The sequence below is a fragment of the Caballeronia sp. SEWSISQ10-4 2 genome (assembly GCF_030464885.1).
In the GTDB taxonomy this organism is placed as follows: Bacteria; Pseudomonadota; Gammaproteobacteria; order Burkholderiales; family Burkholderiaceae; genus Caballeronia.
Map to the genome: position 1 here is coordinate 1 of NZ_JALPRJ010000019.1, position 57671 is coordinate 57671.

Genomic DNA, 57671 nt, shown 5'->3' on the forward strand with positions numbered 1-57671 from the left:
CGCCACGCACAGTGGCCAATAGTGATAAATAGAATAACTAACTTAAACCGACCGCTAACCTGAGCAGCAGCAACCCGGCATCCCCCCGACCACCAACCCAAAGCCCACCAAAACCGCAACCCCGTCCACCGTCGCGAGCGAAAATCAATCTATGATTGAAACTCCCCGGCCCACCCCCGCACCTTCCCTCGTCACACCAATAAACCGCCGCACCCGCTCGGCGCCATCCTGATGCCGTATTGCCTCGGGCGGCGCATCCAGTTCAACAACACCGTTCTCCATAAAAACGATCCGGTCCGAGATCGACATGGCGAAGTCCATCTCATGCGTGACAATAATCATCGTCATCCCTTCCTTCGCAAGCTCGCCAATAACATTAAGCACGTCGCCGACCAGCTCCGGATCAAGCGCCGACGTAGGCTCATCAAACAGCATGACGGCCGGGTCCATCGCCAGCGCCCGCGCAATCGCCACACGTTGCTGCTGCCCACCCGAAAGCTGATGCGGATATTTGTACGCGTGCGCAAGCAGACCCACCTTGTCGAGCAATGCCAGCGAACGCGCAGTCACATCCACTCGCTTGCCTCGGCCGTGATAATGCGGCGCCAACGCCACGTTCTCCAGGATGGTCCGGTGCGGGAACAAATTGAAGCTCTGAAACACCATGCCGATGTGCCGCACACCATCGCGCACGCGCCGGATATTAGGCTTGTCGGCGGCCGAGATAAACGCCTTGCCAAACAAGATGATCTCGCCCTGATCGATGGACTCAAGCGCATTGATCGTGCGGATCAACGAGGTCTTTCCCGAGCCGGACGGCCCGATCACCGCAATGACTTCCCCCGCCTTCACCTCCAGATCGATACCCTTCAGCACCTCATGCTCGCCGTAGCGCTTATGCACACTCTTGAGCACCAACGCATGCGGTGCCCCCTTGCCGTCCGGCCCGGTGGCTGGCGGCGCGACAGGCACGAGCCGCGTGCGCAACGCCGCTATCTGCTCGGCCGCGAGCGTTTCAGGCTTGCGCTTGGACAGATCGAGACGACGCTCGACATACTGCAACAGCCAGCCGAAGACCGTGACAATCAGCACGTAATAGATGGCGATGGCCGACAAGGTCTCCATCACCAGGAAGTTCTGAGAATACAAACGCTGTCCGACCAGCAACAATTCGCTCAGCGATATCACCGAGACCAGCGACGTCAGCTTCACGCAGGTAATGAACTCGTTGATAAGCGTTGGCAACGCAATCCGAAGCGCCTGCGGAATGACGATCAACCGCTGCAGACCAAATGCACGAATGCCTAACGCCGCACCCGCCTCATGCTGGCCCTTGGCCACGGACAACAATCCGCCGCGATGTATCTCCGCCATATAAGCCGTTTCCGTCAGCGCCAAAGCGACAAAACCAGAGAAGAACGGATGCGACAGCGCAACGCCGCTAGCGGGAATCAGCTGCGGCAGGTTGTAGACGAACACGACCAGAACCAGCAGCGGGACGCTGCGGAAAAACCAGATGTAGACCGAGGCAGGAACGGAAAGCCAGCGCGACTTCGACAGCTTGGCGGACGCAAGCAGAAAGCCCAGTATCAAGCCTGTCAGCCACGACAGCGCGCTGAGTTCAACCACGGTCACGCAGGCCTGCCAGAAGGCCGGCAACGCGAATAGCGACAGCAGATAAGTGAAGTCGTAGTGCATGAGTATCTCTCGCTAGACGCAGTGCGCGGGTCGGGTATCGCCCCAGGTCAGGACGACTTGGCGGGCGGCATGGACAGGTTGTATTTTTTGAGCATCGCCTCGTACTCGCCGTTCTTCTTCAACGCATCGAAGGCCTTGGTGATGGTGTCGTAGAGTGCCTTGTCATCCTTCCTCACATAGATCCCCAGCGTCTGCGGATAGATCAGTTGCGGCGATTGCACCACCACCACGCGTCCCGACGATTTCGCAGCCAGCGCGTGAGCGGCACCGGCAATTTCCATCTGCGCCTGCACGTTATTCGAGAGCAGCGCCTGCAACACTTCCGGCGCCGACGGATACTCGCTGACCGTGATCTCGCCCTTGCCGTTCGCCTTGCAATAATCCGTCGACAACGCCTGGAGCTGTTTAACCCAGGTCGTGCCTTGCTCGAGGCCCACATGCAGTCCGCACAATTCTTCGGGCATCTTAGGTTTGACCGTGCTGCTCGCGGCCACCATGATGGCCGCCGAGGTCTGCGCGTAGGGAATCGCCTGGGCCTGCGCCACGCGCTCAGGCGTGACGTACATGCCGGAGATGACCGCGTCATAGTGACGTGCGTTCAGGCCGAGGATAAGGCCCGAAAAACGGGTATCGACGAAGCTCGCACTCGCACCGAACTGCTTGGCAAGCGCCCGCGAAAAATCGGGATCTGAGCCCACCACTTTGTCGCCCTCGTAGGACTCGAACGGCGGGTAGGTAATCTCCATGCCGACCTTGAACTGGCCGGGCGTCAGCGTGGCGGCGGTCGGCGTCTGTGCAAACGCGCCGTTCATGGCACAGGTGCCGGCGATGGCGGCAACAGCGGCGGTCGCGGCTGCGATCAGGAAGCGCTTGGTGTCCGGCTTGAAAATCATCGTGTGACTCCGCTCGAAGAAGGGTTGTGGTGTTGAAGAACGTGCTTGGGCGCCAGACCGGAGATCAGCCCGGCTGCCCGGTTTTTTTAAGGTGCCCGAAACTGGATGGCTTGCGCGCTTTCGTTGGCAGCGTCGCGCGTCCTTCCGCCACGCGCTGGCGCAGGTACGTGTAGGTTTGCAGCGCCTGCCCATACATGTGTTCGCCAATAGCCAGCTCCTCATACTCGTCGCCCTCTTTTGCAAAGGCCGGCAGCGGTTTGATGAGCGTGTGGTAATCGCATGCGTAGAACAGCGGGAACGAATAACGCTCCTCGCGCACGGTCCGCACGCGGTGGGCTGTGGCCACGAACGCGCCGGACGTCATCACTTCCAGCATGTCGCCGATATTCACCACGAACGTACCCGGCCGCGGCGGTGTATCGATCCATTCGCCAAGACCGTTCATGACCTCGAGCCCGGGTGCGTCGGCTTGCAGGATCGTGAAGCATTCGTAGTCGGTGTGCGCGCCGATGCCGGGCGCATCCTGTGCGGCGCCGTCGAAGGGATAGTGGATCAGGCGCAACTTCGAAGGTGGCCGCGTGACCAGTGAATCGAAGTGATCTTCCGGCAGGCCCAGTGCGAGCGCAAAGCCATGGAACAGGACTCGTCCAAGGGCGAACACCTGCTGGTAATAACGCTGCACAGCCGGCTTGAAACCGTCCAGCGCGGGCCAGTGGTTCGGTCCGAGCAACGGGGTCCCGGCGAGAACCAGCGGATCGTCTGCGGGCACTTCAAAGCCGACGTCGAACGCCTCCTTGTGATCGGGCTTGCCTTTCGCGTACACCTCTTCACCCTCGGGCACGAATCCCTTATGGGTATCCGACGCGCCGATGTAATGCTCCATCTTCTTCTCGAACGGCTGCCTGAAATAATCCTTTGCCGCTTGCCCCAAGCCATCGATGACAGCGGGCTCGATACCGTGACCGGAGATGTACAGGAAACCGACATTGCGGGCGGCTCGCCCAAGCTCGTTCGCTACTGCCTGACGGTCAACCAGCTTGTCGCTGAACAGGCCCGAGATGTCGAGCACCGGGATCGATGTGAAATTTTTTTCCGGCACAGCTTCGCCGGCGTGGTTCGCTTGCATCGCGTATTACTCCTGGGGTCAGTGCGGGTCCATGATCTGACTGAAATGCCGGCGCTCCGCGTGCACCATCCACTCGTTGAGCTGGGACAGATCGGCGACCGGAACATCGGTGAACGGCAGATGATGCAGGTAGCCATCCTGTCCGAATTCAGGCGTGAGCGTCGTGGTTTGATAGCCGCGCGCTGCCTGCGAACGCCAGATGGTTGCCCAGTGGTTTTGGTGAAAAGCGAGCGGCAATGAATATTCGGCGGCGGCGGGATGCGGCACCTGCGGACCCTGGTCATAACCGACGCGCGCCTGGATGTGATGCACACGTTCGATGAACGGCATGAGGTCGTCCTCACTGTCATCGAGCAAGCGTTCACATACGACGACCCAATGACTGATGTCGCTGGTAAAGCGCAATCCGGGCACTTGCCGGATCAGGTCGAGCGTGACCCACGGGCTATACAAGGATCGCGCCCTATGCGTTTCGAAACTGCAAAACTGCTCGTGCTTAGCGGCGAGCTCCAGCGCATTGCCGAAGAACTCGACCTGTTGCGCAAGCGGCCAACGGTCATTGCCGGCCAGCACGTTGATAAAACGTGGCGACAGATCGGCAGCCGTTCCAAGCTTGCGGTCCAGGTCCTCCACATGCTGTGCGGGCGTGGCGCGCTGGTCGGGTAGCACGGCGTTATCGGTAAAGACGATCGCGATGTAATCGAGCCCGTGTTCCTTCAAGTCCTGCGCAAGCGTTGCACGCTCGTCCGCCGTCAGCGGTAGGCGCGCCTCGACACCGGCAAGGCCCGCCGCGCGGACAGCGCTAAACGTAGTGCGCCGGTCGCCCTGATGGCCCCAAAGCGAGCGAAAGATGTCCAGTTGCATTGGCAGAGTTTGATGGTGGGGACCGGCACCGCGCCGTTCTTGTGAAAGCAATGTTGCACACAGCCTAGGCGGTAAAAAATCCTGAAAACAAAACAATTAGTTTTGAAATTCCTGAACTAAGGTGCGCCTGATACACCCCTGCCGGTTTCCACCGTGCGTCAGGCCCAAACACCATCATCGGTTTCTTCATACGGTTGTGCGCTGTCGAACATCTCCTGCCGCCCGCAGCCGGCATCATGCGACTTTTGGCTTTCCGACAACTTGCTGGTCCGGCTATGCGAGCCGTCGGCGTGACAGCCAGGCAGCAACGACTCTTTCCTCGGGACACTATGAGCGACGCAAACTCTCAGTTTGAAATCGTGAGCGACGAAGACGGCTTTCTCGCCTTACAACGCGAGTGGGACGATCTCTGGTCGAGCGCACACGGCCCGTACGGCCAGGCTTTCAGCGTGTGCTGGCTAGTCTGGCAACATGCCGCCAAGCCTCGTGGCAGAAGGCTCTGCTGCATCGTGCATCGTGAGGACGGGCGGCTGGTCATGGTCTGGCCCCTCGTTACTTACCGGCGGCTCCTGTGGACTTATCTTTGCCCGCTGAGCCCGGAAGCCGGCGACTACACCAGGGTGCTCGTGGCCGACGGCCCATCTGCGCCTGCCCTGATTGCGGGCGCGTGGAAGACGGCACTGCGGCGTTGCGGCGCCGATTTCATCAAGTTGCCGTACTTGAACGAAGGTTCTGAGCTGCACGCTATCGCTTCGCGGGAGCGCCATGTGGTGATCGCGTCCCATACCGTCGCCGCGTTCGCGAACCTCCGCAACGAGACCGATTGGGACGCCTACTGCAAGACGCTGGGCACGATGAGCGGGAAAAAACCCGGAGCCCTCGAACGGCGCTTCTCCAGGGAAGGACAACTAGTGGTACGCCTGACGGAGCCCGGCAACGCCGAGGAAAACGCGGCGCTGGTCGACTGGATTCTGGCGCACAAACGCACGTGGGGCGATCGGGTCGGAAAAAGGGGCGAGTGGCTCGATTCGCCGCACTACCGGGACTTTCTCGTCAATTTGCTCTGCCAGGCGGACGGTCGCGCCATGGCGCGCTTGTTCGTAGTCACCCTGGATGGCGCGCCGGTCGCGGCCACGGTTGTCGGTGTGGGCAAGACCTGCGTCGACGGCCTCATTGCCAGCTTCGATCCCCAATACGCTAAGTTCGGCCCTGGCTCAATCGTCGTCGAGCACGTCATCAAATGGGCATTCGATCAACGCTTGAACGTCGAGTTCGGCGTGGGTACCGAACGTTTCAAGGCCTATTGGAGCCGCAACAACATTACCGGGGCGTGGAGCGTGCAGTTTGCCAATTCGCCCTGGGGCGTGCTGGCGTTTCGCGGCAAAAAGGCTGCTCGTGCACTTGTCACGAGCGTGACTCGCGCGACTCGGCTAGGCAGCCTGTTCAACGGGAAAAGACCAGCCGCTTCGCCGTCCGCATCCAATGACCCACGCGGTGAACACGCACTCGATCTCCCCCTGAATCCGTCCTGAGGGTTATGGGCATCGAAAGAAATGTCATGTTTCCCTTCGATGCTGCAAGTGCACAACGTCAAACACTGCCCACGTCGCGGTCAAGGGAATATTCTGTCGTGATGATCCGTTTAGTTCATGAGCGCCGCACAGCCTTATCGTTATCGCCGTCGCTGCGCGCTCGTCCTGAACCCATGGGGAAACCAAATGAACTTCAAACGTGTTGCATCGATGTTGCTGGCCATACTGACCGTCTCGCTCGCCGTCTCATTGTCCGGATGTCAAACCGCCGACGGGTCAAACGCGGCCTCAGGGTCGAGTTCAGGTGGCAGCAGCAGCGGCGGTTATTAATCGAACCGATTAAATCCATCGCGTCGATGAACGTGTTCCGGGTGCCGGGACCGTGAGCGGTTCGCCGCGTCCGCCCGGGATGCCGGAGTCCGATTTCCAGCAGGCACTCGCTGCATTCAGGGCGATCGCCGGCCAAAACGCCGTTCTCTCAGGAGACGGCGCGGCGGAGCCTTATCTGGATCCTTTCGCGCCTGGCGACGCGCGCGCTCATGAAGCGTCGGCCATTGTGATGGTGTCGAATGTCGAGCAGCTTCGCGCGGTGCTCGGCGTGGCGAACCGGTATCGCGTGCCGCTATGGAGCGTATCGACCGGGCGCAACTTCGCCTATGGCGGCGCAGCGCCACGTCTCAAAGGCTGCGTTGTGCTGGACTTGCAGCGCATGAACCGCGTCATCGACATCAACGAGACGCTCGGTTATGCGCTGGTCGAACCGGGTGTCAGCTACTACGATCTTTATCAGGCCCTGCAAGCGCGGGGCATCAAGTTGTGGCTCGACCCGCCGGCCGCCGGCTGGGGCAGCGTGATCGGCAATACGCTGGAGCGCGGCTTCGGCACGACCGCGTATGGCGATCACGCGGCCATGCAGTGCGGCATGGAAGTGATGCTGGCGAACGGCGAGATCGTACGCACCGGCATGGGCGCAATGAGCGGCAATCAGGATTGGCAGGTGTTCAAGGCGGGTTTCGGTCCGTCTTACGACGCCATGTTCATGCAGTCGAACTTCGGCATTGTCACGAAGCTCGGACTCTGGCTGATGCCGAGACCCGAGGGCTACATGTTGTGCCGTTATACGTTCCGGCACGACGCCGATCTGGAGAGTATTGTCGAGACGCTGCGGCCGTTGAAACTCGACGACACGATACAAAGCAACGCCGTCATCGAAAGTGCGGTGCGCTGGGCCGCCGGTGTGTCGACACGCAAGCAGTGGTACGACGGTCCGGGTGCGATGCCCGATGCGGCCATCGAGACCATGATGCGCAAGATCGGCATCGGCCGCTGGAATCTTCGCTTCTGCCTGTATGGTCCCGAAGCGCTGGTGAAGGCTCGTCGCGATGTCATCCACCAGCGTTTTTCGTCTATACAGGACGCGGAGCTGATCGAGCTGCCCTATACCCATGCGAGCGTCGAACCGAAAGGCGGCGGCGATCGCAGCCAGGTCGGCATTCCCAATCTCGACGCATTCAACTTGCTCAACTGGCGCGGCGGCGCCGGCGCGCATATCGACTTTTCGCCCGTCTGTCCGCCGCTCGGCCGCGACGCGGTCTGGCAATATCGAATGATCAGGGATCGGGCGGCGTCATATGGCTTCGATTATTACGGCGGTTTTACGGCCGGCCCACGCAGCATGCATCACATCTTTGCGGCCATCTTCAACCGTGACGATCCGGCGCAAGCGCGCGGCGCAGGCGACTTGCTCAAGACGTTGATCAACGACTTCGGCGCAGCGGGTTATGCTCAATACAGGACGCACCTCGCGTTCATGGACCTGGCCGCCTCCCAGTATGATTTCAACAATCACGCGTTGATGCGCATGAGCGAAACCATCAAGGAAGCACTCGATCCGAACGGCATCCTGTCGCCTGGGAAGCAAGGGATCTGGCCGAAGAGAATCACGGAGCGCGACTGATGAAAACCGGCCGGCGTGATTTCCTGGCGGCCGCGTCGCTCGCGGCAGCAAGTGCGCGAGTCTTATGGCCCGTGCCTGCAATGGCGCAATCGGGCGAACAGGCAGCGCGTGCCAACTCGCTCACCATTGTCTTCGATGAGCGGCTAGCCGACAGCCGCGCTTTTGCTTTCAGATCCCGCGCGACGGGGGCGCGCGTTGTGCCGCTGCGAAACGATATCGGCGAGTTGTGGTTTCAACGCCTGATGCCCTTGGCCGCTTCACCCGGCAATACGATCGCCGGACTGACACGGCACGCCGACGCGTTCCTGCTGACTTGCTTCGCGCAAAGCTCCGGCATGCGGGCGACACAACGAACTGCCGGCGCGCATGCAGGAGCGGACACGCTCGTCATGTGGCGGCTCGATCGATAACTTGACCACTACAGGGCACGATTCGACACCCGAGCGCGATTGGCGCAAAAGGGCTCGACCTTGTCCGTCGAATGACTGTCCAGCAAGCTAGCAATAAGGCATCAAGCAGGCACCAAGCAGGCATCAAGCCCCGTTGCGGTGCGGTTTTATGAGAGCGAACGCACCCCATTTCAGCAGCCCGCTTATTGTTGTGATGTACCGCACACATCGGAAGGTATTCTCGTTGGTCCACTTATTCGTCGCCGATACACTTTGGCTAGATCGTAAAACCGGGGAAGGCGATGGATCCCATCACGGGCTTCATGCTCTACGGCGTCTGCGCAGTAATAGTCGCCGCGATTGCAGGCAAGAGAGGTTTGAGCTGGAGTGCGTATCTGCTGGTCATCCTGCCATTGGGGCCGGCGATCGCGATCGTCATGCCGCTCGTCACGCAGGGCCTCGCGAATAGTCTGGTGACAACGACACTCGCGTTCTGCGTGCCATTGGCGGGGCTGCTGGTGGCCCTGTGCAGCAAGGGACCGAAGCCGCTGACTACAGGAACCGAATCACGCGAGCAGAAAGGCGCATGAGCGTTGCAGGTGCGTGTTTTCAAAAACACCCGCCTGGCACCTAGCGGTGCCGCGCATTGACCGCGCTGCATCGGCCGGTCGCACACAGATTGCGGTCGACAATAAAAACGGCACCCGTCATTCGTCGACGGGCGCCGTTATTCCACCGTTATTGAACCGTTATTCAACGAGCGAGACCAGGCTAGCTCAAGCCGCCACCGGCTCCTCCTCCACGACACGCACTGTCACCGTTTCTGCCGGCGCTCCGTAGGCGTAGTCGAGTGTCATCCGCATATAGTCATAGCTCTTGCGAATGGCGGCGCGGATCTTGTTGATCTGCTCCACCGGCGGATTCGTACCCAATAGCGTAGCCACGATATCCAACGCCACCCACGGGTGCTCGTCGTCGTAATGGGCATGCACCTTGAGCCAGCGCATGGCCGACTTGCGAATGGGCTCCGGGAAGGTCATCGCGTACGTTTCTTCAGAGCAAACAAAACACGAGAAGTCGCCCGTTGCGCCTTCCACGGCATAGTTCGTTGCCGCCACCGCCACCGCCAGTTCATCGGTCAAACTGACATGTCCGCACCAGTGCGCGAGTGCGTGCATCTCGCTCGGCACTTCTTGCGTCAGCAAGTCGTCAAGCTCGAGGCCGCTCGCGCCTGCCCATTGGAGCCAGTGCTTGGCATGCATGTTCTCGACCCGGATGTTCTGGATCAGATAAGAGCGTGCCATCCCCTCGCCCTCCGACTGGCCGAAGCGGGCCTTCATGAGGTTCGATGCCATGAACTGCGGAAACTGCTCGATAACGGGGAAAAAGCCGATAAGAAAGCGTTGTGTGCTTTCGAGGTCAAGAGTCGCGTCCTTCATTGCCTTGCACAAGGGATGATAGACAACCTTGCGCTTTGCTTCGTCGCAATCCTTGACGACGTCTTGGAGCCATTGCGGATAGCTGGCGATGTTCTTGAGTTCGCCGGTACGGGTGAAGTCTGTTTTCATCGGATGATCTCTCACAGGAATGGGTTTCAGGGTTGAGTCACGACACGCCGCGGGGCAGGCCGGATCAACTCGCCATCGTGACGCTTCGCAAGCTTCGGGGAGCAAAAGCATTTGCTATATGCAGGCGCACACATTTCCCGGAACATTTAATCAAATCGATTTCTTCAGACAACATCGCGCGGCGGCGTCCTTTGTTCGACACGCAACAGTGCCGTGGTCCAGGAGCGTGGGCCCGTCAATAGTATGAGGGATAAAAACGTTCGGAATCCGGAATGACGGACGCTGATACACTTCTTACGCTTCGTTTTGGTTCTTATCGGCGCGTGCACTGAAGTGTGTGGACGCGCATATTTTTTGCTAGGTTTTGGCGGATAAGAGCGATAGGTATGTGCTCAAGCGGCCAGCCGCTCGATGCTCATGGCGGGGCGCACGGCTTCGGCCGGATAGATATGCCAGGCGCCGTTGTCGTGGCGAAAGAAATAGAGCGTGAAGGAGTGCGTCACGAAGTCGGCTGCGCGTTCTACCTCGATGCACACGCACCGTCTGCGCCTGGAACGAATCCGATGAATCGAGTGCACGCGAAGAGGCACGGCGCTCGCCGCGTCAAGCCATTTTTCAACCAGTCCGCGCAAAGACTGCTCCGTCGCAATCATATGACTCTCCGTGGTTCGTCACATCGTGTGCCACCGTGCCCATGAGACCATGCTAGGAGTTTCGCAAGACCTTGTCCGTCGGGAGAGACGGATTGTGGCTTCAGGAGCAGCTGGTTTTCTTGTCGGAATTTCCCTACGACCGCTCTCGTTCGGCGCTCAAACCATGTTTGATCGCATAGCGAATCAGTTCGGCATTGTTGTCGAGACCAAGTTTTTGCATGAGGCGCATCTTGTGTGTGCTGATGGTCTTTGCGCTGAGCACCAGCACCTCGGCGATAGCATTGATGCTCTTGCCCGCAGCCAGCAGATGCAGCACCTGGAACTCGCGGTCGGACAGGATCTCATGGGGCGCGGCATCGCCGGAATGGGTGTCGAAGACCATGACATCGATCAGCTTCGGATCGATGAACCGGCCGCCGCCGGAGAGCTTGCGAATAGCGGCAAGAATGATGTCAGGATCGCTGTCCTTCGTGACATAACCGGTTGCGCCGGCACGCACGGCACGCGCGACGACCTGCGCTTCGTTGTGAATACTCAGCACGAGAATGGGTAGCACCGGCCGTTCGGTACGCACGCGCCGGATCAGGTCGACGCCACTGATGCCGGGCATCGTCATGTCCAGCAGCAACAGGTCGACCTCGCAGATGCGCAGCTTGTCGATCACCTCGGCGCCCTGCGCCGCTTCGCCTGCAACCACAATGTCCGTTGTCGTCGCAATGATCTGCTTTAATCCGCCACGCACGATCGCGTGGTCGTCTGCAATAAGGATTCTGATCATGAGTGTGGCCCGTCGTCCAACGGGACGTGAATCGAAATAACCGTGCCTGTCTCGGGCGAGCTGTCGATCCGCAACGATCCGCCAATCAGCCGTGCGCGCTCGCTCATGCCAAGCAATCCGTATGAATAACCCATGCTTGCTGCTGCCGGATCGAAACCGCAACCGTCGTCGCTGACGTGGAGATCAAGCGCCGCGTTGCTGCTGGTCAACGTCACGTCTACCCGTGACGCGCCCGCATGGCGCGCGACGTTGGTCAGCGACGCCTGCACGATACGAAACACGGCAGTGGCATGGGCATCGTCAAGAACAGGCTCGCCGCCATTGATCCACAACTGGCAGGCCAGGCCCTTGCGGCGGCCGAAGTCTTCTACCAGCCACTCCAGCGCCGACACAATGCCGAAGTTGAGCGCGGCGGGCCTCAGATGACTGGCCACGTTGCGCACCATCCAGATGGTCTTTTCAACCAGTTCGCGCATCTCGTCGGCTTTCTTCGAGGAGTCCGGGTCCCCGGTAAGGCGCATCTTGAGCAGTGAAACGTCCATTTTCAGAGCGGTCAGCAACTGCCCGAGTTCGTCATGAATTTCCATCGCAATGCGTTTTCTCTCTTCTTCGCGAATCGCTTCCATGTAGGCAGACAATTCGCGCAGTTGTTCGCGCGACTCTAGCAGCTCGTGCTCGATGCCCTTGCGCTCCGTAACGTCCTGAATCGTGCCGACCAGCTTTAGTGGCTGCGTCGCGGCGCCCGGCACGGCCTCGGCCTGGAACTGGACGATCCGCGCTACGCCGTCCGCTCCTCTTACGCGGCAATCGAGGCTGTACGGCCGCCGCTCGGCCAGCAATGCGCGTACAGCGCGCCGCACCAGCGCCCGGTCGTCACGATGCACAGCCGCAAGAAAGGTCCGGTAATCCGGTCGCGAACCATCCGGCGTCAATCCGAGGATCCGGTACATTTCGTTGGACCAATGAATCACGCCGCCTGCGGTGTCCCACTCCCAGTCACCGAGCCTCGCCAGCCGTTGCGCGTTGGCAAGGCTTGCTTCGCTCGCGCGCAATTTCACCTCGGCCTGCTTGCGTGCCGTAACGTCGGTGAGGCCGACATAGATGGCCGGTGCGTCGTCGAAAGTCGCCACCCGTGCGGTAAGCATTGCCCAGAACGTGGTGCCGTCGGGCCGTTTGAAATTGACTTCGGTGTTGCGAAAACTTCCTTCTGTGCGCAGATACTGCACCAGCCTGCCGCGCGTGGCGGGGTTCACATAGAAGTCCACAACGTGAAGAACCGTGTCCGTCTGCATGGGCAAACCGAACAATTTGCGAAACGGCTCGTTCATGTAGAGCAGTGTTCCGTCGGGCATCGACGTGATGCAAAACGGCAGCGGACTCGTCTCCACAATGGTGCGGAACCGCGCCTCGCTCGACAGCAACTTCGCTTCGGCGCGCCTGCGCTCCTCTATCTCCAGCCGCAGGCTTGCATTCGCCCGCGCCAGTTCCGCGGTGCGCAGCGCGACACGGGCCTCGAGTTCGTCGCGTGCACGGGACAGCGCCGCTTCGGCCTGCTGGCGCACGCTCGCCTCGTTCGACAATTGCCGGTTCTGTGCGACGAGCTGCTTGTGCATGGCGCGCAGTGACAGATGTGTGCCGATGCGCGCCATCATTTCGTCGATCTGGACAGGCTTCGTCACGTAGTCGGCGCCGCCTGCCGCGAAACCTTCGACCAGATCCTCGATGCCGGTAAGCGACGTCATGAAGATCACCGAAATATCGCGCGTCTGCTCGTTCATCTTGAGCCGGCGGCAGGTTTCGAAACCGTCGATGCCGCCGGGCATCTTCACATCGAGCAGGATGAGATCAGGCTGCGAAAACCGTGCGCGTTCGAGCGCTTCCACGCCATCGAGAGCGACCAGCACGCGAAAGCCCTGGTCCGCGAGACTGTCGACCACGAGGCTGAGATTGGCCGGCATGTCATCGACAATGAGAATTGCCGGCGGCTCGCTCATGCCGGCGCCCGGGTTCGCATTGAACTCGCTCATGGCGCAGGCCTCGCGTCAAGATGCCGCTCCACAAGCAAGAGGATCGCTTTTGACTGATAGCCCTTTGCCAGACCACGCAGTTGCGCCGTAAATGGTTCGTAGTCCGCATCGAGTGAGGCAACACGGTCGGCCCACAACACGATATCGCGCATGTTGCCGAGCCGCGCGAGGCGATGCAGCTCGCCCATCTCCCCCGCCGGCACGGCAAGCACATCAGGCTGCGCGGGGTGCACGGCTTGCATGCTCGTCGCGGCATAGGTCCACTCGAGCTCGAGCAACGCAGCGATCCAGGCCAGCAGCCGGTCGAACTCGACCGGCTTGGGAAGAAACGCATTCACCCCGGCCGCGAGGCTCTTTTTCTCGTCACGGCCGGAAGGGCTCGCAGTCACCACAATGATCGGCAGATCGGCGAAGCCCGGCGTCCGACGCAACCGCCGCGTGGCCTCGAGCCCGTCCATGCCGGGCATCACGATATCCGTGATGATCAACGCCGGCCGCTCGCTTTGAGCCTTGGCCAGTCCGTCTAGGCCGCTCGCCGCCTCGACGGTCTCGAAGCCGAGCCGGCTCAGCAACTCGGCAATTACCGTGCGATTGACGGCTACGTCGTCGATGATCAGCACCTTCCTGCGCGGCCCCTCGTAGCCGGTTGCAACATGTGTGACCGGCTGGTGAGACGTGCCGGGCGGCAGCATCGTGACAGGCGCCAGTTCGAACCAGAAGGTACTACTCTGCCCGAGCTGGCTTTCGACGTGAATCTCGCTTCCCATCGCCCGCACGAACTCCCGGCTGATTGCAAGCCCGAGCCCGGTGCCCTCGGCGCGGCGCTCCGGACTGCCGACCTGCTCGAAGGGCTCGAAGACCGTTCCCAACTGGTCCGGGGGAATGCCGATTCCAGTGTCCTGTACGTTGAACCGTACAGCGCCGGGAAGCGTCCGCGTGACCAGCAGGCTTACCCTGCCCTGATCGGTGAATTTGACAGCGTTCGCGAGCAGGTTGAACAGCACCTGCCGCAGCCGCCGCGGGTCGGCACGCACGCCGCCGGGCACGTCGGACGCGATCTCGCAGACGCACTCAAGCTGCTTCTCTTCCGCCTTCACGCCGATGATCTCGCGAATCACATCCACGAGGCCCGGCAAGGCCACGTCGCCGATCTCCAGCCGCAGCCTGCCCGCTTCGATCCTCGCGAAGTCGAGCGTGTCGTCGATTAGCGTCAGGAGATGTTCGCCGCTGCGCTGGATGACGGCCACGCCGGCATGTTGCCGTTCGTTCAGCGCACTGTCGCGCTGCAGAATCTGCGCATAGCCCAGGATGCCGTTCAGCGGCGTACGTAATTCGTGGCTCATGTTGGCGAGGAATTCGCCCTTCGCCCGGTTCGCCGCTTCGGCCGAACGCAGCGCTTCGCGCTGCGCCGCGGCCGCGCGTTCGTCGAGATAGGCGGTGTGCAAACGCGTGCCCATTGCATGAAACGCGGTGACTACGCGATCAAGTTCGTCGGACTGGCGGGGCTGGCGACGCTGCAGGCTGAACGGCCCGGGCGCCTCGCGAAAGTCGTAACGGCCGACCAGACGCGCGATGGCGGCGAGGTGCCGCGTAACGAGCTGCCAGAAAATATAGATGATGAAGAGCGCGACGAGAAACGTGTTGGCGGCCTGGCTCACCAGGATCACGAACGCGGTTTGCGCCAGCTCGCGATAGAGATCGGAGAGCGTCGCTTCAACGTACAAGGTGCCGATCTTCCGATCCGCACCGTGGATGCGATAAGAAATCGGAAATTCGCGCCAAACGACCGCGTCGCTCATGCGCTTGCCGGCGCTCACCACCAGCGGCGAGGTGATCGTGCTGGACTCGCGTACCTCGGCGGCACGAATGTCGGCGAGACGAAGCATGCCATCCAGTTCGAGTTGAAGCTGCTGCCGGTCAAGCCGCCACAAACTCTCGCTGAGACTGTCGCGATAGCTCCGGTCGATATCGGACAGCCGGTTCTGGATAAGTGTGGTCCCGCGCTCGTAGTCACCGTAGAGTTGAAGCGCGGTCATCAGCAGCGTAACCACGCAGCTGAACAGGAGGACGGTCGCGAGGAGCCGCAGGAGCACGCTGTGGCGAAAGCGGCCCAGCGATCCCCACAGCGCGCTGAACGTGTTGAGAACCATAACCCCCCGCGAGTGCCCTGATCCTCGTTTTCGCCAATCTGCACTCGGTGCGTACGGCGGTTATCGTGAGCTCACTGGGGACGACACGCTGTTCGCCTGCCGTCGATATAGATCTTTTATATGTGAGCAGACCAGAGCCGCGCCTCGTTGCACGCGCCCCTTATAGCCCGTTAAAGACTGGGAACCCGATGGCGGGAGACGACGGCTTCAATGCTTTTTTTTCATTAGTACGTCGGCAGACGGTTGGCGTACATCGAACGGATTGCGCCGAGCTTTCAAATCCATTCCGGTTCGCCCCCGGCAACAACGATCAATGCGAACCTAACCGTTTGCGGCAATGTGGAACGGGCCGAATGAATTGCCAAGAACCTCGTCGATACAATCGGCCAGATCGCACAGCACACCCGATTCCTCGCCGTCGAGCGTTTCCGCGTGATATTTCCGCAGTTCCCACATGGTGTCCGCCAAGCGCCTGATCGATATGGGACCGCTATTGATCAGAGGCCAGCAATGCATCAGGTACGCAAGCGGAATGACGTTCCTGTTCTCACACCATGAATCGAACAAGCGCAGGCAGATAGTGTGGATATGTTCCACAGCATTCTCGCGCTCGGATAGATACGGAATCATGGCGGCTAACCAGTAAGGCCATTTCGATCGTTCAAATTCTAGGCTTGCGACCGGGATCACGCAGTCAGGAAACGCGGAAAATGGGCATGGGCGTATGCTGATTCGGCTGTAAGGAAATCCTTATATGCCGGCATACGCCCGAGGGGCCGCAACGAACAGCGAGCCATGCCCATGGCTCAGACGCTTAAGTTAAGCGTCAAGCGCGTCGTCCCGAGCCTTCTTCGACGAGAGGATCCGGCGCGTTCTCCAGAGCGGTGTCGTGACGAAGCAGGAGGACGGCTGCAACGCCCACCAGCCCCGCCCCTGCCAGGCAGAGCAATCCGGCGGCGAAGCTGCCGGTACTGTCCTTGATCCACCCCATGGCATAGGGTCCGAAGAACCCCGCCAGATTGCCCAGTGAGTTCACCGCGGCAATGCCGCCCGCTGCGGCCGCTCCCGAAAGAAAGGCGGCGGGCAGCGTCCAGATCACCGGCAGGCAGCCGAATATGCCAAAGCCGGCAATCGATAGCGCAATCATCTTCAGCACCGGATCGTCCAGTGCCGTCGATGCCGCGATTCCACCGGCAGCCACCAGCAGCGGAATGGCCACATGCCACTTGCGCTCGAGCTTGCGGTCGGAACGACGCCCCCACAAGACCATGCCGAACGCGCCGACAATGTAAGGCAGCGACGTCACAAGGCCGGTCTGGACATTGCCGAGGCCGAAGCCTTTGACAATCTGCGGCAGGAAGAAACTCAGGCCGTAGTTCGTCGCGTTAGCGCCGAAGTAGATGAGCGCCACCGCGAGAACCCGCGGATTGAACAAGGCTTCCCGCACGCTGAAGCTGCGCACGGCCTCGCGCTGCGCGCGCTCCTGGGCTTGCCGGTTCACGAGCCAGTCGCGCTCCTCGGCCTCAAGCCAGGTCGCATCCGCCGGTTTATCGGTGAGATAAGACAGGACCACGAACGACAAGAACAGAGCCGGCAGCGCTTCGATGAGATAGACCCACTGCCAGCCCGCCAGACTGGCGAGTTTATCCAGGTTCAGCAGCGCGCCGGAGATGGGCGCGCCAATAACCGTGGACAGCGGGATGGCCACCATGAAGTAGCCGACCACGCGCGCGCGATAGGCTGCCGGATACCACAGGGTCAGGAAGAAGATGATGCCCGGGAAGAATCCCGCTTCGGCAATGCCGAGCAACACCCGCAAGGTGTAGAACACGTGTGCCGCCGAGAGGCCTGTCCACCGCGAGATATCGGGGATGAACGCCATCGCGCCGGCGAGGATGCCCCAGGTGAACATGATCCGCGCAATCCATCGGCGTGCGCCGAACTTCTCCAGCAGCAGGTTGGACGGCACCTCGAAGAAAAAATAAGCGATGAAGAAAATCCCGGCGCCGAAGCCGTACGCACTTGAGGAAAACCCGAGGTCCTTATTCATCTGCAACGCGGCGAAACCGACGTTGACACGGTCAAGGTACGCTATGAAATAACAGAGGATCAGGAACGGGACGAGCCGCTTAGTCACGCGTGCCAAAGTACGGTTTTCAAGTTCCACTGGTCTTCCCCTAAGTCAGAGTTTCAAATCATCGATTTTGGGACGAGTGTTCATTTCTCTTTGCCGTGAAAGCATAGTGCTCCTAAGACGAAGCGGGAAGTAGTATGTGCCCGTGGGACCCTGGTTAATGCTGACAAGGTGCAAGGTGGGCTTCGGCAGAATCGGCCGAATCGACCGAAAGATGCCTCGGGATCCGGAAGAAATGTCTGCGGGTAGTGACGTATATCGGTGACGTATGGAAGACCCTGCGCCCCCCCAATCACGCACGTCATGTCGATTTGAATTCCTGCAAGACAGGGGCGCACAGCGCTCGAACCCAGTTGGAGGCCCCGGTCAGGGGAAGGCACATGCGAAGGGATTGGACTGCCGGCATTCGTGCTCTCGCCTGTGCCTCGTTGCTGACGAGCGTGGCCAGCCTTTCATTGACCGGCGCCGCCGAGGCTCAGGCCCGCAATCCGGAGCCTGCCGTCCCAGCCGCGCCCATGCAGATCCGCATCCTTCGTGTGGCCGATGAAGTCGTTCGGGAGAGGCGCTGGGACTTCCTGATCGCGGCTCTGGACCATACGATCCCCACGTACGGACCGTACGTTATCGATGCATACTCCGCGCCGATGTCGACGCAGCGGGAAGTCGAGGAGGTCATATCGGGTCGTCTGATGAATGTGATCGCGAGCGATTGCGGTCATCCGGACCTCAACGCGCAGACCCTCCCGATTGCCATTCCTATCGATAAAGGCTTACTCGGTTATCGGGTTTCTCTGATCCGGCGAGATCAACAGGCGAGGATCAACAAGGTCAACGAAATCCAGGGCCTTCGTCTCCTGAGTATCGGACAAGCTCAGGACTGGGGCGATGTGCCCGTGTACCGGTACAACGGTATTCCCCTGGTCACGACGAGCCACTACGACCTCCTGTTCCCCATGCTGGCTCACCGCCGATTCGATCTGTTCCCACGCGGTGTTCTCGAGATCACGCCCGAACTCGTTTCGTTCCAGGCCCAGTACCCCGACATGGCGATCGAAACCCATCTGTTGATCCGGTACTCGTATGCGCAATTCTTCTACGTCAACAAGTCTTACCCGTTGATCGCACAACGCATTAAGGACGGGCTGGAGGAAATGCGGAAGGACGGCAGCTTTGAAGCCCTCTTCCAGAAGAATTTTGCGCGGGCCGTGGCCGATTTGCATCTGGAACGGCGTGTTCTGATCGACTTGAAAAATCCGTTCCTTCCCGACTGGGTGCCGGTCGAGCGCAAGGAACTCTGGCTCGATCCGGTCACGCTCAGCAAGCCCGGTTAAAACCGCGGGTTAAAACTTATATCCCACGGAAACAAACGAGACGATGGGGTTGAGTTTGATCTTGGTACTGCTGGTCACCGTCCCAACTTTCGACTGAGTCGTCAGTGTCGCCCGTGTCGAGAGCCACATATACGAAAGCGAGGCGTCGACCGACCAATGCTTGCTGAGGTTATAAGAAAACCCTGCGTTGATGACCGGCGCAAACGAACTGCTCAGCTTGGCCGTGGTCGACCCTTCCAGTGCGGTCCCATAGGTCGAGGAGTACAGGAAACTGCCGCTCGACATCGCTGAGCTCAACTTCACTCCGCTATACCAGACATAGGCTCCGCCGGCGCCAAGATAAGGCCGAAGGTTGCTCTGCGGGTTATTGAAGTAATACTTCAGGAGCAAGGTCGGGCTCCATTCATACGCCGTCCCCATCTGTCCAAGTGACGCGAGCGATCCGCTGCCGGACAAATTGAACTTTGGCGGCGCGCCGAGCACGGCAGTGGCGGCAATGTGATCGGTAATGAAATAAGTCGCCGTGAGACCGAACGTGTCCGCGTTGTCGACGGATGCCCCCGTGCCGGTCTCCGTCGTGCTCGCGCCCAGGGCGCTGACTGTAAGCGGCTTGCTCGAATCCTGCGGCGAGAGATGAAACCAGCCGAGGTTCGCGACCACATCCCCCGCGCTCTGCGCATGCGCAGCCGTACTGATAAACAACGCGGCCATCACGTTCATCACGCCCAATGCTCGTGTCTGCATCCTCATATCTCCTCCGTTTTTTATCCGACCCTGTCTGTGGATCTGGAGGGGATTCTATGCGAACGATCGTGCGAATCATTCTCTCAACCGTGGAGAAATACTTCTGGATTCTGGTAAGGATTCGAAATGCGCCTATGACCCCGCCATCGTCCCGGAGTGCGAGGAAATCGGGCAGCGCCGGCCCGGTTCGCACGCCCGGTCTTGGCGGGCTCGTACCGGCGGAACATCGGGACGGCCTGTTCGCCCACCTCTCCACGCTCGTCCCGATGGGGCGTCTCGGCGAGCCCAGTGAGATTGCCAAGGCAGCAGCATTCCTCGCATCGGACGACAGCAGCTTTGTGAACGACATCGAACTGTTCGTGGACGGCGGCGCCGCGCAAATCTGACCGGACTTTGGCGCGCCCGGACGGACCCGCTCCCGATCCACCTCACGCGTCGGGTCTCATCAAGTGAGACTCGCAACCTTGGACAGGAAGTGGACATCCGTTCGCCGGGTATCCAACCGACGGCTTCATGCCGCTATCCGATGCCAGCGAACGTTTGCTTGTAGTCGAATCAAATAGCGGCATGAATTGGACTCGTCGTTCGCGACCGGTAACAACGCCCACGCCCTTGCGAAAACTGCGTTTATCTTCACAAGAGTTTTTCGAACAAGCCCGCTCTTGCGCCTACAATACCCCCCGATCCATCCCGAATGCCGCGTCATTGTCTTCGCATCCGCCACGCGCTTTTACCGGTCCACAGGCAGCATGGTCACTGAAACCTCATCCTCCGATTCCCTCGCGGTCGCCCAGCGCGTACGCGACCTGATGAATCGCCATGGCATTGGCAAGCGGCAGCAGACCGCCGAGCTTTGCCGCATCCTCGACCTCAGTTTCTCGCAGGGGCATCGCAAGCTGCGCGGCAACAGCCCGTGGACACTTGCGCAGATTCGCCGGGTGGCCGAAGCTTTCGACGAACCCGCGCTGCAACTCTTCGACGCGAAGAACGCCGATGTCGACGACACCGAAGGCACCGCCCACGACGCCATCCTCGTGCTTGGCGCTATCGAAATTCCGTGCGTTGCGTGGATTGGCGAAGCGCTCGAACCGGGCAGCCGCCCGGATTTCATCGCACAAAACATGAACGGCCGCTGGCTCGTGACGACCCACGAAGGGGTGCTGCTGCACGCCGCTCACGACGTCCACAAGATCGAGATCCAGCCTCGCCGCACGGACATGGACAAACCGCTGATCGCGGTCGTGGACGACGATCAGACGTCCGCCGACAATCTCCACGATTATCTCGAGCGCAGCGGTTTTACGGCCGTAGCGTTGTATGGTCTGGAAGGGTTTGCGCAAGCGCTGCAGGCGCAGGTTTTCGACGCGGTGGTGATCGACTGGCTGTTCGGCGCGCACACTTCCGCCGACGCCATCCGTGCCGTGCGCAACTCGGACAATCCGGATGCCCCCATCTTCGTATTGACGGGCGAACTGACGACCGGCAAGGCGAGCGAGTCGGAAATCAGCGACGTCATCCAGCGCTACAACGTCACGTGTTTCGAAAAACCGGCGCGCATGGCGATCCTCGTAGCCGACCTTTCGAAGCGCTTGCTGCGCGCCTGATTTTCAACGATTCTCAACGCCGCGCGCGCGTTCAAACCGCTCAATGTATGCGCCGGGTCGCCGATAACGCGCGCGCCAGGGCGCTTTTCAGCACTTCGTAGCGCACGGGTTTGAGCAGGTAGTCGAAGAACAGGATGGCGGCGCTGGGATCGACCAGATCCGGCGCGTAGGCGCTCACCGCGATCACCGGCAAACTCGCGCCCGATGCGCGCCGCGCCCGGTATTCATTCACGAACGAATACCCGTCCTTGCCCGGCATGTGCAGGTCCGCCAGGATCAGGTCGGCCTCGTTGTTCTCGAGCCACGCGAGCGCGCTGTCCACGTCGGGCATGGCCGCGCTCGCATACCCCAGGTGCGCAAGCATTTCCGTCAGCGACTCGCGGATGGAATCGTGGTCGTCTATCACCAGCACGCGGGCTTTCTTCAACGGCGGCAGGTCCGCGGGCGCACGCTCGCGTTCGGGCATCCGCGCCACCGGGGCGGCCGGCAAACTCACACGAAACGCGGCGCCCTGGCCAATGTCACTCGACACGTTGACCACGCCGCCAAGCAATTCGACCAGCCCGCGAACGACCGCGAGACCCATGCCGGCACCGTCGAAGCGTCGGGTTGTCGATGAATCGAGTTGCGTGAATTCCTTGAAGATCAGCGGCAGCTGTTCGCGCGGGATGCCGGGGCCGGTGTCGATCACGGAGATATCGAGCCGTTCGAGTGAGCGCTCGAAACGCACATCGATCGAACCCGCATCGGTGTACTTGATCGCGTTCGTAACAAGGTTGGTAACGATCTGGCGCAGCCGATGCTGATCCGATTCGATCAATCCCGCCTCCCCCGTAAACTGGCCGCGCAAGACCAGTCCCTTGGACGCGGCCGCCGGCGTATTGGCGTCGACGATGGAGTCGAGCAACTCCATGGGGTCGAACACCGTCAGCCGCAATTCAAGCTTGCCGGCGCCGAGCCGCGCGAAGTCGGTGAGATCGCGCATCTGTGCTTCGAGATGACGTGCACCGGTCTCGAGCCGCTGGATGATCTTGCGATCGCTTTCGCTATGCAAGTTCAGTTCGAGCAATTCCACCGACGACACAATGGCATGCAGCGGTGTGCGCAACTCATGACTGATCATGCCGAGGAAGGAATCCTTCGCCTGCGATGCTTCGCGTGCCGCTCGTGTTGCCTGATGTTGCGCTTCGAGCGCCGCGCGTTGCTGGTGAATCAGCCGTGAACGCCGGTAGCCGTTTAGCAGCAGCATGGCGGTGGCGACCATGGAGAGCAGCGCGAGCAGCATGCCGGCCGCGAACAGATAACGCCGCTTGGAGACGAAATCGTTCACGATGTAATCCCGCTCCGCCACGTCCACCACCCTGCGACCGTTCGCAAGCTCGTTCACCGCATCCTGGTTCTGCCGCAAGACGCCGATGATCTTCAGCGTGCGTGCAGGGTCGGAATTCAACGCAACTATATCCGGCTCGATGGACTCGAGCGCGGCATCAAGCTGGCGCAGGATCTCCTGCTGGCGGTTTCGCAAGGTGCCGCGGTCGGACAGCATCGACGTTGAGGCGGTGACAATGGCGAGCTTCGATTCGAGCACCTCGTAACGAAGCTGGATCTCCTCGGTATCGGCGTCGATACCGCTGCGGTACAACAGCACCTGGTTCGCGAAGCGGCCATACGCGATCTGGAATTGAGCGCCATCCCAGTAGAAACCGTCATAAGGCAGGCCGAGTTGCTGCTGCGTGGTCTGATTTGCGAGCAAGCCGGAATACAGCACGTAGCCCACCCCGGCGAGCGGCGGTGCGATGGCTGCTGCGAGCAGCAGCGCAACCTTGAAACGGCGAAGCGGTGCACGCGTCATTTCACGACCAGCGCTTTGATCTGCCACACGAATTTTGCCTCGGCGACCGAGCCGCTCAGCTCGGACGGGTAAGCGTCACGCGGATAGATCAGGAACAGCGGACCGAAATTGCTGACCTTCAGGCGCACGCCGTTCATGCTGTACGCGAGAATCGCGCCGTATCGCTCAGCTTCCGAGGCGCTCACGGTGTACGAATAGTCGTCGATCGTGCGTAGTTCCACCTCGTCTGCACGTGCGTCCACCAGATTCAGCACGTCCTTGAGCAGCGGCCCGGTGAAGGTGGATTTCGGCGTCCAGGTAGTCGAGGTCGTGATCGTATGGACCGGCAGCTTCATCAGTTCGGCTTCGCTGATATGGTAGACGCTATGGTCCGCGTCGGTGGTGCGGCCGATCTTTCCTGTTACATCGAGGACCAGCGGCGCAGCGCTCGCTACAAGTGGCAGCAGCCCCAGCAGCGAAGCGGCAAGCAAGCTCCGAAGCGACTGCGGTGTCATGGCGGCGCTCAATGCTGTTTGTCGAAAGCAAGCGCCGCACGCTCCGAGGCCACCACGATCAGCTTCATGGTGGCACGTGTCGCGCCGACAAAAAACTTGCGCGCGACCTGTTCGTCGAAGGCGTCGAAATCGACTTCGGTCAGGATCACGCACGGCGCAGACTGCCCCTTGAACCGGTAGATCGATTCGAGCAGCACGTCGCCTTCCCGATATTCCGGATTCCCGAACAAATCGTAACTCCCGGTGAAACTGCGCAAACGATGCGGCCCGAGCTGGTCGACGGAAGTCAGCACCGAGCCCTCGCGCCCGCGGAAGGACAATACCGCGATGTCCTGCTTCCGGTAGCCGAGCGCAAGCGCCTGGGTGATGGCACGCTTGGTCGCCTCGATCACTTCGTCGAGATGGCCGTTTTCATACGTGGAGAGGCTGACTTCGGAACCGTCGAACGGACTGCCTGCGTCGAGCCGCACTTCGCGTCCAACGATCCGCCGGATGTACGCCAGCAGGTCGCGCGGGCTTCGATAGTTGGTGGTTTCACGCAGCGTGGTCCAGCCGGGCAGCGGCACGGGATCGCGGAAATACAAGTTCTGCATTGGATCTTCGAGCCACCACCATGCGCCGTCCGGTTTCAGCAAACGGGCAAGCGCGTCCACCCACGCCGCCTGGAAATCCTGGCCTTCGTCGACAATCAACACGTCGAACTTCCAGTGCTCCGCAATCTCGACGTTGGCGAAACGCTCCTCCAGTGTCGCGAACACATTCGGCTGACTGAAGTCGGGCGGCGTGCCCGCGTCACGCGTCACGCTCGCGCTGAGCTGGTGATAGTTGGCAATGCGCGCTTCAGGCGGCGCGACAAGACGGATGTGATCGGCGAGCGGCCTGTTGAAACAGACGTACAACACGCTGCGGCCCTTCGCCACCGCGTCGCGCATGACCTGCACCGCCAGTTGTGTCTTGCCCGAGCCGGCCGTGCCGATCACCCGCAATCTGAACGGCTGGAACTCGAGCCGGCGCGCCCACGTGGCCAGGCCACCCGAGAGCCGGGTAACGAGCATGTCGGCCTGACCGACCAGCGCGTTGGTATCGGGCGTGAGGGCGAGTTCGTCGGAGAGAAAATGATGGATCCGCGCGGACGCTTCGAAGCGCGGTTCATTCGGCGGCAGTATCTCCAGGACAACCGACGGCAGCTTCGCTCGGCGGCTGGCATCGACAATGCGCGCTTCCGGCACACCCGCAATCGACGCGTCCTTCACCGTGTAGTCGGGGCAATACAGCAGCTCTTCAATCCGGTAAGTGCCCGCGCCGAATGCGGCCGTGAAGCGCCGGTGCAGGTTCTCCAGCGTCCGTGCAAGCTGGATGGCGACGTTGCGCTCCTTCTGCATGTACACCTTCATCAGGCCCGCGGGCGTCTCGCGCAGGAACCCCGCCTTCTGTTCGATGATCAGCACCCGGCCCGACGGTGCGACCACGACGAAGTCGGCTTCGCCGAACACCGAAAAGCCTTCGTTGATACGAGTCCAGTGAACACCGTGATACACGGTGTAGTCCTCGGGAAGTTTCGCCAGCAGTGCGAGCGTGTCGAGTTCACGCACGGCAGCGCCGGTCGCTTCCATATTCTTCCAGTCGTCGGGGACAATTCGAGCCATGCTTCGCCTTCCGGCCTAAGTGCGTGTGAGGGCCGGAAAGTGCTTGATTCGAGCAGGATTCCGGGAATCCAGCGGCCATTGTACGCAAGCTGCGCGGCGGTCCAGCGTCAGTCCGCAAAATCGTATTTGCCGCCGCGCTGCAACGCCCGCTGATATGCCGGGCGCTCGTGAATCCGCTTCACGAAAGCCGCTACGTTGGGAAGCGCCTTAGCGCCCGCGCGCTGGGTTCCAGCTTCAAGCGGGAAACTCATCTGCACGTCGGCGGCGCTGAAGGAGTCGCCCGCAAACCACTCGGACTTCGACAGCTCGCTCTCTATGAAACCGAAGTGCAGTTTCAATTGCGGATCGATGAAACTGTCCTGCATGGTCTGCGCGATGCGGCGAGCGATCGGCTTGGCGAAAAACGGCATCGGCGCGCTGCCGATCCGCAGCGCCACCAGCTTCAACAACAGCGGCGGCATGGCCGAGCCTTCGGCGTAGTGCATCCAGTAGTTGTAGCGAAGGCGTTCAGGCGTTGTCCCATGCGGAGGAGCAAAGCGCCCTTGTCCGTAACGCTCGTTCAGATACTCGATGATTGCCCCCGATTCCGCGATCGTCTGGCCTTCGTCCGTGATGACCGGCGACTTGCCCAGCGGATGCACGGCGCGCAATTCGGGCGGCGCCAGCATGGTGTTGGGATCGCGCTGATAAGACTTGATTTGATAATCGACGCCCAGTTCTTCCAGCATCCAGAGCACGCGTTGCGAACGCGAATTGTTGAGGTGATGAACAATGAGCATGAAGGATTGCCGTTAGGGTTGAAGTCCGGGCGCAAACGCGCAAAGAATACAACATGGCTGAGTGCGCGCGTTCGCGTTCACACTGAGGTTATCCTCGGTTTAGTGTCGAATGCATGGGTGTGAGGCCCGTTTTGTGCGACAGCCATGATCGAACGCGATGTGCCGTTCGCTGTTTTCAGACCAAAACAACGCAAAAGGACAATTCGATGACCCTGGTTATTTATCTGGCGGGCTGGCTGATTCTGATTGGCGGCGTGTCATGGGCGCTGGTCGCCATGCATGTGGCGCAACACACCATCATGATTGTCGACGTGATCCTGCTCGGCATAGCCGTGATCACGGGCGCCACCCGCGCACGCAACCGCGACCGGTCATAGGACCCTCATCGGCGCACCGCCCTGCGCTCTTCCGCCAAGCGGGGTGCCGTGGTGGACTTCAGGACAGCTCGCGCGAGCTAAGCGACTGCTGGATCAGCGTCACGAGCACATCGGGATGCGCGGGTTTGGTCATGAAGTGCTGGAAACCTTCGCCGATGCTTCGCAAGCGGTATTCGTCTCCGTTATGGCCCGTGAGCGCAATTGCGATCGATGGCGTCAGGTTGCCTCGAATCTCATGGTCGCGCAGGCGCTGGATCAGATAAAAACCATCCATCATCGGCAGGTCGATGTCGCAGATGACGGCGTCGGGCAACTCCCGGATGACCGTCTCGGCGCCCTCTTCGGCATCCGCCACAGCGACGACCTGGGCGCCTTCCTCCTCCAGCAGCATTCGCAGTGACTCCCTGCTCTCCAGGTCGTCTTCGATCAGCACAATCCTGGCATGCTCCAGTCTCGCTACTTCGTTCATCATTATCTTTTCTAACAACTCAAACAGGATTCAGGTGCCGGTGTCTCGGCTGCGCTTTTCAGCGCTGCGCCTTCAGGCTGCACTTCTCACTCACTGATGGCCTTGCGGCACGACGGCATGAGATCCATGCGGCACCGTGTGATATGCCGCGCGCGCCGGTGTCGAACGTCGCGCGGTTAAAAATTTCAACGGGCGCAGTATGCCTCATTGCTTGTCGTGCAACGTTGCAGCAAAAAGCAGACCGAGCGCAGAAACTCCATGAGAAACGGTGGCGAGAGCCCCGGCACGCGTGCCTTTGCGCAAACCCTAAGGTCGCCATGACCCGTCGCACGAACGAATAAATAGGCGGCAAGGCGGGTAATTTTTTACGCCGGGTGTCTTGTCGGAAAGTTCAGACTTATTGACGCCTGATATCAGTTTGAAAGTTTTGTTGCAGGGTGATGAGAGCGCAGCAACGCGCGATACTCGGTCGGCGTCAGACCCACGGTCGCCTTGAATTGCCGCGTGAATGCGCTGTGATCTGTGTAGCCGCACAACGCCGCGACGTCAGTCACTTTGTCGTGCGAGACAAGCAGCGCCGTGGCCGCGTCGAGCCGTGTCTTGAGCAGCACCTGACGCGGTGTCAGGTGAAAGACCTTGTGGAAATAACGCTCCAGTTGCGCAATCGACATGTTCGCCATCGAGGCCAGATGCGGCATGTTCAGCGGCTGCACGAAGTTGCTCTGGATATGTTGAACCACAGCCGCGAGCCGGCTGTAAGCGGGGTGCGTCCCCTCGTCGGCCTGCAGGTCGCGGGAGATGCCCGCCAGGCCGACGACCATGCCGTCGGCATCGTGGAGCGGCTGCTTGGACGTCATGCACCAGCCCGGCTGCCGGGCGGGATAGAGATGCAGTTCGAGCTGGTCGATCATCGGGTTGTCCTGCGCGATGATCGACTGGTCCTGCGCTGTATAAATGCGGCCAAAGCGTTGCGGGAAGACTTCTTCCGCGGTCTTGCCGAGCAGCCCGAGCTTGTCCTTCAGGCCGCAGCGCGAGGCCAGCGCGCGGTTCACGAGCGCATAGCGCGCCTGCGCGTCCTTCACGAAGAAAACAATGTCCGGCATCGCGTCGAAGACCGGTTCCAGCAGCCTGAAATGCTGCAGCATGGCGTCGAGCGTGGACGCGCTCGCGGGCGCCTGCAGCGTGGCGTGCAAGCCGAGTGGCGCGGCGCCGTGTTCGTGCGCAGCGTGCGCCGGACGGTCCGTTGTAATGGTCATTCGCGTCTCGCTGGCGTCGTCGGGTGCGCAAGGGCCGCATGCATTGGCGCGCACCGCACTGCGCCCGATTATAGAGGCGAGAGGCGTCCGTCAAAATTGGTGTTGACGACAGGAAGGCTTGGAGTTGGCCGGCGTGCGGTCCGCCCGGCGAATTCCCCGCGGGGGAACACTGCGCTAACCGGCAATTACGCCCCCGGGATACCCCAGGCGAACGGGTCGGTGTTGTCGAAGCAGAGACAGCCTTCGGCCGTGATGTGGGCGTGTCCGGTGATCGTCGGAATCACCGCTTGCCCGGCACGTTCGCCCGAGCGCCGATAGCTCGCCTCGAACACGCTGCCAATGATGCTTTCCTGCCGCCACACCTCACCCTCGGCCAGTTTATTGTCCGCGGCAAGACAGGCGACTTTAGCGCTCGTGCCCGTGCCGCATGGCGAACGGTCGTAAGCGCTGCCGGGACACAACACGAAATTGCGGCTATCGATTCCCTCACGCGGCGATTCCGCGAACAGCTCGATGTGGTCGATCACCGCACCGTCTGCGCCGGTAATACCTCGCGCGTGCAGTGCCTCGCGAATGGCATCGGTGAACGCGGTCAACCTCGCCAGATTCGAAACAACGAGATCCTGGCCATGATCGGCTACGAGAAAAAACCAGTTGCCGCCCCAGGCAATATCGCCCGTCAGCGATCCGTAGCCGTCGACGTGAACCGGGACTGCGCGCCGGTATCTATACGCCGGCACATTGCGCACGCTCACGCTGCCGTTCTGATGAAGAGTGGCCTCCACGATCCCGGCCGGCGTCTGGACCCGATGCGAACCCGGCTGAATCTTCCCCAGGTAAGCAAGGGACACGATCAGGCCGATCGTGCCGTGACCGCACATGCCGAGATACCCGACGTTATTGAAAAAGATGACAGCGGCCGTGCATTCCGGGTCATCCGGTGCGCATAACAGTGCCCCCACGATCACGTCCGAGCCGCGCGGTTCGGTGACCATCCCCGCGCGCCAGTTGTCGTGCTTCGTGCGAAAGTTTTCGAGGCGTTCGGCCAGTGTGCCGCCACCAAGATCCGGTCCGCCCGACGTGACGAGGCGGGTCGGTTCGCCGCCCGTGTGCGAGTCAATGAAGTGTAGGATTTTCATGCTGTCATCGTAGAAATTCGGACGGGGTGCGTCTTGGTGCCGCTAAGCGGATTTGATGCCGATTTCGGCATATATGATGCTGTCTTATCCGGTCGCTAAAACGTGAGGATAAGCGTTGTTTCAACTGGATCCAGCCCGGAGAAAGCAAAACGCCTACTCTTGAAGTTGTGCCGAAATCGGCATCGTAATTGCGTGCAAGATGCAAGACGGCTCTTTCTGCAATGCTTAGACTGCTCACAATCGATCACTTTGAGGAGAGTCACCATGGCGCATATCTGGGAAGGTGTTATGCCCGCCGTCACCACCAAGTTTAATGCGGATTTCAGCATAGACCAGGCTTGGACGAAGAAGAATATTGAGGCGCAGATTGCGGCCGATGTCGACGGCATCATCGTCTGCGGATCGCTGGGAGAAGCGTCGACGCTCTCGCTCGATGAAAAGCTGGACGTGCTGGATATCGCCGTCGATGCAGCCCAGGGACGCGTGCCGGTCCTGCTCACGATTGCGGAAAACAGCACGCTCGACGGTTGCCGCCAGGCCGAACTCGGCGCGAAACACGGCGCGGCCGGTTATATGGTGCTGCCGGGCTTGCGATATTTATCGGACCGCCGCGAGACGCTCAACCATTTTCGTGTGGTCGCCAGCGCAAGTCCATTGCCGATCATGGTCTACAACAACCCGCTCGCGTATGGCGTCGATGTAACACCGGACATGTTCGCCGAGCTCGTCGATGAAAAGAAGTTCGTCGCAATCAAGGAGTCGGCCGGCGACGTGCGCCGCTTCACGGACCTCATCAACGCAGTCGGCGATCGCTACGCGCTCTTTTGCGGTGTCGATAACCTCGCGATGGAAGCATGCCTGATGGGCGCGCATGGCTGGGTCGCGGGGCTGGTGTGTGCGTTTCCTGAAGAGACCGTGGCGATCTTCAAACTGCTCAAGGCGGGGCGCCTGGAAGAAGCTCGCACGATCTACCGCTGGTTCGCGCCGCTGCTCGCGCTCGACGTCTCGGCGAAGCTGGTGCAGAACATCAAGCTGGCCGAAGCAATGGTCGGCCTGGGCACGGAACCCGTCCGGCCGCCGCGCTTGCCGCTCGCAGGCGACGAACGTCTCGCGGTGGAAGCGCTGATCAAGCGTTCGATTGAAACCCGGCCGACCTTGCCGACGTTTTGAATGGAGTGGTATCGGCTGCGGCTTGTTTTCATTGGAACAAGTCCGCGGCCGAGGCAGCTTAACTCCTGACGTTATCCCCAAAAACGAGCCTCCTATGGCTCAGGTCACTGCATCCGCCCATCTAGTACTTAGCCGCCCGGCAGCACCTCCGCGTCACATCCAAAAACCTCAAAACCTGCAAAGCGCTGTCTAGCGCCAGCACGAACCCTCAAGGCAAAAAAATCGCATTCGTTATATTCTATGGAATATCACGGTACTATTCTTTTGCGTCCGGCTTTCGCCCTGCCGGCGTAAAGAAACCGATCCAACCATTTTGCATCCCGAGGATTTCCCCATGTCCGGGCAACAGGCATCGACACCCCGCGATCCGGCTTCCGTCTCGCTGCCGCACAACCTGTCGATCGCGATCACGCCGCTCAACTCGGCGCGCGACCCCGAGCGTGCCGAGGCGATCAGGGAAGTAGTCGATGCGTTCCGGAACCTGCGCGCCAGCGTGGCTCGTTTTGTCCTCATGCTGGAGGACATCCGCGGTAACGCCCGTTCCCTCGAGGCCACGACCGGCCAGTCGCTCGGAGAGCTTTTATCTTCGCTTGAAGACCATGCCCGAGCACTCGGCTTCAGCCGCCTCGATGACCTGACGCTTGCAATAGAAACCGCACGGTCGGCGGAACGGCAACGGGACCTGGTATTCCAGTCCTCCTCCGGCAGCGACACCGCCAGCCTTCAGCACGTTGCGCGAGGCCTCGAACGCCTGGACGCCAGCTTTGTGGGCCTGTGCGTCGAGCATGTGCTGGAGCGGCACTATCGGGACCGTGCGGGCAGCGGCGTGGCCGTCTGAGCAGCGCCCCCTTACACGTCAAGACTAGCCAGCATTGATTTCGCCTGACCCAACGTCCAGATTCGCACCGTTATATTCGATGGTATATTTCGATATCCGTTCATCGAACAGGCTGAGAGCCGCTGTCTGTTCAGCCGTTTGAAATCCAGACCGACTCGAGGTGAATGTGCAATCCGTTCCCCCCTTCCGCCTTGCTCGTACGCCATCCAATGAATCGACCAGCACTGCGGGCGCTTACGCCGGCCTGACGGACGCTTGCTGCGCTCCTACCGACGCGCAGCTTCGCAATCCGCATCGCCGGGCGCGACTGACGGATCTGGACTCGCATTTGCATTGCTCGATCATCGGAACCTGCTTGAGCACCAACGAGCTCAGAAAACTCGTGCCGAAGTTTACGGATCTCGATCGGCAACACGCCACCGACCTGGAGATTCATCATGCCGCGGTGGAGCTGGCCATAGAGGGCGGCGCGGGCGCCAAGGCACTGCAGAAAGCACTCGATGCGCGTTACGCCGGCGCCGTGCGCCGCTTCGAAACGGCGAAGAGTACGGAAGCACTATTGGCGCTCTGGAAAGAAGCGCTCAAGAGCGGCGATATTCCGCCCGCGTACTGGGCGGTGATGACTCATCCACACGCCGTCATGAGCGTGCGCCAGGCGGCGTTCGGCGACCTGCATATGTTGTCGCATCTGGTGGGCGCGGCGAACCGGGCGGACATACGCCGGCTGGTTGCGCTCGAAGAAGAAAACGCGGCGCTCAAGGACAAGATAGAACGCCAGCAAGACAAGCTGCACGAATTGAGTACGGAGCGCGATGCATCAATACGCCACCTGAGCGCGCAAGTAGCCGAGCTGTCCGCGAAAGCCGAGCGCGCACCAGGTACATCGGCGGCAAGCCTGGAAGCTGAAGTCATTGCGTTACGCGAGGCATTGGCCGCGCGCGATGAGCGCCTCGCGATTCACACGAGCCGCCGTGAAACCGCCGAGCAACGCGCGCTCGATGAACAGCGTTACGCGCAGACCTTGAGCCAGCGTCTGGACGATACCATCGCGATGCTCAACGTGGTCCAGGCCGAATGCAACGCGCTGGAGCAGGCGCTCGCGGCACCGGGAAACGAAGCCGGTTCAAAGGTTCCGGACCTGACGAATCTAAGCGGCAAGCGCGTGGTTTATGTAGGCGGTCGTCCCGGTTCAAATGCAGCGTTAAGGCATCTGGTGGAATCGGCGGGGGGCGATTTTGTCGTGCACGATGGCGGTATAGAAGACCGCAAGGGCATGTTCGCCGCAGCGCTTCCGCGCGCGGATATTGTGGTGTTTCCGGTCGATTGCATCGACCACGATTCCATGAATCTGCTCAAGCGCGTATGCGACCGTCACCAGGTCGACTATCACCCGCTGAGAACCGCCAGCGTGGCAAGCTTTGTCGAATTGATGACGCGGCTTGGCCGGGCGTCGTCGCAGTCCGGCAATACGCCGCCGGTCTCGCGGTTCTGCCTGCGGCACGGCTAAGCTTTACGTTGAATCAGCGCTTCATCAGCTTGGTCAGCGCAGAAATCTGCGGCGCGCAGGTCCTGGCCGCTTCCGCTTCAATCTCGCGATAAAGCCGCACGATCTTTTCGCCGACCGGCGTCAGCACACAACCGCCGCCCGCCGAACCGCCCGTTTCCGAAGACGTTGCGGGCGCCTTGAGCGTGCGGTTCAGTTCGTCGATGAGCAACCACGCGCGCCTGTATGACATGCCGATGCTGCGTGCCGCGGCCGAGATGGAACCATGCTGACGCACGGCCTCGAGCAAATCAATTTTCCCAGGGCCGATTGCCACGGCATCCGCCTGGCGAATGCGCATGCGGAAACGCACCTCGGGCTGACGGGACGGGGAAGTCGCTGGATCTCTTACGGATTTAGCCATGCGCGAAAGCATACACGAGCACGGCGGGGCCATGCATCGGCTGCTGTGCCAGCTCGCTTGATGACCGCGAGCTTCAGGTTTTATCGCCGAAGCAAAAGCCAAAATCCTCGCAGCCTGCACATCCCGGCGCCGGTTGCGGCGTCATGCCGAGCGACAGCGCAAGCTCGCGTGCGAGAAATTTTTTCCAGCGCATCCCGTCCACATTGCGCGCCACCAACGCCGGGAAATACCGGTTGAGCATGTCCATGACTTCGTCGCGGCCGTTCAGCCCGAGATCGCGCCACAGATGATCCGGCCTCAGGCACGCGTGGGCGATGATCGAAGCGAGGCATTCGGTATCGGCCATGTCAGTGACGCCGCTTGCATGGCTTAGCAGGAAGGCGTTAAGCGCGCCGACGAACCTGGCCTGCTCTTCCGGCCGGATCGATATACCCACGCCCGGCGAGCGCGTTGCACCGAAGTGCCGGCCATACAGCGACGCCAATTGTTCCTGCGACAACCCCAGCAACGAAGCTTCATCGTGCGCGGCAATCAGCGTGGCGAACAACGCGGTGTCGGGAGAACGGGGATCAGCCGAGGCGGCCAGCAATTCGGCGCGCGTTGCATGAGGATGTGTCATTGCCAACCATGCGTGGAAGGTGTCCGGGTGCCCTCTTGGCTTTACGCGCGATGTGCACCCCGACCCAATTTACTCCTTCCTAGTTACGACTGTTATTCGTTGCCGACGCTGCCGGGCACGCGGGGTCCTTGCCCCAATGTCCGTCGCAGACACGCCAGCGGCAAATCTCGTCCGTAAAGAAGTTGTCCTTGCCGCATTCTTTCAAGCGAGCGGCCAGTCCCGCGTCGGCCTTCGCGGACAGTTTGGCCGCAGCTGTATCACGCTTGTCCGTAGCGGGTGGCGTGTAGGGTTTGGTGCGCGAGACGAGCGCGGCAAGCAGGTCGACGTCCTGATCTTCCAGCTTGCCCGCGTTTTGCGCGGCCGGGCGCTTCTTGTTCTGCGCGGCAAGCGTCTCATACCTGGACGTCTTGCTGTCGCGTGCTTCGCGCACATCCTGCCTCAATGATTTCCTGGCGGCCTTCGCGTCGCCTTGTGCGACGGTCGTCTTCTCAGGTTTCGCAGCCTTCTTGTTGGCGGCATCCGTCGTGTTCGCCACCTTGTTGGCCGGTGCCGCAGCGGACGCTGCGAGCTCCTCCGATGCGCCGTTCGCGAGCGCGCTCGCAATCCGGTCCGTTGACTTCGGCGCCGCATTGTCGTCGTCAGCCGCGACGATCGAGGCTGCCTGGGAATTCACCGCCGGAACCTGAGCACCTGCGACTTGCGCAGTCACACCGCTGCTCGCCTTGAGCGCTGCCGCGCTATTACCCGCGGCGCTCGCCGGCTGACTGGATGCACCGGCTGCGGCAACTGTTTTATTTCCATTTGCACCGGCCTGGGCGCTTATTGAGGAAGCAGTCGGGGAGTCGGTCCGCGAATCGGTCCGTGCATCGCGGAGATAATGCCAACCGCCCCACGCGGCCGCGCCCGCTATCAAAAGAGCCAGCAGCGCATAAGCCGATTTAGAGCGTGGCGGGCGTTCTGGCCGGCTTTCCACTCGCCCTTCAAGACTGGCAAGAATTCGCGAGCTATTTGCGTGCTCGGCCGTCTCCTTGCCGGAAAGGAGGCTAGGCGGCGCTTTGGAATTCGACGGGTCCGGCACACTCATTAAAATGTCTCGTTGATACTTGATTAAATTTTCCCGGATAATACGCCGGAAGCGGCTTCCAGTGGTTCAATGGACGCCTGATTCTAAAAGCAAGCATTACAAAATACAACGGCCAGAAATTCCGGGGCAGACCGTGATCGCAGTCGCAATTTTCGCGTATTTCCTCGTTGTTGTCGCAATAGCCGCACTGGTCTTCTTACCAGGACTGCGGTCGACGGCATTCAGAGTTTTATTTCAATGGTTTGACAACCTGCGTATTCGGGCGTCCGCCAGGCGGGCCTTTGCGAAAGATCGACTGGCTTATTCGGTCAAAATTTCCCGCAGCTCGGTAATCGATGCGCATCGTGTTGTTGTCGGCAAGCGCTTGCTGATTTTGTCCACCGCGGGTATTCTTGTCGCGCCGCCGTTAGTCGCACTCATATTGCGAAAGGTATTGCAACAGCGCCAATTATTCCAGTATGACGAAGACCTGCGCGTTCCCGACGAGAAAATAGCAGCGCTTCTTAACGGCGAGCAACTCGTTCCGCCGCCGCCTTTACCACCGGATGTGTTTGCAACACGCGAAGTCGAGCAGGTCCGGCCCGCCTTGAAGGACGCAAGCCGCGACTGGAATTTGCTGGATCCTGATTTTCGGACGCGTTTGTTGCTCGTGTACAAAATCATGCGCGAACAACATGGATACGAAATGGCGCTATTGGAAGGTTACCGAAGCCCGGAACGCCAGAATCGATTGGCGCAAATGGGGAACAATATAACCAACGCCGGGGCGTTTCAAAGCTATCACCAATATGGCCTTGCCGCAGATAACGCTTTCTTGCAAAACGGGAAGATTGTAATTTCCGAAAAGGATCCCTGGGCAATGCAGGGTTATCAGTTGTATGGCGAGACCGCCGAATCGGTCGGACTGACCTGGGGCGGCCGCTGGAAATTGATGGATCTCGGCCATGTCGAGTACCACAAGCCTGGCTTCAAGATCGGGCAGGCGCATTGAACGCTTCACTGGACGCCCTGTTCCAGCGCTCGCCGCTGCGTCGCCGCCATTCGCGCGGTTGCCATGAAAACTTCAAAGACCTGACTGCACTATGCGACGTTTCCTGAACGTGTTGACCCGATCGCGCACGCTGACCATCGTCGGCGCCATCACGCTGGCCGCATTCCTCTTCGTCGTTGCCGACCTGTTCCAGATCGACTGGATCTGGGCCGCCACGGTCTTCGGCATCGCGGTGCTGTTGTGGCTGCTTTCGTGGGGCTGGAAGCGTCACAAGACGCGGCGTGCCAACGCGAAACTGGGTGACATGCTCGAACAGCAGGCGGAAACGGGCCGCGGGCATGCCTCGGCGGAACCGGGCAAGCAAGCCGAACTGGAAACGCTGCGCGCACGTTTGTCGGCTGCGGTCAAAACCATCAAGACGTCGAAAATCGGCCAGGCCTCAGGCGGCGCTGCGCTCTACGAGCTGCCCTGGTACATCGTGATCGGCAACCCGGCTGCGGGCAAAAGCAGCGCGGTGTTGAACTCCGGCCTGCAATTCCCGTTCGCGGACAAAAACGATGCCGTGGTCCACGGCATTGGCGGCACGCGCAACTGCGACTGGTTTTTCACGACTGAAGGCATCCTGCTCGATACCGCCGGGCGCTACTCCATTCACGAAGAGGACCGCAGCGAATGGCTCGGTTTTCTCGGCCTGCTCAAGCGCTATCGGCCGAAGGCGCCAATCAACGGCATCATTGTTACCGCGAGCATTGCCGAGCTCAGCAACAATCGTCCCGAGTTTGCGATCAACCTGGCGAAGAACCTGCGCCAGCGCGTGCAGGAACTGACCGAGAAGCTGGAAGTGTTCGCGCCGGTCTACGTGATGTTCACCAAGGCCGACCTGATCACCGGCTTCACCGAATTCTTCAGCGGCAACGAGAAACAGGAATACGACCGCGTCTGGGGCGCGACCCTGCCCTACGAGCCGGATGAAACGCGCGACGTGGTCGGCCTCTTCGACACCCGCTTCGACGAACTGCATGAAGGCCTGAAAGAAATCAGCATCGCGCAGATATCGATGAACCGCGGCCTCAAGCTGTCGCCTGGGCAACTGAGTTTCCCGCTTGAATTCTCGGCGATCAAGCCAACCCTGCGCACCTTTCTCGCGACGCTGTTCGAAAACAATCCGTTCCAGCACAAGCCCATTTTCCGCGGTTTTTATTTCACCAGCGCGCTGCAGGAAGGCGTGACCAACAGCGCGGCGACACAGCGCATTGCGCATCGTTTCGGACTGGAAGGCGAGGGATTGCCCAAAGCGCAAAACGCGTTTTCGAAGAACGGCTTCTTCTTGCGCGACCTCTTCTCCAAGGTCATCTTTGCGGATCGCGAGACCGTGCGCCAGTTTGCGAGTCCGATCAAGACACGCACCCGCTACACCGCGTTCTTCGGTTTCGTCGCCGTCCTTGCACTGTTGCTTGGCGGCTGGACCTGGTCGACCATTGGCAACCAGCAGCTTGCATCGAATGTCGCGGCCGATCTCGACAAGGTGGTGAAGCTGCAGCAGAACCGCAACGACCTGCAGTCACGGCTCGAAGCCATGGACATTCTCGAAGACCGCATCGAGCAGCTCGACCAGTTCCGGCGCGAACGGCCGCTCTCAGTGTCGCTCGGGTTGTATCAGGGCGATCGTCTTGAACAGCATCTGCTCACCGAGTATTACTTCGGGGTGAAGCAACTGCTGCTTGCGCCGGTGTCCGCAAATCTTGCTTCGTTCATGAAGGACGTCAACGCGCATCCGGAGCAACTGTCGCCCATGACGCGTCCGCCCGAATCCGGTGCGATGGCGGTATCGACGGCGAATGCGCGCAACGCGATGGCCGCGGCGAACAACAATGGCGGCCTCTATAACGACGCCTCGCCGTCCAACGTGGAAGACGCCTACAACGCGCTCAAGACCTACCTGATGCTGAGCGACAAGCGGCATGCGGAGACCGCTCATCTGACGGATCAGGTCGCTCGTTTCTGGCGCGGCTGGCTGGAGCAGAATCGCGGCAACATGCCGCGCGACGAGATGATCCGTAGCGCCGAGCGCATGCTCACGTTCTACCTGTCGCGAGTCAGTGACAACGACTGGCCGATGATCGACTCGAATCTGGCGCTCGTCGACCAGACGCGCGAAAACCTGCGTCATGTGGTGCGCGGCTTGCCGGCGCGCGAACGCGTCTACGAAGAGATCAAGGCGCGCGCCTCCACCCGTTTCGCGCCGATGACCGTCGCGCGCATCGTGGGTGAAGACAACAACGGCCTGGTCGGCGGCAGCTACGCCATTCCCGGCACCTTCACGCGTGAAGCATGGAGCGACTACGTGCAGCCCGCGATCCGTGATGCCGCGACCAAGGAACTGCAAGCGAAGGACTGGGTGCTCAACGTATCCGCACACGACGACCTGACGCTCGAGGGCAGCCCTGAGCAAATCCAGAAGGCGCTCGTCGCGATGTACAAGACCGAGTATGCGGCGCAGTGGACCCGCTTCATGCAGGGTGTCGTGGTGCAAAGTTTCGGCAGTTTCGGGCAAGCGGTCGATTCGATGAACCGGCTTGGCGATCCGCAAGATTCGCCCATCCGCAAGGTGCTTGAAACCGCGTACGAACAGACTTCGTGGGACAACCCGTCGCTTGCCTCGGTACAAGTCGACCGCGCGAAGGCCGGGGCAATGGAACGTGCCAGGAGCTGGATCTCCAACCTTTTCTCGCGCTCGTCCAACGGTGCGATCAACGCGAACATCGACCTCAACGGCCGCCCCGTGCAATCACCGATGGGTCCGGTCGGGCAGGAGTTCTCCGGGCTCGCACGCATTGTCGTGAAGCATGACAACGGATCGATGCTGCAGAACTACATGGACTCGCTCTCCAAGGTTCGAACCCGCTTCAACGTCCTCAAGAACCAGGGCGACCCGGGACCAGGCGCACGCCAGTTGATGCAGCAGACACTCGATGGCAGCGGCTCGGAACTCGCGGACTCGCTGAAACTGGTGGATGAGCAGATGCTCAACGGCCTCACCGAGTCGCAACGCAGAGGCTTGCGCCCCTTGCTCGTACGCCCGCTGATGCAGGCCTATGCAGTGATCATCCAGCCGGCTTCCGTCGAGGTGAACAAGGTATGGAACGCGCAGGTTTATCAAACGTTCCAGTCGTCGCTCGCCGGCAAGTATCCGTTCTCGGCTAACGGCAAGGTGGAGGCAGGAGCTGGCGAAATTGCGCAGGTGTTCGGGCCGGACGGCTCGATCGCGAAGTTCGTGGGAACCACACTCGGACCGCTCGCGGTGCGTCGCGGCGATGCGCTGAGCGCGCGGACCTGGGGTGACATGGGCCTCGCGCTAACACCCGCGTTCACTAACGGCTTTGCGGGCTGGGTCGCGCCGCTTGGCGGAGGTGCATCGACCGGCGCCGCCGGTGGCGCCGGCTCGACAGAACCGCAGACGGTGTTCCAGATCCTGCCTCAGCCGAGCTCCGGCACGACCGAGTTCACCTTCGAGATCGACGGCCAGCAACTGCGCTATCGCAACACGCCGCCGCAGTGGACCAACTTCGTGTGGCCGAATCCGCAGGGAACGCCCGGCGCGCATCTGAGCGCAACCACGTTCGATGGCCGCACGGTCGAGCTGGTCAACGAGCCGGGCCGCTACGGTCTCGAGAAACTGATCAACGCGGCGCAACGCAAGCGCCGTCCTGACGGCACCTTCGATCTCACCTGGACGCAGGGCAGCGTGTCGATCTCGGTGAGCATGCGGATCATCAGCTCGGCACAGGCGGCTGGCGCCGGGGGCAGCAGCGGCAGCAGTGGAGATCAGCCTCAGCGACAGAGCCTGCGCGGCTTGCAACTGCCTTCATCGGTAGCCGACGTTGCAGCCTCGGCGAGCATGAAGGCAGTGCCCGTGGCGCCGGCCGGATCCAGACAAACTGCTGCCGCGGCATCGGCTATTGGAGACACGCAATGACGCAGACCGTACAGGCGCAGGTCGCGTACTTCGGCAAGATTCCATCGCGCGGCGACTTCGTGAAGAGCGCGAACAATCCGCAATTGCTGAACACGCTCGACCGCTATGTGGCGCAAGGCATGGAACTGCTCGCGGAAGATCCGCGCTGGAAGATCGTCTACGACGAAGCCAAGCCGGTTCACTTCGCCTTTCTCGGCTCGCAGAGCAAGCTCGCCATTGCCGGCCACATGGTGTCGAGCCACGACCAGTCGCAACGCCGCTTTCCGTTTCTCGCGGCGGCCGCGCTTGAAGTCGACCGGCCGCTGAGTTTCCTGCCGCGCAGCCCGCTCGCCTTCGCGCGACTGTGGTCGCGTATCGCGATGCAGATGCAGCCGCTGCTCGGCGATGTCGAGCCGCCCGGCGCATTGCAAGCGCTGGCGGAAACGCAGATTGCCGTCGATATCGATTCACAGCGCAATCCGCACGACGGCACCTTCGCGGATTTTGTCGAGCATCAGACGCTCGCGGGTCTTGAGCAGATGCTGCTGGCGAACGGTCATCCGGTGCGCCTGCGCGGCGCGATGCTCGCGCTTGGGTCGCTGCTCAAACCGGTGATGGCAAGCGGTTCCTCGCATCTCGAACGCGGCCTCACGCTGCCGCTGCCGAACGATCCGTTCTACCGGAGCCTGGTGGCGGCGCTCTGGCTCGAACTGATTGCGCCCTTCGTCTCGCAGGCTGATTTCGAACTGGCGATCTTCATCGGCACGATTGCTTCGCGCGAGCGGCTGGTGGTCGGCTTCAACGGCGCCTCGGCGAAAACCTTGCACAGCGTTGTCGATCCACAGGTCTATGCGGCTCACAACATCGATATCGACGATCCCGAGTGGATCGACGCACATGCACAAAATGATCATGGCATCAGCAAGCTCGTCAGTTACCTCGATCAACCGCAACTCTCGCTGCGTGTCGCGATCGACACGTTCCGCGACGTTTTCATCGGAGCTTGAGCGCATGCGTTCGATCGTAGCCCTGTGCTTGCTGGTCGGTGCGGTAAGTGCGCATGCGCAGACCGTCAATCCGGTCGCGGGCGATCCGGTGAAGACCACGGCGTTACCCGCAGTCGCGGCACCGGCTTCGCCAGCTCTGCAGAATCCCAATGCAACGGGCGCGATCGTCTCCGCCCCTGCGACGGCCAACACGGTGCCGGGACAGGTCGTGGCCGGCGGCACTGTGCCGGATGAAGCGACCAAGGCAGCCGTGCTTGCGCGTTTGCGCGATACGTATGGCGCGAGCAATGTAGTCGATCAGATCGAGATCGGCGATGTTGCGACGCCGCCGAACTGGGGCGCCAATGTGCAGAAGCTGATCAACCCGCAGTTGAAGCAGATCAGCAAGGGGCAGTTGAGGATCGATGGTACGGCGATTGATGTCAAGGGCGAGGTGCGCAATGAGGCGCAGCGCCAGCAGATTGCAAGCGACATGGCCAACTCGCTGAACCCTACGTACACGATCAAGAATGGCCTTCGTGTCACCGCGTCGGAACAGGGATTGCTCGACCGGACACTGGCAAATCGTACGATTGAATTTGAAACCGGCAGCGCGACTTTGACGCCGCAAGGGCGGGCTATTCTCGATCAGATGGCAGCCGTGCTGGTGAAGATGACGACGCGCACGGTCGAAGTCATTGGGCATACCGACAATGCGGGCAACCGCAGTTCGAACGTTGCGTTGAGCCAGGCACGAGCGGACGCGGTGAAGGGGTATCTGGTCGCAAAAGGAATTAGCCCGCAGACGTTGAATACGACGGGCGTTGGACCGGATCAGCCGATTGCGTCGAACGATACGAATGACGGTCGGGCGCGTAATAGACGGATTGAGTTTCGGGCGGGACAGTGAGGGGGCGGTCCGGGTGTCAGCCTCCGAGAGCGGACACCGGGATAGTCAGGACATCGACAGCGTTGCAGTGCGGCTAACCAATGTACAACCGCAGGCTGCGCGGTGACCGTGTAATGCCACCGGTTGTCCGCTGACCATACTCGACTCGTCACCCTCGGTGATGGCTTGAGCGCCGTGCTCCTTGCATTCCACCCTGTCGCCTTGGCGCGCAATCGCCTTTCCATCGACGGTATCGGTGTTCGACCCGGTCATGACGGTGCCGCCATGCGGCGCCAGCGTGTCGCCGACTACTATCACTTGCTTGACCATTTTTCCTTTCGATCTTGGATCACGCGCGCTTTTACAAAGCGATCTGCCGCACACCCGGCGTGCCCGTATCTGCGTTGGGACTGCCGCGGTATGTCCAAGACAGTTCCTTTTGTGCGATGTCGATGAAGCGGTGGCGTGCATCGGGAAAATCCTGTCCCTGCTCGACAAAGGCTTGCTGTTCCCATCTGTTATACAACGCGGAGAGCGGATGATCCGTGGCGACACGGCCCTCCCAAATGCCCGTTTGGGGGCAGGACTGCAAGCCGTTGCATTGCAGCGGCGCCGGTAGCGCCGGCACCTCTCGCAACAGGCCGGCCTCAAGCATCTGCCTCAAAAAGTCGGCACGCACCGGCGGCAGTGGATATGCTTCCCCTAGGTAATGCCACCGCATCTGGTCGGGTGTGAGCCAATCGAATGCAGATGCTTCGAAACGTTCCCCTGCTTCGTAGCGCTCGGAAAGCCCAGAGCGGGCGAACAGCCGGGAATTCGCTTGCGTCGACGGGCCATATCGCGCCAGCCAGTATCCGCTTTTCGGAACGCTCTGGTCGCCCGTAACCGTGAGAGTGCCTTGTTTCAACTCCGGAACGGCATAGCCCTCAGGAACATAAGCGCGCCCCGTCTCTGCACTGCTTATTGGCGGCTTGGGAGGTGGCGTAACGGCTTTCGCAGCATCGATCAACGTTTGCACTTTGCCATCCCACTTGGGCAGCGGCGCGGGCGGAAGCGGCAGAACCTTATCCAGATTCGGCAGCTTCAGACGCCCCTTATAGAGCTTCAGCACGTCTCCGATCTTGCTGTAGCGTTGCGCGCGGGCTTTATCGATATGACCCACCAAATTGGTACCGTCAGTTAGACCTAGTCCATCGAACTCTGGTGCAATACTAGCAGCGCATTGTGCACTTCCGAGCTTCACACCTTCATGTAATGTTCTCAGCGCTCGAAGTTTCGATTCTGGCGTATTGGGACGAGCATAAATCAAACTTAGTTTTTCCCCCGCATCCCCGTATCCCTGCGCAAAGGCGCATTCGAGCATTTGAACCGCAATCGGCAAATTGGCCCAGAATCCATCGCCCGGGTTATCGTATGTACCTGCCATTTTATAAGCAAGAAAGGTCATAGCGGCGGGACTACCTATGTCTGCCGCCTTCTGAAAGAAAGCATAAGCACTGGTGGCATCGCCGCCCTGAATCAACCCGTTCTGGTAATAAACCCCCATCCTGTCATATGCGTCGGGCACGCCCAATTGCATGGCCTTTTCTACCCAACGGATCGCTGCTTCCGGATCATGCTCGGGTACCCCCGGATAATCACTCAATATCAGTGAGGCTAGGTTCAACATCGCCTTCCAATGATTGCGTTCGGCTGCTTGCAAATAAAGCTGATAGACCTTCGCATAGTCGATCTTCTCGAACCAAACATTCGGGTCATCCAGCGCTAACGCCTGCTGGAACCATAGCTCAGCTTGCGGATCGATGGGCGGCACATGCTGCGCTTGATAGACGCACGTGAAGCTCTTGCGATGCGGGTCGAACAACGGCAGTTTTTCGTAACGTGGCAGATCGGACATAGTGGCTGTCAACTTGTTACCCAAGGAACTGAAGACACCCGCCTGAGCCGATGTCGTCAGCATAAAAAAGATGATGGAAACGATGCGCAATGCGCTGATGATGGCCTTCATGGTCGGACCCTGATCAAGTTACTTCAGTGTTGGCTGAAGATGGCACATCAATCGATCCATATAGCGTTGTGTTTTGACGCTGATCTTCGAACGGCAGAATAAATCCTTTCATTGGTTTAACTCCTGCTAACTGAGCGTCACGATTTTTGCTCATTTGCTTGTTCCATTTTTCAAACATTTGAGGGATTTCAGCGGGATCTCCGCTGCCCTGTATATCACCGTCCGAGTGCAATGCAAAGACCCGCTGACGAAGATCCGCAGCCCAGATTTGACCGGTCGCCGCGATGTTGATCTCGCTATCCACCGACATGCTGCGCTGGTTCAGATTGGCACTGCCCAGCGTCACGAACACATCGTCGATCAACATCAGCTTCGAGTGGATGTAGATTTCACGATAAGCCATGTTTCCGTCAGCATCAGGGCCGCTGGTGCGCAACCTCGCAACACTGACTTCCAGACCAAGTGTCCGTTCGAGATCCTGAACGCTGGGGCGGTCGAGTACCTGACCGCCTTTGGGGCCCTTGTGAGAGTCCGGATAAGGGTGGTCAAGCTTGCCTGCCGCCGCGACTTTTCCTTGATTCGGCATCGCGCTGCTCGCGCCCAGTTCGCTCAGCATATCGAAGGTGCGCGGCACCATGTGGTCATTTTCGGGGTGTGGAATCACAATGAACAGGTGCAGCTTCGGCATCTCTGTGAGTGGTTTGCCCGAACGACTCGACCAGTCCCGGCAAAACGCCATGCGGGTCTTCTTCAAATGACGCGCAAACTCCGGATAAAAGAAATACTGGTTCTCGATGTAGATGTAGTTACGCGCGGAACTGCTCGCCTGGAAATACACTTCCTTGATCGACTTCTCTTTTTCGTGAGCCTGTGTCCGTACGATCTGCACCAGGTGCGCCGGATGCCCCCACTGCGTCGGAATCTTCGCCGGCGGCGCCGGCGGAGATGTCATCGGACATGGCGCTCCCAGTGCCGCGCTCCAGCCGTTCTCGAAGTTGAAATGCAGTTGTGCGAGCGCTGGCCCCACGATCCTGCAGGCATAGTCCTGGTACGGCTTGGCGTGTCTATAGTTCTCGTTCCCGCCCTTGCTGCTTGCCCCCTCCGTGTCTTTCTCGTGGCCCAGTTCAGCGCCGAGAGGATCTGTTTCAATCAGGTATTTTGCCCATGTTTCCCGCTTGGGATCGTCTACAACGTGGGCAGTCTTGTCCCAAAAATCCGTCACGGAGTTCAACCCCATGACGTAGCCAACTGCCTTGCTGCCGTTATCCCATTCGTAGTCGATCAGGATCGGTTTCTGATGGTGCGTGGCATAGTCTTCGAGCAGCCTCTTTTCGTCGGTGATAGGGGACCGGGTCGAAACAGGTTGATCCTCTTCGAGCGGGTCGGCTGACATCAGGGTGACGACATCGTCCTTGCCGACGCTTCGCAATACAACCCGTAGACGGGGATTCAACCCACTGTTGCTTCCTTTCGGCAAATTCCTGGCCCACCAGTCGATGCAGTATTTCTGACGGGCCTCGTCAGCATACGGCGACGAAATGTTCGGGTTCCAGCTAACATGGTCTGAATAGCCCGGCACGTTGTTCTGTTTGTTGGACGCGAGCGCGTCATACCAGATCAGCAGCCGCACGGTGACCGGGTTCTCCATGCGCGTCGTGATCGTATCCAGCAGTTCGCCAAAGCGCACTCCCCGCGGCCAGGTATCGCCTGAACGTTCGAGTTCCATGCCCGGATCGAAGCCCCAGCAAATGATGTCCGCGCTTGCCTTGGCTTCCCGCAAATCCTTCGCGATCGACTTGAATCCGTCTTCGCCGCAGATCATGAAGCTCAGCGTGTTGCCCTTGGTGATGGGTATCTTCTCTCTCTTTTCCAATAACCATTGAACTGAGCCCTTGGCCATGCGGCTCTGCTCGTCGATGGCAACGTTTGCTGGCTGATGGGTCTTGAGTGGAGAATCCGCCACGTCTACGTCCTCATTGATGGGTGAGGCGAGCGAAACGCTCAGGCCTGCCGTTCGCCGCGGTTGGTCCGTTGATCGAGGTGATCGGGGTCGTCACTGAGCGCGTCCTTCACATTCAAATCGAACTGCGCGCCGTTGGTCAGTTGGGCCTTGTAAGCCGGCGTACCGGGCTGATGATCCTTCACGACTATTCGACCAAACTCGTCGGTCACGCCCTCGCCAATCTTTGCTCCGCCTTTGAACAACTCATACGGCTCGCTGACATACTGATGTGCCTCATCGGGTAACGCCCCAAGCGCGAAGTGGAGTTGCTCTTTTTCCGGCGGCAGCGCAGGGATGGGTGGCTGACTTACGCTGTCCGGTCCAGTAAACACCCGGCTTGCGGAGTGAACCTCGAAGCCGCCTGACGTACCGCTCCTGATTTGTCCGGCGGTCCACCGCGTATAGCTGCCGCCGCCGTTGATTTCAACCTCCTGCTGTGCGCTGATGGTGATCTTGTTGGCCGTGACTGTCACGTTCAGTTTCGCTAGCAGATTGATGCTGTCTTTCAGGGCTTTGAGGTCGATATCGCCGCCGGCCGCGACGAGCCGCATGCCGGCCTCGGAGACAAACAAACGCAGGGCTCGCCGCATGCTGGCGAACAGACCGCCTCCCGTGCTGATAGAGAGGTGCTCGCCTGTCGTAAGCGCGGTGGTCCGTCCACTGCTGAGGTGGATCTGCTCCGGTGTGCTGGCCGCCACGCCGGCTGGGCTAGCCAGCACGAGGTGCGGCTGATTGAATTGCTTTAACGTCCCGCTGCCTTGAATGGCCTTCGCCTGGGCTTTCAAAGTCTGCGCCACATTTTTTTGCTCGCCGTCCTGAGCGCCCGCTGATTGCGCGGACTGCGCCAGACTAGTGGCTGTGTCCAGCGCCTCGGCCAGTTGCGAGTTCACCTCATCGACGCTGAACGCATCGCCGCTACCGCCCGGCCGACCATGCGTGCTCAACAACAAACCGCGAGCACCGCGCACGGCAGCAAGACCATCCGTGCGCAGGTCGACCCCTTCGCCGCGCTTGTCCCCACGACCTGCCGGCTCGCTGACGCGAGTGAGGTAGCCCATGTGCAAGCCGCTTTCCAGATGGTCGCTGCGCAATTGTGTCTGGACCTGGCCAGGCGTATCGTCCTTCAGCCACACATTATTCTGCTGACCACCAATCTCCTTGCTGACGAATCCCGACAACGCCTGCTGCCCCGGCAAATTCCATTGCGGGCGGTTGATGCCGTTCCCCACGCGTCCGGTAACGACAGGGCGATCCGGATCACCGTCGAGGAACGACACCATTACCTCGTCACCGATTCGTGGAAGCTGGACGCCGCCAAAACCGCCGCTGGACCAGGGCTGTGCCACTCGCATCCAGCAGGAACTTTTCTGATCCCTTTGCCCGATCCGATCCCAGTGGAACTGCACCTTTATGCGACCCATCTCGTCTGTATGAATCTCACCGCCCTGGGGTCCCACGACGGTCGCCGTCTGTAGATGCATCGTCGGCTTAAGGTGTTCCAGCGGGCTGCGGTACGGTACCGTCTTGCGCTGCGCCTCGACCTCCACCAGAAAGAAACCTTCGGAGCCGTCGGCGTGCGCCGCGTTGAATGTTTTATCCCCCGTACGCTCCGTGCGCGCCCGCTCCAGCAGGTTGGTCAGACTGTGCGGGAAGTTCAGCCTTTGTCCTGACAGAGGCAGGTTGTTCTCGATCAGCCAAGTCATTTCGATCACCGCGAACCGCCGTTGATCGGCTGCATCGCGATTGTGTTCCGGGTGATCGACCAGTTCGAACCAGCGACCCGCATCGATCCCTCGCACCGCGCCCACGCCGTGGAACCGCTTTGCACGCGACTCCCATTCTTCCATCCGTACCTTCGACAGGTGGTCACCTCGGCCCTGCTCGCGGTAGGTATAGGCACCGGTGTACTCGTACACCTCCATCTGCTCGGGCAGATCGCCTTGATTCGGCATGGTCGGCACATGGGTGCCTTTCGGGTTAAACAACGACGACGGACTCTTGTAATCGGAGCTGCGTGTTGTCAGCATCGTGCTTTGCAGTGTTCGAACACCGGCCCATTGCACCAACGCGTCGGCCTCGCTTTGAGCCCACGATCGGTAGAACCGGACATTCTGCGGCGATAGTGGCTCAAGCGTCTCCAGGCGGTCGGTAATCACCAGCGTGTGGGACTTGCCGTCCTCGCCCTGCTTCCAAAAACCGTATAGCCCTTCATCCTCCATCAGGCGATGTACGAAGTTCCAGTCGTCTTCGTATTGCGTGCAGTAAGAACGGGACGGCAGCGGTTTCGAGAGTAGGAACCGGAATCGCCCCTGCGCTTGCGAATGCGCGTTGAAGGCGTCGGTCAGGATCTCGTCGGCCGGCTTGTCTTGCCAGATCCGCTGGTCTCGCCGAAACCGGAGGAAATGCATCCAGGGCGCGAAACTGATCTGGTAGCTCGTCAAGCCGCCGTCTGCGCCGAGCCTGCGCGCCGTATGCACATAACCGTGATGCGGCAAGTAGGACTTGTCGGCCTGCCCGATCCAGAGTGTGACAGGCTGAGCGATGAGTTTCTTCAGCTCGATATCGCCAGTTGTCGAAACGACATCCAGCGTGAATTCAAATTCGCGGCCAATGCGCGAGCGGCCCCATGCCCGTTGCGGTAACAAGACATCTTCACCCAACGGGGTATCCAGCTTGAGCAGCCGGTCCTGCTGGATCAAGCCACCCTTAGCACTAACGATATCTCGCGCGTTCATCGCTCTCTCTTTTATTTATTTTCCAAAATCCCGGGTGCAACAAAAGTCCACCACCTATTCGGCCTGAACCTTCACCCCCAGCAACTCCCGGATATGCGCTAACGACGCATCGTCCTTGACCACGGTGGTCAGCCATTCGTGCAAAGGCATATCGGCCCACTCGGCGGCCTTGTCGGCGAGATACGCCACCGGGCTATGAGGTTCGGTACGCCGGAAAAATGCGGCAACCTCGCGCAATTGCGCCACCGCTTGAGCCCGCGCCTGGGCGCCGCTCGCACTTGCTGTTATCGGTATCGACATGAACACAGGCTCCTCACGACCAGGCGCAACAACTTGCTGCTCAAATGACGGCTCAACGCGCAACGGCGCTTCCCGAACAACGGGCTTCGGCGCTTCGGTAACGGCACTGACACCACTTTCACGAGCGAAACGCTCGGCCAGACGGTACACCGTCTCGTAGGCATCCCTCGCACGCCGGAAGCTCGGCGCGCTCTCCCCCGCGCGGTGATCGAGCTCCTTCTCCAACGCGAGCATCGCCACTTCGAAAGCTGCCAGTTGCCCAAGCAGCGCCGCATAAAAGGCCGTAGGCGTGGCTCGTCGCGACGCCTCGATAGCCTCAACCGATGACTTGCCGCGCATGATGTCGTCGGCATGTTCAGGATCGCGCTTCACCGCTTGCGCGGCATGCGTGGCCACCTCCCAGTCCAGCGCGCTATAACGCTGCCCACCACCATCCGTCAGCGCCACTCCACGCAACAACTCGGCACTGCGGCCGACGAGCCACGCCACGTTTCCAAGGCGGTATTCAGCATCATCCCCCTCGGGCAGCGGATGAACGTGGTCCCAAAAACGCTCGCATAAACCCTTGAGCAAGGTAAAACCGTCGGTGAGTCCCGGCAAGCCGTTGCGCATGGCAAGGGCTTCGGTCAACCAGACCGCGAGACGCAAATCCTTCGTCTGCGTCTTCAGTAACGCCGTGCTGCGTTCGATTACGAAGGGCCAGTCGGCTTCCTTGATCTCGGTGACCCACTCACCCTGGTCGAGCGAAGGATCGTCGAAGCGGCGCGCTTGCTGAACGGCGTCGAAGTCCGAAGAAAACAGCAAGTCATCGCCACAAGGCGACGACGCGGAAACAGGATCGAGTAAGGCGGAGGTCGTTGACATGATTCAATTCAAACGTTTAGTACTGCAACTATCTTGGTTGTTTCTGAAGTACGCGACGAAGGTCCTGTCGAACCCTCACTCGATCGCATAGCTGAACCCACCGCCTTCATCGGCACCCGCGATAATGCGTGTAATCGCCGTTGCGCTCGCCATGCGTTCGAGCACATGCCCGGCAATCTCCGGCAACAATGTCCCGCTCAGAATGTGATCGACATTGCGCGCGCCCGAGTCGACTTCGGTACACCGTGCGAGCACTGCGTCCACGAGACTTTCATCCCATTCGAATATCGCCTTGTGGTTGGTCTCGATCCGCCGCGCAATGCGCCCAAGCTTAAGTTCGATGATCTCGGCCAGCACGTCGTCGGGGATCGGATAGTACGGAACGACCTTCATGCGCCCGAGGAAAGCCGGCTTGAATACCTTGAATAGCTGAGGCCGCAACATCTCGGCCAACGCGTCGGCGCTCGGCAGCTCGTCGTCGGGCTTGTTGAGGCAAGCAGTCATCACGGCGGCAGACCCAACGTTCGATGTCAGGATGATCAACGTATTGCGAAAGTCGATCTCGCGACCTTCGGCGTCGTCCATCGTGCCCTTGTCGAAGACCTGGAAAAACATTTCCAGGACGTCGGGGTGCGCCTTCTCCACCTCATCCAGCAACACCACTGAATAGGGATTGCGCCGCACGGCTTCGGTCAGCACACCACCCTCGCCATATCCGACATAACCGGGCGGCGACCCTTTGAGCCCCGACACGCTATGCGCTTCCTGATATTCACTCATGTTGACGGTGACGAGCTTGCGTTCGCCACCGTAGAGCACATCGGCCAGTGCGAGCGCGGTTTCCGTCTTGCCGACACCTGACGGCCCGACGAACATGAACACGCCCCGTGGTTTGTTCGGGTCCTCGAGATTTGCGCTGGCGGTACGCACGCGCTGGGCAATGGCCTCGAGCGCATGGTCCTGACCGATGACCCGTGCGGTTAGAAGCGCCTTGAGATTCAGTACGGTCTGCAGTTCGTTTTTCACCATGCGCCCGAGCGGGATACCGGTCCACGATGCAACGATCTCCGCTACAACATGGCCATCCACCTGAAGCGGTACGATCGGCTGCGCACTCTGCAGCGTACGCAGTTCGTTCACTCGTTCATCTAGCGTTGTGCGAATCGTCTGGAGGTCGACCGGCGCATGCCCGTCGCGTGCAGAGTCAATCTGACGGCGCAATTCTTCGATCTCGTTGACCAGCAAACGCTCTTGCTGAAACCGGGCTTCGTCACGGGCAAGCAACTCGACATCCTGCGCACGCGCTTCACGCAAGACAGCAATCCGCTCGCCATGCGAGGCACCGCTTGCCGCTTCCCGTTCGAGCGCGACAAGCTCGACATCGGTTCGCTCGATGCGCTTTTTCGTATCGTCGATCACAGCCGGCGTCGAACTCTGCGCGAGCGCGACTTTGGCACACGCCGTATCCAGCACGCCGATGGCCTTGTCGGGCAACTGCCGGGCGCTGATGTACCGGTGCGACAACCGCACGGCTTCCGTGATGGCGTCATCGAGAATGCGCACATTGAAGTGCTTTTCCATCAGCGCGCTCATGCCGCGCAGCATCGCGGCGGCGAGCGGCTCGCTCGGCTCCTCCACCTTGACCACTTGAAAGCGCCGCGCGAGTGCAGCGTCCTTTTCGAAGTACTTCTTGTACTCGCTCCAGGTCGTCGCGGCGATGGTGCGCAACTCGCCGCGTGCCAGCGCGGGTTTCAGCAGATTGGCCGCGTCGTTCTGCCCTGCCTGCCCGCCTGCGCCGATGATCGTATGCGCTTCATCGATAAACAAGATGATCGGATGCGGGCTCTTCTTCACTTCATCGATCACCTGCCTCAGGCGATTCTCGAACTCACCCTTCACGCTCGCGCCAGCTTGAAGCAAACCCATGTCGAGCACATGCAGGGCGACGTCGCGTAGCGGCGCGGGCACGTCGCCGACGGCAATACGCAACGCGAGTCCCTCGACCACGGCTGTCTTGCCGACACCCGCCTCGCCCGTCATGATCGGATTGTTCTGGCGGCGCCGCATCAGGATGTCGATGGCCTGGCGAATTTCCGCTTCACGTCCGATTACCGGGTCGATCCTGCCTTCGCGCGCACGCGCCGTGAGGTCACTCGTATAAGTGTCGAGCGCCGGCGTCCGGGACGGCCCTGTTTGCGGTAAGGACGCTGCCTCTTCAGCGGGCGTGGGCGCCTGCGCCTCAACCGATCCTTCGGTTACCTGATCGAATTCGTGTTTAAGACGATCAACCCGCACCGATGCAAACAACGGCGACATGCGTTGCGCGAACTGCGCAAGATCCGGTGCGTTGGTCAGCGCAAGCAGCAAATGGCCCGAGCGGATCCGTCCGATCTGCGAATCAAGCGATGCAATCAGCCAGGCCTGTTCGAAGAGCGCGATCAGGTGCACGGAAAAAACGGGCGTGCGCGTGTTCCCTGTTTGCAGTCGCGACAGTTCCCGATCGAGGTCGCGCCGGACAGCCGCCTGATCGATGTTGCTTGCGCGCAAGACAAGCAGCACGTCGCTCGCCGGCTCCTCGAGCAAGGCGAGGAACAGATGTTCCAGCTCGACTTCATAGTGGCCGCGCGAAAGGCAGGCACTTGCCGCGCGCTCGGTTGCCTGACGGCAGGTCGGGTTCAGCTTGGCGATCAGGGTCTTTAGCGGCGTGCTCATGAGGGACGTCCAGTAATATCGTTGCGTGGTTCTTGATGCGTCAGGAGACGACGTGAAGTTCGTAACATGCGTCGGCACGATCTCGCGGTGCCCGCTTCGTACAGAGAAATGCATCCCAGCCGAGACGCGCGCCCAAACCCAGATGACTCGGCCCGACCTCCTCACGACGCAGCACGAGGGACACTTCGTATTCGAGCGTGACGCCGGCCAGCAGCGTCAACATGCGTTCCAGCGCAAGCGCATTCCCGGCGCCTGGCAAGAACGCCTCGTAGTCCTTTTTCGACAGCGGCCCGACGACCAGCCGCGCGCGCATGTCGCGTTGCCATACGCGCCGGCCTGCCAGCGCCGTCGCGCCGAGCGTTGCATTGACGCCGCCAAGCACGCTCAACTGTTCTGGTGGCACGTCATACCATCGGCCGATGAATTGCTCCACGCGAATGGGTACACCGAAGTAATCAGACAAGGTGCGCTGCAGGTAAGCAGCCGACACCGGCCGATGCCGCGCCGCGAGTGCATAACCCGCAATGGCTTCGTCAAAGAGCGCACCCGGTCCGCCCTGCAACTCGGCACGTGTCTCCTCGTGCGAAACGCCGGCCAGCGAAAGCAGCAGCGGCAAGTAGCGCTGGTCCCGGTCGATCTCGTAGTGAAGCGGCAGCCGGTACTTCTTCCATGCTGCATAAAACAGCGCCGTTGCACGGTTCGAGAACATGTCGAAAAACTCGCGCGCCGCGTAGTCCTTATGCGCTTGCTCGCGGCCGGCAATCTGTTCCGTATAAGCGAGCGGCAACGCGCCCTGCACGCCGAGCAGGCCGAAGAACGCCGGCGTGATTTCAACCCGGCTCAAGCCCCCGTTCGCCAACGCTTGCGTGCGGGCCGGCTTGCTCTTCAACGCCATGTTGTCGTGATCGAACGATGTCGCGGCCTGGATCTCGCTGGGAGGAAACGACAGCGACAAGCTGTTGCGAAACGAGACATGCCTGGCGATGACGTCGCCGCGGGCGCGACCGCCATCGGCCGCCTCGCGCGCGAACGCTATTTCGAGCAGGCGCACCGCCTGGAAAAATTCAAAGCGATGCGGCTCGTCGAGCAGCCGCTCGACTACAGCAGGATCGATTCGCCGCTGCGGGGTTTGCATCGCAGGATCTCCTCGCCGGTCCGCTTCGAGACGACGACCAGTTGCACAAAGCTGTTCAGGTGCACATACAGCCCAAAGAACGTGTCGATCACACGCACGAAGGAACCGAGGCTCGTGCCGACGAAATGCTGCTCGTCGATCGTGAGGCGTATTTCGATGCCGCGTACAAAGGTGGCGAACGGCTTACCAGGAAGCCACTGGATGGCCGGCCGCTGCTCGATGGCCGCTATGCCCTCAATATGCCGCGCCGAGACCGCTGTGCGCCGCAGGTCATAAATGCGCAGCAGTTCCTTGAGCGCCGAGACGCCGCTTTGAGCGAGCGAGACGTGATTGAGCGCGAGATGCGAAATCAGCCGCCAGTGCGCGGCACGGCCCCGTTCGAAACGCACGCTCGGCGTCGCGCGCCGCAGCATGCGCACACCGCTCACCAGCGAGTCGCCCTCTAGAAACAAGTCGCCGCCGTCGAGCCCGAAGGCAAGTTGCGACGGCAGGTCCCGATTGGTGCAAGTAAGCTCGATACTCAGCGTGTCCGTCTGCGGTTGCAGCGGTTCAAAGTCGATGTCGACAATGGAGATTTCCGTTTCGTAGCCGGGGCTGGATTTTGCAACCGCGTCGTCGCGGCGAGCGAGCCAGTAATGGCCCGCCTGTCCGCTTTCGCCATGATGCAGCGAATAGAACGGCCGGAATTCGATCACGGATTCGCCGTCGGCCTGCTCGCGCACGAGATGCACCGAGTCGATCGAGCACACCTCATACGCGGATGCGCGACGCCCGTCACAGACAACCGGATACGCCACCGCCTGATGCGTGACGCGGATAGGATCGCCGTGCTGCTTGAAAAGATTGACGATCGGCGAGCAGAACAGCCTCAAATGGTCCTTCGACAAACCGTCGAGCATTCGCGCCGTTTGCGAGTCGCTGCGTATTTCCTTCAGCACCAGATGCAGCGTAATGCGGCTGCATCGGCCGCCTGCCCGCGTCATCGCGGCGAAATCGAAATCGATGAAATTGAATTTCTCGGGGAACGCGAAATACTCGGTCAGCAGGCGATACGCCGGATGCGACTTCTCCGGGTAATCGATGAGCGCATCGCGCTCGCTGAAACCCGATTGCTCGACGGCGGAATCCTGAAGCTTTTTCCACTTGCCGCTGCCATCTACTTCAACGTAGCTCGCCGTGGTATTGACGAGAAGGCAGTCAGCCAGCGCCGCAACGAACGACTGTTCGCCGTGCAGATGCACACGAACCTGGTCCAACGCGAGCGTAGCCAGGTCGAGCTGCGCTGCGGTCGATTCGAACGTGACGGAGATCAGTGCAGCAGCATCCCGAGGCAGGACCGTCGCGCTCGGCGCCGATGCAACCGGCGTGTATTTCGCTTCGACAATACTAAGCGGCGCCAGCACGACGTCATACGCGTTGCGAAAGCGGCACTGCACGCCGCGAATCGGCCGGGACTTCAACTCGGTCCCCCGTTCGATCGTGGCCGCCCCGGTGAGCTGGCCGAGCGTCTGCCCCGGGTCGAACTGCGCGATCGAACACGAGGGAAACGGCCTCAAGTAGTGAGGATAAAGTACTTCCAGCAACGCTTCCGTGAACTCGGGGTAATCGTCGTCAAGCTTCTTGTTGATGCGTGCCCCAAGCAACGCGAACGACTGGATCATGCGCTCGACGTGCGGGTCTTCCGCATGCTCGCCGGACATGGCGAGACGCGCGGCGATCTTCGGATACCGTTGCGAGAAATCGCGCGAATAACGTCTCAGGAACGACAGCTCGCGCTCGTAATACGGCAGCAGTTCTTCCATTGCTCAAATCCCCGTCTCCGTGTCTTGCACGGATGCTGCCTTACAGAAAAGCCCGACGACACACTAAAGGTCGCGGCTCCGGGCGCGCGTCAAAGCTTCGCCCGTGAGCGCGTCACGGAGTATTGCAGCGTCGACGGCAGCAACATGGCGTCGAAGCTGACCGGCTCTTCGGCAGGATGCACGATCAGCACGGCGCGGATCGCGAAGTTGAGCGCGCTGGTGGACTGCTCGTTCAGTTCAAGCTTCACCGATACCTGCTGCAAACGCGGCTCGTGCCGTGCAATGGCCTGCTGGATCGACTGGCAAATGAACACGCGGTCGTAGTGGCTCGCGAGGCTCATTCCGGCGAAGTCGTTCAGCCCATAGGTCAGGATCGATAACTGGCATTCCGGCAACGCAGCCAGATGGGCCTGCGTGAAAGCGATACGCGTGTTCAGGAGCGCTTCGACATCGCGGGCTACCGTGCTCTTCAGTTCTTCAAGCGACAATTGACGCAGCGCCGCCGAAGCTGGTTCGTACGGGTCGTCGTCGAATAGTTTGTCGAGAAAGCTCGGCTCGAAACGTTTCATGAAGCCCTGCTTTTCTTGTGCACGAAACCTGGCGTATGAAAGCGACACCGGCGCCGGACGCAAATGCGTACCGGCCCCAGGCGTCGCAACATCGGCCAGGATGCGCCGGAACTCCCTGGAACTCCTCGGAACCCCGAGATCAGACCGCGTAGGTCTTGTCGTTCTTGGTCAGGCTCCAGGCACCTTGCGCATTACCACTCTGGTTGCCGCCGATCTTCTGTTGCGTGTACTTCCACTGCACGGCGGCATACTTCAGCGAGAATTGCTCGGACGGCAGGCTCGCAGTCGTGGAGGTACCCGTCGTGGCCGCCGTAGCGGGCGCGTTGATGCTCGGGTTGATGCTGGAGATGATCACGTACTTGAGCTTCACTTCAAGGTACTTGATGCGATTGCCTTCGCCATCCGAGCGCATGAAGTCGATGGTGACTTCGTCGAATGTCGTGCCGCCGGAAGCGTGCTGGTACATGAGCGGGCTGACGACGTCGATGTCCTTCGTGAACACCATGTCGCCGTGCTCGCAACGCTCGGACGTATGACCGCCGGCAGTGGACGCCGTAGCCGAACGCGGCTGAGTGATAGCGTGGCTCCACGAATCGATCTCGACCCAGTTCGCGTGGTCCTTGTCTTGCGATTCGCCTTTGATCGCGGGATTGCCAAACTTCAAGTAGATGTCCTTCATACCTCGACTCCCCATAGAGTGGTTTTATAGCCGGCCCGGACGGCGTCCAGGCCACACGCAGTCATGCCGTTCAGGAAGAAGCGGGCTTCGGTAGATCTGCGACAAGCCGCAGCGAAATCGATAGTTCGTCCAGTTGAAAATGCGGACGCAGGAACGCCACGGACCGGTACGAACCCGGCTTCCCGGGAATCTCTGCCACTTGTATGGATGCCTCGCGCAGCGGGAACTGCGCCTTCTGTTCCTGGGTCGCGTTGTCGTCAAGCAGCACGTACTGCGAGATCCAGCGATTCAGGAACACTTCGACGTTCTGAGCCGAGGCGAAACTGCCGATCTTGTCGCGCATCATGGCCTTCAGGTAATGCGCCACGCGCGATACCGAGAAGATGTACTGCAACTGAGCGGACAGGACCGAGTTGGCGTTTGCGCTGTCGGTGTTGTATTTCTTGGGCTTCTGTACCGATTGCGCAGCGAAGAAGGCAGCGTAGTCGGAATTCTTGCAGTGAACCAGCGGGATGAAACCGAGGTCGCTCAGTTCTTTCTCGCGACGGTCCGTCACCGCGATTTCAGTCGGGCACTTGAGCGCCACTTCACCGTCATCCGTCTTGAAGGTGTGCGTCGGCAAGTCTTCCACCAGGCCGCCGCCCTCCACGCCGCGAATGGCCGCGCACCAGCCGAAGTCATCGAACGCGGCGGTCAGGCGCGCAGCAAACGCCCATGCAGCGTTGCACCACAGGTACTTGGCGTGGTCCGTGCCGTCCACGTCTTCAACGAAATTGAAGGACTCCGCGGTCTGGCCATCTTTGGGATTGAACGGCAGGCGACCGAGAAAGCGTGGCAGTGTGAGACCGACATAACGCGAGTCTTCCGAATCGCGGAACGACTTCCACTTCGCGTACTCGACAGTATCGAACACCTTGCCGAGATCACGCGGCCGGCCGAGGTCGGCGAAGCTTTCAAGGCCGATCA

At 60.5% G+C, this 57671-nt stretch carries 48 protein-coding genes and 1 pseudogene (1 of these 49 running past the window's edge); 16 read left to right on the forward strand and 33 right to left on the reverse strand.

From position 1 onward, the window contains the following. Positions 1 to 144: 144 nt before the first annotated feature. From M0D69_RS14870 to M0D69_RS14885, 4 genes are all read right to left on the reverse strand, one after another. Positions 145 to 1698: an amino acid ABC transporter permease/ATP-binding protein gene (locus M0D69_RS14870; protein ID WP_301782729.1), complete on the reverse strand. Its 1554-nt coding sequence runs from the start codon at positions 1696 to 1698 to the stop codon at positions 145 to 147. A 47-nt stretch (positions 1699 to 1745) separates the two neighbouring features. After that, positions 1746 to 2591 (reverse strand): transporter substrate-binding domain-containing protein, encoded by an 846-nt coding sequence (locus M0D69_RS14875; protein ID WP_301782730.1) that lies wholly within the window; start codon positions 2589 to 2591, stop codon positions 1746 to 1748. Between the two features lie 64 nt (positions 2592 to 2655). Next, on the reverse strand, positions 2656 to 3717 hold the full coding sequence (locus M0D69_RS14880) for an isopenicillin N synthase family oxygenase (protein ID WP_301782731.1): 1062 nt from the start codon (positions 3715 to 3717) through the stop codon (positions 2656 to 2658). An 18-nt stretch (positions 3718 to 3735) separates the two neighbouring features. Continuing rightward, entirely contained in the window at positions 3736 to 4581 is an 846-nt protein-coding gene (locus tag M0D69_RS14885) for a sugar phosphate isomerase/epimerase (RefSeq protein WP_301782732.1), read from the reverse strand. Between the two features lie 329 nt (positions 4582 to 4910). Between M0D69_RS14885 and M0D69_RS14890 the strand changes: the two genes are divergently transcribed. The 5 genes from M0D69_RS14890 to M0D69_RS14910 all read left to right on the forward strand — a co-directional run bounded on the left by M0D69_RS14890 (position 4911) and on the right by M0D69_RS14910 (position 9049). After that, positions 4911 to 6113, forward strand: coding sequence for a GNAT family N-acetyltransferase (locus tag M0D69_RS14890; RefSeq protein WP_301782733.1), 1203 nt, complete (start codon positions 4911 to 4913; stop codon positions 6111 to 6113). A 186-nt stretch (positions 6114 to 6299) separates the two neighbouring features. Beyond that, the gene (locus tag M0D69_RS14895; protein ID WP_301782734.1) at positions 6300 to 6443 is read left to right on the forward strand and encodes a hypothetical protein; all 144 of its coding nucleotides are present in this window, start codon (positions 6300 to 6302) and stop codon (positions 6441 to 6443) included. A gap of 79 nt (positions 6444 to 6522) precedes the next feature. Continuing rightward, positions 6523 to 8070 carry an FAD-binding oxidoreductase gene (locus M0D69_RS14900; RefSeq protein WP_301782823.1) on the forward strand — a complete coding sequence of 516 codons (1548 nt, stop codon included), beginning with the start codon at positions 6523 to 6525 and terminating at the stop codon, positions 8068 to 8070. Next, the gene (locus M0D69_RS14905) at positions 8070 to 8480 is read left to right on the forward strand and encodes a hypothetical protein (RefSeq protein ID WP_301782735.1); all 411 of its coding nucleotides are present in this window, start codon (positions 8070 to 8072) and stop codon (positions 8478 to 8480) included. The genes M0D69_RS14900 and M0D69_RS14905 overlap by 1 nt, the downstream gene beginning before the upstream one ends. Positions 8481 to 8761: 281 nt before the next feature. Continuing rightward, positions 8762 to 9049, forward strand: coding sequence for a hypothetical protein (locus M0D69_RS14910; RefSeq protein WP_301782736.1), 288 nt, complete (start codon positions 8762 to 8764; stop codon positions 9047 to 9049). A 186-nt stretch (positions 9050 to 9235) separates the two neighbouring features. On the opposite strand, the gene M0D69_RS14915 is transcribed toward M0D69_RS14910, so the two are convergent. From M0D69_RS14915 to M0D69_RS14945, 7 genes are all read right to left on the reverse strand, one after another. Continuing rightward, positions 9236 to 10027, reverse strand: coding sequence for a TenA family transcriptional regulator (locus M0D69_RS14915; RefSeq protein ID WP_301782737.1), 792 nt, complete (start codon positions 10025 to 10027; stop codon positions 9236 to 9238). A gap of 392 nt (positions 10028 to 10419) precedes the next feature. Then, the gene (locus tag M0D69_RS14920) at positions 10420 to 10680 is read right to left on the reverse strand and encodes a hypothetical protein (RefSeq protein WP_301782738.1); all 261 of its coding nucleotides are present in this window, start codon (positions 10678 to 10680) and stop codon (positions 10420 to 10422) included. A gap of 133 nt (positions 10681 to 10813) precedes the next feature. Beyond that, positions 10814 to 11458, reverse strand: a complete 645-nt coding sequence (locus M0D69_RS14925; RefSeq protein WP_301782739.1) for a response regulator transcription factor — start codon at positions 11456 to 11458, stop codon at positions 10814 to 10816. Continuing rightward, on the reverse strand, positions 11455 to 13485 hold the full coding sequence (locus M0D69_RS14930) for a response regulator (RefSeq protein ID WP_301782740.1): 2031 nt from the start codon (positions 13483 to 13485) through the stop codon (positions 11455 to 11457). Before M0D69_RS14930 ends, M0D69_RS14925 begins: the two co-directional genes overlap by 4 nt. Further along, on the reverse strand, positions 13482 to 15635 hold the full coding sequence (locus M0D69_RS14935; protein ID WP_301782741.1) for an ATP-binding protein: 2154 nt from the start codon (positions 15633 to 15635) through the stop codon (positions 13482 to 13484). The genes M0D69_RS14930 and M0D69_RS14935 overlap by 4 nt, the downstream gene beginning before the upstream one ends. Positions 15636 to 15956: 321 nt before the next feature. Then, on the reverse strand, positions 15957 to 16265 hold the full coding sequence (locus M0D69_RS14940) for a hypothetical protein (protein WP_301782742.1): 309 nt from the start codon (positions 16263 to 16265) through the stop codon (positions 15957 to 15959). A gap of 196 nt (positions 16266 to 16461) precedes the next feature. Next, positions 16462 to 17802 carry an MFS transporter gene (locus M0D69_RS14945; RefSeq protein ID WP_301782743.1) on the reverse strand — a complete coding sequence of 447 codons (1341 nt, stop codon included), beginning with the start codon at positions 17800 to 17802 and terminating at the stop codon, positions 16462 to 16464. Between the two features lie 347 nt (positions 17803 to 18149). Between M0D69_RS14945 and M0D69_RS14950 the strand changes: the two genes are divergently transcribed. Continuing rightward, positions 18150 to 19100 (forward strand): hypothetical protein, encoded by a 951-nt coding sequence (locus M0D69_RS14950; RefSeq protein ID WP_301782744.1) that lies wholly within the window; start codon positions 18150 to 18152, stop codon positions 19098 to 19100. 9 nt (positions 19101 to 19109) lie between these two features. Here the strand turns inward: M0D69_RS14950 and M0D69_RS14955 are convergent, their stop codons facing one another. Then, a complete protein-coding gene (locus M0D69_RS14955; RefSeq protein WP_301782745.1) occupies positions 19110 to 19844 on the reverse strand; it encodes an OmpW family protein in 735 nt (244 codons plus the stop codon). 227 nt (positions 19845 to 20071) lie between these two features. On the opposite strand from M0D69_RS14955, the pseudogene M0D69_RS14960 reads away from it, so the two are divergent. Beyond that, positions 20072 to 20230: pseudogene (locus M0D69_RS14960) on the forward strand (SDR family oxidoreductase); the annotation flags it as partial. A gap of 363 nt (positions 20231 to 20593) precedes the next feature. After that, on the forward strand, positions 20594 to 21448 hold the full coding sequence (locus M0D69_RS14965) for a helix-turn-helix domain-containing protein (protein ID WP_301782746.1): 855 nt from the start codon (positions 20594 to 20596) through the stop codon (positions 21446 to 21448). A gap of 40 nt (positions 21449 to 21488) precedes the next feature. Here the strand turns inward: M0D69_RS14965 and M0D69_RS14970 are convergent, their stop codons facing one another. The 4 genes from M0D69_RS14970 to M0D69_RS14985 form a co-directional block, all read right to left on the reverse strand. Continuing rightward, positions 21489 to 23300 carry an ATP-binding protein gene (locus M0D69_RS14970; protein WP_301782824.1) on the reverse strand — a complete coding sequence of 604 codons (1812 nt, stop codon included), beginning with the start codon at positions 23298 to 23300 and terminating at the stop codon, positions 21489 to 21491. Then, a complete protein-coding gene (locus M0D69_RS14975) occupies positions 23297 to 23794 on the reverse strand; it encodes a molybdopterin-dependent oxidoreductase (protein WP_301782747.1) in 498 nt (165 codons plus the stop codon). The genes M0D69_RS14970 and M0D69_RS14975 overlap by 4 nt, the downstream gene beginning before the upstream one ends. An 8-nt stretch (positions 23795 to 23802) precedes the next feature. After that, positions 23803 to 25440, reverse strand: coding sequence for an ATP-binding domain-containing protein (locus M0D69_RS14980; protein ID WP_301782748.1), 1638 nt, complete (start codon positions 25438 to 25440; stop codon positions 23803 to 23805). A gap of 107 nt (positions 25441 to 25547) precedes the next feature. Beyond that, positions 25548 to 26219 carry a glutathione S-transferase family protein gene (locus M0D69_RS14985; protein ID WP_301782749.1) on the reverse strand — a complete coding sequence of 224 codons (672 nt, stop codon included), beginning with the start codon at positions 26217 to 26219 and terminating at the stop codon, positions 25548 to 25550. Positions 26220 to 26425: 206 nt separating this feature from the next. Between M0D69_RS14985 and M0D69_RS14990 the strand changes: the two genes are divergently transcribed. After that, on the forward strand, positions 26426 to 26596 hold the full coding sequence (locus tag M0D69_RS14990) for a hypothetical protein (RefSeq protein ID WP_301782750.1): 171 nt from the start codon (positions 26426 to 26428) through the stop codon (positions 26594 to 26596). A 58-nt stretch (positions 26597 to 26654) separates the two neighbouring features. Here the strand turns inward: M0D69_RS14990 and M0D69_RS14995 are convergent, their stop codons facing one another. The 3 genes from M0D69_RS14995 to M0D69_RS15005 form a co-directional block, all read right to left on the reverse strand. Beyond that, positions 26655 to 27068 carry a response regulator gene (locus tag M0D69_RS14995; RefSeq protein WP_301782751.1) on the reverse strand — a complete coding sequence of 138 codons (414 nt, stop codon included), beginning with the start codon at positions 27066 to 27068 and terminating at the stop codon, positions 26655 to 26657. A gap of 410 nt (positions 27069 to 27478) precedes the next feature. Next, on the reverse strand, positions 27479 to 28210 hold the full coding sequence (locus M0D69_RS15000) for an AraC family transcriptional regulator (protein ID WP_301782825.1): 732 nt from the start codon (positions 28208 to 28210) through the stop codon (positions 27479 to 27481). 296 nt (positions 28211 to 28506) lie between these two features. Then, the gene (locus M0D69_RS15005) at positions 28507 to 29460 is read right to left on the reverse strand and encodes a 4-hydroxyproline epimerase (protein ID WP_301782752.1); all 954 of its coding nucleotides are present in this window, start codon (positions 29458 to 29460) and stop codon (positions 28507 to 28509) included. Between the two features lie 264 nt (positions 29461 to 29724). Here M0D69_RS15005 and M0D69_RS15010 point away from each other — a divergent pair, with 264 nt between their 5' ends. The 3 genes from M0D69_RS15010 to M0D69_RS15020 all read left to right on the forward strand — a co-directional run bounded on the left by M0D69_RS15010 (position 29725) and on the right by M0D69_RS15020 (position 32975). Beyond that, entirely contained in the window at positions 29725 to 30630 is a 906-nt protein-coding gene (locus M0D69_RS15010; protein ID WP_301782753.1) for a dihydrodipicolinate synthase family protein, read from the forward strand. Positions 30631 to 30964: 334 nt separating this feature from the next. Then, on the forward strand, positions 30965 to 31468 hold the full coding sequence (locus M0D69_RS15015; protein WP_301782754.1) for a hypothetical protein: 504 nt from the start codon (positions 30965 to 30967) through the stop codon (positions 31466 to 31468). Positions 31469 to 31712: 244 nt separating this feature from the next. Then, positions 31713 to 32975, forward strand: coding sequence for a DUF2325 domain-containing protein (locus tag M0D69_RS15020; protein WP_301782826.1), 1263 nt, complete (start codon positions 31713 to 31715; stop codon positions 32973 to 32975). A 13-nt stretch (positions 32976 to 32988) separates the two neighbouring features. Here the strand turns inward: M0D69_RS15020 and M0D69_RS15025 are convergent, their stop codons facing one another. The 3 genes from M0D69_RS15025 to M0D69_RS15035 form a co-directional block, all read right to left on the reverse strand. Continuing rightward, a complete protein-coding gene (locus M0D69_RS15025) occupies positions 32989 to 33312 on the reverse strand; it encodes a winged helix-turn-helix domain-containing protein (protein ID WP_367619718.1) in 324 nt (107 codons plus the stop codon). A gap of 136 nt (positions 33313 to 33448) precedes the next feature. Next, positions 33449 to 33994: a nitrogen fixation protein NifQ gene (locus M0D69_RS15030; protein WP_301782756.1), complete on the reverse strand. Its 546-nt coding sequence runs from the start codon at positions 33992 to 33994 to the stop codon at positions 33449 to 33451. Positions 33995 to 34073: 79 nt separating this feature from the next. Next, the gene (locus M0D69_RS15035; protein ID WP_301782757.1) at positions 34074 to 35078 is read right to left on the reverse strand and encodes a phage tail protein; all 1005 of its coding nucleotides are present in this window, start codon (positions 35076 to 35078) and stop codon (positions 34074 to 34076) included. A gap of 133 nt (positions 35079 to 35211) precedes the next feature. Here M0D69_RS15035 and M0D69_RS15040 point away from each other — a divergent pair, with 133 nt between their 5' ends. The 4 genes from M0D69_RS15040 (at position 35212) to M0D69_RS15055 (ending at position 41920) form a co-directional block, all read left to right on the forward strand. Then, the gene (locus M0D69_RS15040) at positions 35212 to 36069 is read left to right on the forward strand and encodes a M15 family metallopeptidase (RefSeq protein WP_301782758.1); all 858 of its coding nucleotides are present in this window, start codon (positions 35212 to 35214) and stop codon (positions 36067 to 36069) included. Between the two features lie 91 nt (positions 36070 to 36160). Beyond that, entirely contained in the window at positions 36161 to 40045 is a 3885-nt protein-coding gene (gene tssM, locus M0D69_RS15045) for a type VI secretion system membrane subunit TssM (protein WP_301782759.1), read from the forward strand. Then, positions 40042 to 41031: a type VI secretion system-associated protein TagF gene (tagF, locus tag M0D69_RS15050; RefSeq protein ID WP_301782760.1), complete on the forward strand. Its 990-nt coding sequence runs from the start codon at positions 40042 to 40044 to the stop codon at positions 41029 to 41031. The genes tssM and tagF overlap by 4 nt, the downstream gene beginning before the upstream one ends. 4 nt (positions 41032 to 41035) lie before the next feature. Next, positions 41036 to 41920 (forward strand): OmpA family protein, encoded by an 885-nt coding sequence (locus M0D69_RS15055; RefSeq protein WP_301782761.1) that lies wholly within the window; start codon positions 41036 to 41038, stop codon positions 41918 to 41920. Positions 41921 to 41965: 45 nt separating this feature from the next. Here M0D69_RS15055 and M0D69_RS15060 read toward each other — a convergent pair whose 3' ends face one another. The 11 genes from M0D69_RS15060 to tssC form a co-directional block, all read right to left on the reverse strand. Next, entirely contained in the window at positions 41966 to 42229 is a 264-nt protein-coding gene (locus tag M0D69_RS15060; RefSeq protein WP_301782762.1) for a PAAR domain-containing protein, read from the reverse strand. A gap of 31 nt (positions 42230 to 42260) precedes the next feature. After that, a complete protein-coding gene (locus M0D69_RS15065) occupies positions 42261 to 43907 on the reverse strand; it encodes a DUF6396 domain-containing protein (protein ID WP_301782763.1) in 1647 nt (548 codons plus the stop codon). A 13-nt stretch (positions 43908 to 43920) separates the two neighbouring features. Further along, entirely contained in the window at positions 43921 to 45870 is a 1950-nt protein-coding gene (locus M0D69_RS15070; protein WP_301782764.1) for a phospholipase D-like domain-containing protein, read from the reverse strand. 38 nt (positions 45871 to 45908) lie between these two features. Beyond that, positions 45909 to 48644, reverse strand: coding sequence for a type VI secretion system Vgr family protein (locus M0D69_RS15075; protein WP_301782765.1), 2736 nt, complete (start codon positions 48642 to 48644; stop codon positions 45909 to 45911). A 54-nt stretch (positions 48645 to 48698) separates the two neighbouring features. Beyond that, complete coding sequence (tssA, locus tag M0D69_RS15080) at positions 48699 to 49808, reverse strand: type VI secretion system protein TssA (RefSeq protein WP_301782766.1); 1110 nt, start codon at positions 49806 to 49808, stop codon at positions 48699 to 48701. Between the two features lie 75 nt (positions 49809 to 49883). Next, positions 49884 to 52520 carry a type VI secretion system ATPase TssH gene (gene tssH / locus M0D69_RS15085; RefSeq protein ID WP_301782767.1) on the reverse strand — a complete coding sequence of 879 codons (2637 nt, stop codon included), beginning with the start codon at positions 52518 to 52520 and terminating at the stop codon, positions 49884 to 49886. A 40-nt stretch (positions 52521 to 52560) separates the two neighbouring features. Beyond that, a complete protein-coding gene (tssG, locus tag M0D69_RS15090) occupies positions 52561 to 53655 on the reverse strand; it encodes a type VI secretion system baseplate subunit TssG (RefSeq protein ID WP_301782768.1) in 1095 nt (364 codons plus the stop codon). Further along, positions 53619 to 55457, reverse strand: a complete 1839-nt coding sequence (gene tssF, locus M0D69_RS15095; protein ID WP_301782769.1) for a type VI secretion system baseplate subunit TssF — start codon at positions 55455 to 55457, stop codon at positions 53619 to 53621. Before tssF ends, tssG begins: the two co-directional genes overlap by 37 nt. Before the next feature lie 89 nt (positions 55458 to 55546). After that, the gene (tssE, locus tag M0D69_RS15100; protein WP_301782770.1) at positions 55547 to 56026 is read right to left on the reverse strand and encodes a type VI secretion system baseplate subunit TssE; all 480 of its coding nucleotides are present in this window, start codon (positions 56024 to 56026) and stop codon (positions 55547 to 55549) included. A 139-nt stretch (positions 56027 to 56165) separates the two neighbouring features. Further along, on the reverse strand, positions 56166 to 56705 hold the full coding sequence (locus tag M0D69_RS15105) for a type VI secretion system tube protein Hcp (protein WP_122180382.1): 540 nt from the start codon (positions 56703 to 56705) through the stop codon (positions 56166 to 56168). 70 nt (positions 56706 to 56775) lie between these two features. Continuing rightward, positions 56776 to 57671, reverse strand: partial view of a type VI secretion system contractile sheath large subunit gene (gene tssC, locus M0D69_RS15110; protein ID WP_301782771.1) — the 3' portion only. The gene runs 595 nt beyond the window's last position; 896 of the gene's 1491 nt are visible here — the last part of the coding sequence; its start codon lies off the right edge, out of view — the gene reads right to left on this strand; the stop codon is at positions 56776 to 56778.

What these genes read in the sequence shown, in the direction of transcription:
- M0D69_RS14995 (WP_301782751.1), bottom strand. Translation starts at nt 27,068, where the DNA reads ATGATGAACGAAGTAGCGAGACTGGAGCATGCCAGGATTGTGCTGATC.
- M0D69_RS14880 (WP_301782731.1), bottom strand. Translation starts at nt 3,717, where the DNA reads ATGCAAGCGAACCACGCCGGCGAAGCTGTGCCGGAAAAAAATTTCACA.
- M0D69_RS14955 (WP_301782745.1), bottom strand. Translation starts at nt 19,844, where the DNA reads ATGCAGACACGAGCATTGGGCGTGATGAACGTGATGGCCGCGTTGTTT.
- tssF (WP_301782769.1), bottom strand. Translation starts at nt 55,457, where the DNA reads ATGGAAGAACTGCTGCCGTATTACGAGCGCGAGCTGTCGTTCCTGAGA.
- tssG (WP_301782768.1), bottom strand. Translation starts at nt 53,655, where the DNA reads ATGCAAACCCCGCAGCGGCGAATCGATCCTGCTGTAGTCGAGCGGCTG.
- M0D69_RS15005 (WP_301782752.1), bottom strand. Translation starts at nt 29,460, where the DNA reads ATGAAAATCCTACACTTCATTGACTCGCACACGGGCGGCGAACCGACC.
- M0D69_RS14990 (WP_301782750.1), top strand. Translation starts at nt 26,426, where the DNA reads ATGACCCTGGTTATTTATCTGGCGGGCTGGCTGATTCTGATTGGCGGC.
- M0D69_RS15055 (WP_301782761.1), top strand. Translation starts at nt 41,036, where the DNA reads ATGCGTTCGATCGTAGCCCTGTGCTTGCTGGTCGGTGCGGTAAGTGCG.
- M0D69_RS15060 (WP_301782762.1), bottom strand. Translation starts at nt 42,229, where the DNA reads ATGGTCAAGCAAGTGATAGTAGTCGGCGACACGCTGGCGCCGCATGGC.
- M0D69_RS14980 (WP_301782748.1), bottom strand. Translation starts at nt 25,440, where the DNA reads ATGGCTCGAATTGTCCCCGACGACTGGAAGAATATGGAAGCGACCGGC.
- M0D69_RS15035 (WP_301782757.1), bottom strand. Translation starts at nt 35,078, where the DNA reads ATGAGTGTGCCGGACCCGTCGAATTCCAAAGCGCCGCCTAGCCTCCTT.
- M0D69_RS14900 (WP_301782823.1), top strand. Translation starts at nt 6,523, where the DNA reads ATGCCGGAGTCCGATTTCCAGCAGGCACTCGCTGCATTCAGGGCGATC.
- M0D69_RS14935 (WP_301782741.1), bottom strand. Translation starts at nt 15,635, where the DNA reads ATGGTTCTCAACACGTTCAGCGCGCTGTGGGGATCGCTGGGCCGCTTT.
- M0D69_RS15105 (WP_122180382.1), bottom strand. Translation starts at nt 56,705, where the DNA reads ATGAAGGACATCTACTTGAAGTTTGGCAATCCCGCGATCAAAGGCGAA.
- M0D69_RS15010 (WP_301782753.1), top strand. Translation starts at nt 29,725, where the DNA reads ATGGCGCATATCTGGGAAGGTGTTATGCCCGCCGTCACCACCAAGTTT.
- M0D69_RS14965 (WP_301782746.1), top strand. Translation starts at nt 20,594, where the DNA reads ATGGTCACTGAAACCTCATCCTCCGATTCCCTCGCGGTCGCCCAGCGC.
- M0D69_RS15065 (WP_301782763.1), bottom strand. Translation starts at nt 43,907, where the DNA reads ATGAAGGCCATCATCAGCGCATTGCGCATCGTTTCCATCATCTTTTTT.
- tagF (WP_301782760.1), top strand. Translation starts at nt 40,042, where the DNA reads ATGACGCAGACCGTACAGGCGCAGGTCGCGTACTTCGGCAAGATTCCA.
- tssH (WP_301782767.1), bottom strand. Translation starts at nt 52,520, where the DNA reads ATGAGCACGCCGCTAAAGACCCTGATCGCCAAGCTGAACCCGACCTGC.
- M0D69_RS14885 (WP_301782732.1), bottom strand. Translation starts at nt 4,581, where the DNA reads ATGCAACTGGACATCTTTCGCTCGCTTTGGGGCCATCAGGGCGACCGG.
- M0D69_RS15000 (WP_301782825.1), bottom strand. Translation starts at nt 28,210, where the DNA reads ATGCTGCAGCATTTCAGGCTGCTGGAACCGGTCTTCGACGCGATGCCG.
- M0D69_RS15015 (WP_301782754.1), top strand. Translation starts at nt 30,965, where the DNA reads ATGTCCGGGCAACAGGCATCGACACCCCGCGATCCGGCTTCCGTCTCG.
- tssA (WP_301782766.1), bottom strand. Translation starts at nt 49,808, where the DNA reads ATGTCAACGACCTCCGCCTTACTCGATCCTGTTTCCGCGTCGTCGCCT.
- M0D69_RS15030 (WP_301782756.1), bottom strand. Translation starts at nt 33,994, where the DNA reads ATGACACATCCTCATGCAACGCGCGCCGAATTGCTGGCCGCCTCGGCT.
- M0D69_RS14940 (WP_301782742.1), bottom strand. Translation starts at nt 16,265, where the DNA reads ATGATTCCGTATCTATCCGAGCGCGAGAATGCTGTGGAACATATCCAC.
- M0D69_RS14915 (WP_301782737.1), bottom strand. Translation starts at nt 10,027, where the DNA reads ATGAAAACAGACTTCACCCGTACCGGCGAACTCAAGAACATCGCCAGC.
- M0D69_RS14970 (WP_301782824.1), bottom strand. Translation starts at nt 23,300, where the DNA reads ATGACGCGTGCACCGCTTCGCCGTTTCAAGGTTGCGCTGCTGCTCGCA.
- M0D69_RS14870 (WP_301782729.1), bottom strand. Translation starts at nt 1,698, where the DNA reads ATGCACTACGACTTCACTTATCTGCTGTCGCTATTCGCGTTGCCGGCC.
- M0D69_RS14905 (WP_301782735.1), top strand. Translation starts at nt 8,070, where the DNA reads ATGAAAACCGGCCGGCGTGATTTCCTGGCGGCCGCGTCGCTCGCGGCA.
- M0D69_RS15025 (WP_367619718.1), bottom strand. Translation starts at nt 33,312, where the DNA reads ATGCGCATTCGCCAGGCGGATGCCGTGGCAATCGGCCCTGGGAAAATT.
- M0D69_RS14975 (WP_301782747.1), bottom strand. Translation starts at nt 23,794, where the DNA reads ATGACACCGCAGTCGCTTCGGAGCTTGCTTGCCGCTTCGCTGCTGGGG.
- M0D69_RS14890 (WP_301782733.1), top strand. Translation starts at nt 4,911, where the DNA reads ATGAGCGACGCAAACTCTCAGTTTGAAATCGTGAGCGACGAAGACGGC.
- M0D69_RS14950 (WP_301782744.1), top strand. Translation starts at nt 18,150, where the DNA reads ATGCGAAGGGATTGGACTGCCGGCATTCGTGCTCTCGCCTGTGCCTCG.
- M0D69_RS14930 (WP_301782740.1), bottom strand. Translation starts at nt 13,485, where the DNA reads ATGAGCGAGTTCAATGCGAACCCGGGCGCCGGCATGAGCGAGCCGCCG.
- M0D69_RS14920 (WP_301782738.1), bottom strand. Translation starts at nt 10,680, where the DNA reads ATGATTGCGACGGAGCAGTCTTTGCGCGGACTGGTTGAAAAATGGCTT.
- M0D69_RS14910 (WP_301782736.1), top strand. Translation starts at nt 8,762, where the DNA reads ATGGATCCCATCACGGGCTTCATGCTCTACGGCGTCTGCGCAGTAATA.
- M0D69_RS15075 (WP_301782765.1), bottom strand. Translation starts at nt 48,644, where the DNA reads ATGAACGCGCGAGATATCGTTAGTGCTAAGGGTGGCTTGATCCAGCAG.
- M0D69_RS14895 (WP_301782734.1), top strand. Translation starts at nt 6,300, where the DNA reads ATGAACTTCAAACGTGTTGCATCGATGTTGCTGGCCATACTGACCGTC.
- M0D69_RS14985 (WP_301782749.1), bottom strand. Translation starts at nt 26,219, where the DNA reads ATGCTCATTGTTCATCACCTCAACAATTCGCGTTCGCAACGCGTGCTC.
- M0D69_RS14875 (WP_301782730.1), bottom strand. Translation starts at nt 2,591, where the DNA reads ATGATTTTCAAGCCGGACACCAAGCGCTTCCTGATCGCAGCCGCGACC.
- M0D69_RS14925 (WP_301782739.1), bottom strand. Translation starts at nt 11,458, where the DNA reads ATGATCAGAATCCTTATTGCAGACGACCACGCGATCGTGCGTGGCGGA.
- tssE (WP_301782770.1), bottom strand. Translation starts at nt 56,026, where the DNA reads ATGAAACGTTTCGAGCCGAGCTTTCTCGACAAACTATTCGACGACGAC.
- tssM (WP_301782759.1), top strand. Translation starts at nt 36,161, where the DNA reads ATGCGACGTTTCCTGAACGTGTTGACCCGATCGCGCACGCTGACCATC.